Origin of the sequence: Ensifer sp. 2TAB8 (assembly GCF_052115125.1) — a bacterium.
Taxonomy (GTDB): Bacteria; Pseudomonadota; Alphaproteobacteria; order Rhizobiales; family Rhizobiaceae; genus Ensifer.
Window position 1 is genome coordinate 1 of sequence record NZ_JBFRGB010000035.1, and the last position, 52567, is coordinate 52567.

Annotated in this window: 64 protein-coding genes, 2 tRNA genes, 2 pseudogenes and 1 riboswitch (1 of these 69 cut by a window edge); of the genes and pseudogenes, 28 read left to right on the forward strand and 40 right to left on the reverse strand. The window is 63.3% G+C overall.

Annotation, left to right across the window (positions count from 1 at the left end; translation table 11 throughout):
* Positions 1-572 (reverse strand): alpha/beta fold hydrolase (locus AB4Z53_RS32155; RefSeq protein ID WP_441599345.1); only part of this gene is annotated, 572 nt, incomplete at its 3' end.
* A 118-nt stretch (positions 573-690) separates the two neighbouring features.
* Here AB4Z53_RS32155 and AB4Z53_RS32160 point away from each other — a divergent pair.
* Positions 691-1719 (forward strand): GlxA family transcriptional regulator, encoded by a 1029-nt coding sequence (locus AB4Z53_RS32160; RefSeq protein ID WP_441599347.1) that lies wholly within the window; start codon positions 691-693, stop codon positions 1717-1719.
* A gap of 332 nt (positions 1720-2051) precedes the next feature.
* Here the strand turns inward: AB4Z53_RS32160 and AB4Z53_RS32165 are convergent, their stop codons facing one another.
* From AB4Z53_RS32165 to AB4Z53_RS32210, 10 genes and pseudogenes are all read right to left on the reverse strand, one after another.
* Positions 2052-2426, reverse strand: a complete 375-nt coding sequence (locus AB4Z53_RS32165) for a DUF1515 family protein (protein ID WP_291165061.1) — start codon at positions 2424-2426, stop codon at positions 2052-2054.
* Positions 2413-2670, reverse strand: coding sequence for a hypothetical protein (locus AB4Z53_RS32170; protein WP_291165064.1), 258 nt, complete (start codon positions 2668-2670; stop codon positions 2413-2415). The genes AB4Z53_RS32165 and AB4Z53_RS32170 overlap by 14 nt, the downstream gene beginning before the upstream one ends.
* Before the next feature lie 120 nt (positions 2671-2790).
* Positions 2791-2994 carry a hypothetical protein gene (locus AB4Z53_RS32175; protein WP_113540552.1) on the reverse strand — a complete coding sequence of 68 codons (204 nt, stop codon included), beginning with the start codon at positions 2992-2994 and terminating at the stop codon, positions 2791-2793.
* The gene (locus tag AB4Z53_RS32180) at positions 2991-3761 is read right to left on the reverse strand and encodes a hypothetical protein (protein ID WP_291165067.1); all 771 of its coding nucleotides are present in this window, start codon (positions 3759-3761) and stop codon (positions 2991-2993) included. Before AB4Z53_RS32180 ends, AB4Z53_RS32175 begins: the two co-directional genes overlap by 4 nt.
* A gap of 103 nt (positions 3762-3864) precedes the next feature.
* A complete protein-coding gene (locus AB4Z53_RS32185; protein ID WP_291165070.1) occupies positions 3865-4308 on the reverse strand; it encodes a hypothetical protein in 444 nt (147 codons plus the stop codon).
* Positions 4305-5834 carry a hypothetical protein gene (locus tag AB4Z53_RS32190; RefSeq protein WP_441599351.1) on the reverse strand — a complete coding sequence of 510 codons (1530 nt, stop codon included), beginning with the start codon at positions 5832-5834 and terminating at the stop codon, positions 4305-4307. The genes AB4Z53_RS32185 and AB4Z53_RS32190 overlap by 4 nt, the downstream gene beginning before the upstream one ends.
* Before the next feature lie 552 nt (positions 5835-6386).
* A pseudogene (locus tag AB4Z53_RS32195) lies at positions 6387-6926 on the reverse strand (SU10 major capsid protein); the annotation flags it as partial.
* A 56-nt stretch (positions 6927-6982) separates the two neighbouring features.
* On the reverse strand, positions 6983-8617 hold the full coding sequence (locus AB4Z53_RS32200) for a hypothetical protein (protein ID WP_441599353.1): 1635 nt from the start codon (positions 8615-8617) through the stop codon (positions 6983-6985).
* 317 nt (positions 8618-8934) lie between these two features.
* The gene (locus tag AB4Z53_RS32205) at positions 8935-9684 is read right to left on the reverse strand and encodes a phage tail tip lysozyme (RefSeq protein WP_441599355.1); all 750 of its coding nucleotides are present in this window, start codon (positions 9682-9684) and stop codon (positions 8935-8937) included.
* 29 nt (positions 9685-9713) lie between these two features.
* Positions 9714-10217, reverse strand: a pseudogene (locus tag AB4Z53_RS32210) (portal protein); the annotation flags it as partial.
* A 357-nt stretch (positions 10218-10574) separates the two neighbouring features.
* On the opposite strand from AB4Z53_RS32210, the gene AB4Z53_RS32215 reads away from it, so the two are divergent.
* The 4 genes from AB4Z53_RS32215 to AB4Z53_RS32230 all read left to right on the forward strand — a co-directional run bounded on the left by AB4Z53_RS32215 (position 10575) and on the right by AB4Z53_RS32230 (position 12765).
* Positions 10575-10943, forward strand: a complete 369-nt coding sequence (locus tag AB4Z53_RS32215; protein WP_291160366.1) for a tetratricopeptide repeat protein — start codon at positions 10575-10577, stop codon at positions 10941-10943.
* Between the two features lie 401 nt (positions 10944-11344).
* The gene (locus AB4Z53_RS32220; RefSeq protein WP_291160369.1) at positions 11345-11512 is read left to right on the forward strand and encodes a hypothetical protein; all 168 of its coding nucleotides are present in this window, start codon (positions 11345-11347) and stop codon (positions 11510-11512) included.
* Positions 11513-11686: 174 nt separating this feature from the next.
* Positions 11687-11818 carry a hypothetical protein gene (locus AB4Z53_RS32225; protein WP_255571009.1) on the forward strand — a complete coding sequence of 44 codons (132 nt, stop codon included), beginning with the start codon at positions 11687-11689 and terminating at the stop codon, positions 11816-11818.
* A gap of 644 nt (positions 11819-12462) precedes the next feature.
* Complete coding sequence (locus tag AB4Z53_RS32230) at positions 12463-12765, forward strand: hypothetical protein (protein ID WP_441599358.1); 303 nt, start codon at positions 12463-12465, stop codon at positions 12763-12765.
* Positions 12766-12905: 140 nt separating this feature from the next.
* On the opposite strand, the gene AB4Z53_RS32235 is transcribed toward AB4Z53_RS32230, so the two are convergent.
* Positions 12906-13439 (reverse strand): BA14K family protein, encoded by a 534-nt coding sequence (locus AB4Z53_RS32235; protein ID WP_223727716.1) that lies wholly within the window; start codon positions 13437-13439, stop codon positions 12906-12908.
* Positions 13440-13565: 126 nt separating this feature from the next.
* Positions 13566-14630 carry a D-alanine--D-alanine ligase family protein gene (locus tag AB4Z53_RS32240; protein ID WP_441599360.1) on the reverse strand — a complete coding sequence of 355 codons (1065 nt, stop codon included), beginning with the start codon at positions 14628-14630 and terminating at the stop codon, positions 13566-13568.
* Positions 14631-14656: 26 nt separating this feature from the next.
* On the opposite strand from AB4Z53_RS32240, the gene AB4Z53_RS32245 reads away from it, so the two are divergent.
* Positions 14657-15382 (forward strand): dienelactone hydrolase family protein, encoded by a 726-nt coding sequence (locus AB4Z53_RS32245; RefSeq protein ID WP_441599361.1) that lies wholly within the window; start codon positions 14657-14659, stop codon positions 15380-15382.
* A gap of 318 nt (positions 15383-15700) precedes the next feature.
* Here AB4Z53_RS32245 and AB4Z53_RS32250 read toward each other — a convergent pair whose 3' ends face one another.
* On the reverse strand, positions 15701-16114 hold the full coding sequence (locus tag AB4Z53_RS32250; protein ID WP_441599362.1) for a hypothetical protein: 414 nt from the start codon (positions 16112-16114) through the stop codon (positions 15701-15703).
* Here AB4Z53_RS32250 and AB4Z53_RS32255 point away from each other — a divergent pair.
* Positions 16107-17057 carry a hypothetical protein gene (locus tag AB4Z53_RS32255; protein ID WP_441599364.1) on the forward strand — a complete coding sequence of 317 codons (951 nt, stop codon included), beginning with the start codon at positions 16107-16109 and terminating at the stop codon, positions 17055-17057. The two genes, AB4Z53_RS32250 and AB4Z53_RS32255, sit on opposite strands and share 8 nt — an antisense overlap.
* A 223-nt stretch (positions 17058-17280) precedes the next feature.
* A complete protein-coding gene (locus AB4Z53_RS32260) occupies positions 17281-17667 on the forward strand; it encodes a nuclear transport factor 2 family protein (RefSeq protein WP_441599366.1) in 387 nt (128 codons plus the stop codon).
* A 19-nt stretch (positions 17668-17686) separates the two neighbouring features.
* Here AB4Z53_RS32260 and crcB read toward each other — a convergent pair whose 3' ends face one another.
* Positions 17687-18061 (reverse strand): fluoride efflux transporter CrcB, encoded by a 375-nt coding sequence (gene crcB / locus AB4Z53_RS32265; protein ID WP_441599368.1) that lies wholly within the window; start codon positions 18059-18061, stop codon positions 17687-17689.
* A gap of 29 nt (positions 18062-18090) precedes the next feature.
* A riboswitch (Fluoride riboswitch) is annotated at positions 18091-18152 on the reverse strand.
* Between the two features lie 885 nt (positions 18153-19037).
* Between crcB and AB4Z53_RS32270 the strand changes: the two genes are divergently transcribed.
* Positions 19038-19508, forward strand: a complete 471-nt coding sequence (locus AB4Z53_RS32270; protein ID WP_113540530.1) for a nucleoside deaminase — start codon at positions 19038-19040, stop codon at positions 19506-19508.
* A gap of 132 nt (positions 19509-19640) precedes the next feature.
* Here the strand turns inward: AB4Z53_RS32270 and AB4Z53_RS32275 are convergent, their stop codons facing one another.
* The 4 genes from AB4Z53_RS32275 to AB4Z53_RS32290 all read right to left on the reverse strand — a co-directional run bounded on the left by AB4Z53_RS32275 (position 19641) and on the right by AB4Z53_RS32290 (position 22234).
* A complete protein-coding gene (locus tag AB4Z53_RS32275; RefSeq protein ID WP_441599370.1) occupies positions 19641-20246 on the reverse strand; it encodes a hypothetical protein in 606 nt (201 codons plus the stop codon).
* A gap of 93 nt (positions 20247-20339) precedes the next feature.
* On the reverse strand, positions 20340-21011 hold the full coding sequence (locus tag AB4Z53_RS32280; RefSeq protein ID WP_441599372.1) for a helix-turn-helix domain-containing protein: 672 nt from the start codon (positions 21009-21011) through the stop codon (positions 20340-20342).
* Complete coding sequence (locus AB4Z53_RS32285; protein WP_441599374.1) at positions 21001-21537, reverse strand: hypothetical protein; 537 nt, start codon at positions 21535-21537, stop codon at positions 21001-21003. The genes AB4Z53_RS32280 and AB4Z53_RS32285 overlap by 11 nt, the downstream gene beginning before the upstream one ends.
* The gene (locus AB4Z53_RS32290; protein ID WP_441599375.1) at positions 21458-22234 is read right to left on the reverse strand and encodes a hypothetical protein; all 777 of its coding nucleotides are present in this window, start codon (positions 22232-22234) and stop codon (positions 21458-21460) included. Before AB4Z53_RS32290 ends, AB4Z53_RS32285 begins: the two co-directional genes overlap by 80 nt.
* An 826-nt stretch (positions 22235-23060) precedes the next feature.
* On the opposite strand from AB4Z53_RS32290, the gene AB4Z53_RS32295 reads away from it, so the two are divergent.
* Complete coding sequence (locus AB4Z53_RS32295) at positions 23061-23711, forward strand: S24 family peptidase (protein WP_113540524.1); 651 nt, start codon at positions 23061-23063, stop codon at positions 23709-23711.
* Between the two features lie 350 nt (positions 23712-24061).
* On the opposite strand, the gene AB4Z53_RS32300 is transcribed toward AB4Z53_RS32295, so the two are convergent.
* Positions 24062-24310, reverse strand: coding sequence for a hypothetical protein (locus AB4Z53_RS32300; protein ID WP_113540523.1), 249 nt, complete (start codon positions 24308-24310; stop codon positions 24062-24064).
* Between the two features lie 249 nt (positions 24311-24559).
* Here AB4Z53_RS32300 and AB4Z53_RS32305 point away from each other — a divergent pair, with 249 nt between their 5' ends.
* The 3 genes from AB4Z53_RS32305 to AB4Z53_RS32315 all read left to right on the forward strand — a co-directional run bounded on the left by AB4Z53_RS32305 (position 24560) and on the right by AB4Z53_RS32315 (position 25686).
* Entirely contained in the window at positions 24560-24985 is a 426-nt protein-coding gene (locus tag AB4Z53_RS32305; RefSeq protein ID WP_441599378.1) for a hypothetical protein, read from the forward strand.
* Entirely contained in the window at positions 24982-25173 is a 192-nt protein-coding gene (locus AB4Z53_RS32310) for a hypothetical protein (RefSeq protein WP_441599380.1), read from the forward strand. The genes AB4Z53_RS32305 and AB4Z53_RS32310 overlap by 4 nt, the downstream gene beginning before the upstream one ends.
* Positions 25174-25281: 108 nt before the next feature.
* The gene (locus AB4Z53_RS32315; RefSeq protein WP_223727734.1) at positions 25282-25686 is read left to right on the forward strand and encodes a hypothetical protein; all 405 of its coding nucleotides are present in this window, start codon (positions 25282-25284) and stop codon (positions 25684-25686) included.
* Between the two features lie 88 nt (positions 25687-25774).
* On the opposite strand, the gene AB4Z53_RS32320 is transcribed toward AB4Z53_RS32315, so the two are convergent.
* Positions 25775-25927, reverse strand: coding sequence for an entericidin (locus AB4Z53_RS32320; protein ID WP_113540560.1), 153 nt, complete (start codon positions 25925-25927; stop codon positions 25775-25777).
* 318 nt (positions 25928-26245) lie between these two features.
* Positions 26246-26662: a hypothetical protein gene (locus AB4Z53_RS32325; protein WP_441599382.1), complete on the reverse strand. Its 417-nt coding sequence runs from the start codon at positions 26660-26662 to the stop codon at positions 26246-26248.
* 226 nt (positions 26663-26888) lie between these two features.
* Between AB4Z53_RS32325 and AB4Z53_RS32330 the strand changes: the two genes are divergently transcribed.
* The gene (locus AB4Z53_RS32330) at positions 26889-27905 is read left to right on the forward strand and encodes a glycosyltransferase family 2 protein (RefSeq protein WP_441599421.1); all 1017 of its coding nucleotides are present in this window, start codon (positions 26889-26891) and stop codon (positions 27903-27905) included.
* 251 nt (positions 27906-28156) lie between these two features.
* The gene (locus AB4Z53_RS32335; RefSeq protein ID WP_113540517.1) at positions 28157-28429 is read left to right on the forward strand and encodes a hypothetical protein; all 273 of its coding nucleotides are present in this window, start codon (positions 28157-28159) and stop codon (positions 28427-28429) included.
* A 141-nt stretch (positions 28430-28570) separates the two neighbouring features.
* On the opposite strand, the gene AB4Z53_RS32340 is transcribed toward AB4Z53_RS32335, so the two are convergent.
* Both AB4Z53_RS32340 and AB4Z53_RS32345 read right to left on the reverse strand, forming a co-directional pair.
* Positions 28571-28870, reverse strand: a complete 300-nt coding sequence (locus AB4Z53_RS32340) for an Imm8 family immunity protein (protein ID WP_441599384.1) — start codon at positions 28868-28870, stop codon at positions 28571-28573.
* A 62-nt stretch (positions 28871-28932) separates the two neighbouring features.
* The gene (locus AB4Z53_RS32345; protein WP_162768934.1) at positions 28933-29238 is read right to left on the reverse strand and encodes a hypothetical protein; all 306 of its coding nucleotides are present in this window, start codon (positions 29236-29238) and stop codon (positions 28933-28935) included.
* A 289-nt stretch (positions 29239-29527) separates the two neighbouring features.
* Between AB4Z53_RS32345 and AB4Z53_RS32350 the strand changes: the two genes are divergently transcribed.
* Positions 29528-29776, forward strand: a complete 249-nt coding sequence (locus tag AB4Z53_RS32350) for a hypothetical protein (RefSeq protein ID WP_113540514.1) — start codon at positions 29528-29530, stop codon at positions 29774-29776.
* 42 nt (positions 29777-29818) lie between these two features.
* Here AB4Z53_RS32350 and AB4Z53_RS32355 read toward each other — a convergent pair whose 3' ends face one another.
* Positions 29819-30079, reverse strand: coding sequence for a DUF1127 domain-containing protein (locus AB4Z53_RS32355; RefSeq protein WP_113540513.1), 261 nt, complete (start codon positions 30077-30079; stop codon positions 29819-29821).
* A gap of 589 nt (positions 30080-30668) precedes the next feature.
* Here AB4Z53_RS32355 and AB4Z53_RS32360 point away from each other — a divergent pair.
* The gene (locus AB4Z53_RS32360) at positions 30669-30926 is read left to right on the forward strand and encodes a hypothetical protein (RefSeq protein ID WP_113540512.1); all 258 of its coding nucleotides are present in this window, start codon (positions 30669-30671) and stop codon (positions 30924-30926) included.
* Between the two features lie 47 nt (positions 30927-30973).
* Here the strand turns inward: AB4Z53_RS32360 and AB4Z53_RS32365 are convergent.
* Positions 30974-31049, reverse strand: a tRNA-Lys gene (locus tag AB4Z53_RS32365).
* Between the two features lie 299 nt (positions 31050-31348).
* Between AB4Z53_RS32365 and AB4Z53_RS32370 the strand changes: the two genes are divergently transcribed.
* From AB4Z53_RS32370 to AB4Z53_RS32380, 3 genes are all read left to right on the forward strand, one after another.
* Positions 31349-31921 (forward strand): hypothetical protein, encoded by a 573-nt coding sequence (locus AB4Z53_RS32370; RefSeq protein WP_441599386.1) that lies wholly within the window; start codon positions 31349-31351, stop codon positions 31919-31921.
* Between the two features lie 145 nt (positions 31922-32066).
* Positions 32067-32142: transfer RNA gene (locus AB4Z53_RS32375), tRNA-Lys, on the forward strand.
* Between the two features lie 134 nt (positions 32143-32276).
* Positions 32277-32876 carry a hypothetical protein gene (locus AB4Z53_RS32380; RefSeq protein WP_441599387.1) on the forward strand — a complete coding sequence of 200 codons (600 nt, stop codon included), beginning with the start codon at positions 32277-32279 and terminating at the stop codon, positions 32874-32876.
* 52 nt (positions 32877-32928) lie between these two features.
* Here AB4Z53_RS32380 and AB4Z53_RS32385 read toward each other — a convergent pair whose 3' ends face one another.
* From AB4Z53_RS32385 to AB4Z53_RS32395, 3 genes are all read right to left on the reverse strand, one after another.
* Positions 32929-33846: a PhzF family phenazine biosynthesis protein gene (locus tag AB4Z53_RS32385; RefSeq protein ID WP_441599389.1), complete on the reverse strand. Its 918-nt coding sequence runs from the start codon at positions 33844-33846 to the stop codon at positions 32929-32931.
* Between the two features lie 252 nt (positions 33847-34098).
* Entirely contained in the window at positions 34099-34839 is a 741-nt protein-coding gene (locus AB4Z53_RS32390; RefSeq protein ID WP_441599391.1) for an NUDIX hydrolase, read from the reverse strand.
* A gap of 2 nt (positions 34840-34841) precedes the next feature.
* On the reverse strand, positions 34842-35948 hold the full coding sequence (locus AB4Z53_RS32395) for an endonuclease/exonuclease/phosphatase family protein (RefSeq protein ID WP_223724695.1): 1107 nt from the start codon (positions 35946-35948) through the stop codon (positions 34842-34844).
* A 371-nt stretch (positions 35949-36319) separates the two neighbouring features.
* Here AB4Z53_RS32395 and AB4Z53_RS32400 point away from each other — a divergent pair, with 371 nt between their 5' ends.
* Complete coding sequence (locus AB4Z53_RS32400) at positions 36320-37771, forward strand: CYTH and CHAD domain-containing protein (RefSeq protein WP_441599393.1); 1452 nt, start codon at positions 36320-36322, stop codon at positions 37769-37771.
* A gap of 114 nt (positions 37772-37885) precedes the next feature.
* Here the strand turns inward: AB4Z53_RS32400 and dapA are convergent, their stop codons facing one another.
* The 5 genes from dapA to AB4Z53_RS32425 all read right to left on the reverse strand — a co-directional run bounded on the left by dapA (position 37886) and on the right by AB4Z53_RS32425 (position 42981).
* Complete coding sequence (dapA, locus tag AB4Z53_RS32405; RefSeq protein ID WP_441599395.1) at positions 37886-38797, reverse strand: 4-hydroxy-tetrahydrodipicolinate synthase; 912 nt, start codon at positions 38795-38797, stop codon at positions 37886-37888.
* 293 nt (positions 38798-39090) lie between these two features.
* The gene (locus AB4Z53_RS32410) at positions 39091-39732 is read right to left on the reverse strand and encodes an Isoquinoline 1-oxidoreductase subunit (protein WP_441599396.1); all 642 of its coding nucleotides are present in this window, start codon (positions 39730-39732) and stop codon (positions 39091-39093) included.
* Positions 39733-39734: 2 nt separating this feature from the next.
* Positions 39735-41888 carry a molybdopterin cofactor-binding domain-containing protein gene (locus tag AB4Z53_RS32415; RefSeq protein WP_441599398.1) on the reverse strand — a complete coding sequence of 718 codons (2154 nt, stop codon included), beginning with the start codon at positions 41886-41888 and terminating at the stop codon, positions 39735-39737.
* 4 nt (positions 41889-41892) lie between these two features.
* Entirely contained in the window at positions 41893-42348 is a 456-nt protein-coding gene (locus tag AB4Z53_RS32420; RefSeq protein ID WP_113540503.1) for a (2Fe-2S)-binding protein, read from the reverse strand.
* Between the two features lie 237 nt (positions 42349-42585).
* Positions 42586-42981, reverse strand: coding sequence for an Ohr family peroxiredoxin (locus tag AB4Z53_RS32425; protein WP_441599400.1), 396 nt, complete (start codon positions 42979-42981; stop codon positions 42586-42588).
* Between the two features lie 155 nt (positions 42982-43136).
* Here AB4Z53_RS32425 and AB4Z53_RS32430 point away from each other — a divergent pair, with 155 nt between their 5' ends.
* Entirely contained in the window at positions 43137-43625 is a 489-nt protein-coding gene (locus AB4Z53_RS32430) for a MarR family winged helix-turn-helix transcriptional regulator (RefSeq protein WP_441599402.1), read from the forward strand.
* A gap of 64 nt (positions 43626-43689) precedes the next feature.
* Here the strand turns inward: AB4Z53_RS32430 and AB4Z53_RS32435 are convergent, their stop codons facing one another.
* The 3 genes from AB4Z53_RS32435 to AB4Z53_RS32445 all read right to left on the reverse strand — a co-directional run bounded on the left by AB4Z53_RS32435 (position 43690) and on the right by AB4Z53_RS32445 (position 46011).
* Positions 43690-44718: a DUF3095 family protein gene (locus AB4Z53_RS32435; protein ID WP_441599404.1), complete on the reverse strand. Its 1029-nt coding sequence runs from the start codon at positions 44716-44718 to the stop codon at positions 43690-43692.
* Positions 44719-44953: 235 nt separating this feature from the next.
* A complete protein-coding gene (gene greA / locus AB4Z53_RS32440; protein ID WP_113540500.1) occupies positions 44954-45436 on the reverse strand; it encodes a transcription elongation factor GreA in 483 nt (160 codons plus the stop codon).
* A 149-nt stretch (positions 45437-45585) separates the two neighbouring features.
* Complete coding sequence (locus AB4Z53_RS32445; RefSeq protein ID WP_113540499.1) at positions 45586-46011, reverse strand: DUF7674 family protein; 426 nt, start codon at positions 46009-46011, stop codon at positions 45586-45588.
* A 239-nt stretch (positions 46012-46250) separates the two neighbouring features.
* Between AB4Z53_RS32445 and AB4Z53_RS32450 the strand changes: the two genes are divergently transcribed.
* Together AB4Z53_RS32450 and AB4Z53_RS32455 are read left to right on the forward strand one after the other, a co-directional pair.
* Positions 46251-46904, forward strand: coding sequence for a glutathione S-transferase family protein (locus tag AB4Z53_RS32450; RefSeq protein WP_113540498.1), 654 nt, complete (start codon positions 46251-46253; stop codon positions 46902-46904).
* 86 nt (positions 46905-46990) lie between these two features.
* Entirely contained in the window at positions 46991-47614 is a 624-nt protein-coding gene (locus AB4Z53_RS32455) for a putative immunity protein (protein ID WP_441599407.1), read from the forward strand.
* On the opposite strand, the gene gcvA is transcribed toward AB4Z53_RS32455, so the two are convergent.
* Positions 47571-48479, reverse strand: a complete 909-nt coding sequence (gene gcvA / locus AB4Z53_RS32460; protein WP_441599409.1) for a transcriptional regulator GcvA — start codon at positions 48477-48479, stop codon at positions 47571-47573. The genes AB4Z53_RS32455 and gcvA overlap by 44 nt on opposite strands.
* Before the next feature lie 125 nt (positions 48480-48604).
* Between gcvA and AB4Z53_RS32465 the strand changes: the two genes are divergently transcribed.
* Positions 48605-49309: an SDR family oxidoreductase gene (locus tag AB4Z53_RS32465; RefSeq protein ID WP_291156999.1), complete on the forward strand. Its 705-nt coding sequence runs from the start codon at positions 48605-48607 to the stop codon at positions 49307-49309.
* 251 nt (positions 49310-49560) lie between these two features.
* On the opposite strand, the gene AB4Z53_RS32470 is transcribed toward AB4Z53_RS32465, so the two are convergent.
* Positions 49561-49827: a hypothetical protein gene (locus AB4Z53_RS32470; protein ID WP_162768933.1), complete on the reverse strand. Its 267-nt coding sequence runs from the start codon at positions 49825-49827 to the stop codon at positions 49561-49563.
* 332 nt (positions 49828-50159) lie between these two features.
* Between AB4Z53_RS32470 and AB4Z53_RS32475 the strand changes: the two genes are divergently transcribed.
* Together AB4Z53_RS32475 and AB4Z53_RS32480 are read left to right on the forward strand one after the other, a co-directional pair.
* Positions 50160-50303, forward strand: a complete 144-nt coding sequence (locus tag AB4Z53_RS32475) for a hypothetical protein (RefSeq protein WP_441599410.1) — start codon at positions 50160-50162, stop codon at positions 50301-50303.
* A 206-nt stretch (positions 50304-50509) separates the two neighbouring features.
* Positions 50510-51007, forward strand: coding sequence for a hypothetical protein (locus AB4Z53_RS32480; RefSeq protein ID WP_441599412.1), 498 nt, complete (start codon positions 50510-50512; stop codon positions 51005-51007).
* Positions 51008-51034: 27 nt separating this feature from the next.
* Here the strand turns inward: AB4Z53_RS32480 and AB4Z53_RS32485 are convergent, their stop codons facing one another.
* Entirely contained in the window at positions 51035-51937 is a 903-nt protein-coding gene (locus AB4Z53_RS32485) for a LysR family transcriptional regulator (protein ID WP_441599413.1), read from the reverse strand.
* A 291-nt stretch (positions 51938-52228) separates the two neighbouring features.
* Here AB4Z53_RS32485 and AB4Z53_RS32490 point away from each other — a divergent pair, with 291 nt between their 5' ends.
* On the forward strand, positions 52229-52567 hold the 5' portion of the coding sequence (locus AB4Z53_RS32490; RefSeq protein WP_441599415.1) for an SDR family oxidoreductase. 435 nt of this gene lie beyond the right edge of the window; the window shows 339 of its 774 coding nt (coding positions 1-339); it begins with the start codon at positions 52229-52231; its stop codon lies off the right edge, out of view.

The window sequence follows — 52567 nt, forward strand, 5'->3', positions numbered from 1 at the left end:
ACCGCCGAGATCAATCCGGCCTTGGCGACGCGGCTCGTGCCGTGGCGGCCGATATAGCGGCTGATCTCGCCGCCGCCGGTGGAAAAGCCGGCGAGGAAGATGTCCTTCAGGTCGAGCGCATTGATCAGATCCGCCAGATCATCGGCATAATGGTCCATGTCGTTGCCGTCCCAGGGTTGCGACGAGCGACCGTGGCCGCGGCGGTCATGGGTGACGACGCGGAAGCCGTTGTTGGCCAGATGAAAGGCCTGCGCCTCCCAGCTGTCCGACGACAGCGGCCAGCCGTGGCTGAGCACGACGACCGGGCCATCCTTCGGGCCCCAGTCCTTGTAATAGATCTCGACGCCATCGCGGGTGATGATGCGGCTGCCCATGGTGTTTGCTCCCTCGGTGCCGGACGCGCCGGCGGTTGATGCGGTGGTCGATGCGGCCTTGGCCGGCGTGTTCATGGCGTTGACCGCGGCAGCGGTGGCCGCGGCAGCGGTGGCCGCGGCGCCAAAGGCGGCCGACAGAACCGTGCGGCGCGAAAGGCCATTGGAAATGCTTGCGGAAACTGCTCTTGCCTGCGTCATTGTCCTCACCTCTTTGATCTCTGTTGCCAGGCTTCCATCCCGTGGAAGCGATGGTTGAATTGATAAATCGGCGGGCATAACCTCTCGACCGGCAAAGCTGACAACGATGGGGGCAGAAGTGACAAAACGATCGACCAGCGAACCGGCGGAGATCGGTATCGTCGTCTACCCGCGCGCACTGATGTCGGCGATCCACGGGCTGACCGACATGTTCCAGGTGGCGAGCATGCAGTCGGTCGAGCAAAGCGGGGGAGACGCTCCCCAGATCCGCATCAGCCATTGGAAGCTTCAGGAAGATGGCACAGTGGCAAAGTCGCGCGATACCCACGAAGGCCCGTCCTTGGGCCTGATGGCGCTGATCCTTCCGCCGACACTTGCGGATCTGCCGGTCGGCGAACGCATCGGCGCCCTGCCCGGCTTCGTGCGCGAGCAACACCAACGCGGCACGACCATCTGCTCGGTCTGCGGCGGCGCCTATCTTTTGGCCGAGTCCGGCCTTGCCGCGGGCCGCACCATCACCACCCACTGGTCGCACCAGGACTTGATCGCCGACCGCTACGCCGATATCCGCGTCGACACCGACAGGTTGCTGATCGACGAGGGCGACATCATCACCGCCGGCGGGATGATGGCCTGGATCGACCTCGGCCTGAAACTCGTCGACCGGCTCCTCGGAACCGACGTCATGCTGGCAACTGCGCGGTACATGATCATCGACCCCGGCGCGCGGGAGCAGAGCTATTACAGCGTCTTTGCGCCGAAGCTCGATCACGGCGACAGCATCATCCTGAAAATTCAGCATTGGCTACACGGCGCCAACACCAAGGGCGTGACGCTGCAGATGATGGCCGAGCGCGCGGGGCTCGGCGACCGCACCTTCCTGCGTCGCTTCCAGAAGGCCACGGGCTTCAACCCGACCGAATATTGCCAGCGGCTGCGGATCGCCAAGTCGCGCGATCTGCTGGAGCGTTCGCATCTCTCGATCGAGCAGGTCGCCTGGCAGAGCGGCTACGACGACACCAACGCCTACCGAAAGATCTTCCGCAAGATCCTCGGCCTTTCGCCGAAGGAATATCGCCTCCGCTTCTCGGTATCGGATGGTGCCCGGCGTATGGCCGCCGGAGCGCCGAATGCGGCGCCGGCTTAGTGCGCCACAGGATCATGGCTCCGTCGACTGAGCCGCGGCGGCAAGACGCGTTCGTTTGGGGCCGCCCGAAGACGCCGCCAGCGGCACACTTCCAGGCGATCTAAGCCGCCAGCCGACAACAGTCCAAGCATTGCCATCTTGGTGCCACTCGAGGGCTAGAAAACGCAAAAACCGCCGCGCGCCCGTTGGGGCGCGCGGCTTACATTGAATTCGGTGGTTTGGCGCGATCTTCCTTGGGCTGTCGGTCAAGCTAGATCTGAACTGCGTTGGAACGTAACCGGCATTTCGGTCAGCTCAAGATATTCGACGCCTCCGCTCACGGGCGCTGCCCGTCACCCCTTGCCGACGATGACAAAGACCACACGGCGGATCGCTTCGGCGAAGCTGACGCCCAGCGCCATCGCTGCAATGCCGGTGACGCCCAATGCGCCGATCCCCATCAGCTTCCAGCGTCTGACATCATCGGTCACCGGTTTCATCTCCGCAACGTCCCCACCGATCGCCGAGACGCACGCTTCGATCTCACCCACACGGTCGATCAACTGCTCCATGCGCAGATGCACGCTGCCATGAATGGCCGCGTACTTGTCCTCGGCCCGGCGGCTCCCCTCCTCGATCCGGCGGATCGATTCCTGCAGGCCGCGCATACCTGCAACCAGTTCACCGAGCTGGCGGTGAACGGCAACATCGATTTCAACTGCCGACATCGGCACGCTCCCCATGCCGGGCGCATTCCGCCCGTGTCCATATTTCCGCAGCGCACAGGCCAACGGCCGTACGATCGATCCGGCGTTGATCGACAGCAGTCGCACCGCGCGCGCCGATGAGATCAGTTCCGACCACGCCCCTGAGACCCGGAACACTGGCCGGTTGTGAAGTTCCACAGCCCGCCTGCATCAAGGCAGGAATCGTAATCAAGGCGCTTTTCGCGAGCGCGGCTCTGAGCGTCATTGTTCTGCCTTTCGATAGCATTGGCGATGGAACGGGCACCGTCGGCCCGGATTTCGTGGACGAGCCAGACGAGGCCGGCGAGCACCAAACCGCAGGCCAACAATTTCGGCCAGGACAGCATCACCTGGCCCAGCCAAGACGGCGCGCGAGCACATACCAGGTTTCGGATAGAACCCCGGCAGCCAGGCCGACGCCAACCTCCAGCAGCATCTGGACATCCGGATCATCCGCAAGCGCGGGACCGGTTTCAGGCGCCAGCAAGCCTTTGGCCACAAGCAAGCCGGCGCCATAGCGCAACACGATGCGGATCATCACCGCGCTCATTTCGCCCACCTCGCGAAAACAGCGATAACCGCTGCAACAAGGCGTTCGAACGTGCTGCCGATAGACCTAGCCGCATCGCTGTCCCCTTCGCCCTTCTCCGCGGGTCCCGACTTTCCCGGCCGTAGCGCAACGACGACGCCGGGCTCCGCCGACGCCGCCTTTGGTTGGCCGGTCCGGCAATATCCGGCTTCTCGCAACGCTGCCTCGAACGCTCGGCCATAAGCCTCGATCTTTGGGCCAATCTGCCTGACATCCGCATTGACGATCGCGCGTGACGCCGCATACCGATAGCCGATTGCCGCCCCGGAAAGGCTTTCGTCCGTGTCGAAGTCGGCAAGCCGCTTCCCGGTAAAAAAACCCTCCGTCATGCCATCGAACAGGATGCGCACCGCAGTCGCCATCTCGCTCGCCTGCTCCGGCGCAGCCGCAAGGCCGAACTTCGCATAGTTCGCCTTGCCGGTAATCTGCGCCAGCCCGCGCCCGCGGAAACGCCACCCATCGTCCGCCGCGACATTCCCGAGCCGACCGCCATAGACCCGGTTCGCAAGCTTGCGCGGATTGCCGGCAAAGGGCTCTGCACTTGCAAGCGTCGGGAATCGTGCGGGCCAAACCTGGGTGAGCCGCTCGGCGGAGTAGTTGAGGTTTTCTTCGACCGGCTGCATGGAGCCGCCAGTTTCGTGATAGACGGTCGCGAGTATTGCAGCGAGGTGGCAGAGGCCGACACCGCGACCACGGGCTTCATCGAGGATCGCCTCGATGCCCCTCATCTGCTGAGCAGACAGAGAAATGCCGAATGCCGCGCTACCCCGTCGCCGGAGAGCGGCAAAAAATACCGAGTGATTCATAGTTCACCTGAATTGTGGAGAGTGCCTAGAGATCGGCAGCAGCAAGCCACAGATTATCGATCTGGGCATCTGATAGACCGAGCGCGGTCCCTATCGTGGCGATCAACGGGTGTTTGCGCCTGAACGAGGTCGCATATTCCCATTCAATCTTGACAGCTTCCTTTTCGGCGCCCTCGGGCATGACATTGATCGCCGCATCGACCTGAACCAAAAATCTGCCCTCAGCCACTAGACCAAGCCTGAGCTGACGCGCCGTCAGGACAGGCATCCGCTCCCGTAATTCTTCGGGCGTAGGCACGGGTTGCGGGACGTGTACCCACGCGCCATCGACGTAGCGATGCTCTGCGGAAGGCCTCAATGGTACTTCGATCGTTCCATAGGGATATCCGGTCAGAATTTCAGTGGGAACATCATCGATCGCTTGCCAGTATCCAAGGCCGGGGTGAAAGAATCCTTTTTCCAATGTCAAGTCCTCAACTCCTGCCAGTTGACCACCGAAGCACCACCATTCGTCAATACCTTGTAGTACCAACCGGACGGGATGATGGTAAAACCACCATTTCCCATGTTCCTGGATGGGCCACCGCTTGTCGCATCGTAGATACCAGATGAAACGATTGCCCATGTCGAGTTGTCAGACGAGACAACGAGATTGACGTCAACGCCACCGCTCGCAACGATATAGGTCGTTACTGCGATCGGGCGACCGGTTGTATTCTGATAGGACGAATTAATAGCGCGTGAACCAGTAACGTTTTGCCACCCTTGACCATGACCGAGCGCGTTGCCGGCGTTAGCCGCATAGCTGACGTTGAAGTTCGACGGATTGTAGACGTACATGTTCGTACCGTCGTTACCGCCCCAAAGCCACGAAGGTTGACCACCTTGACCGGACCAGTTGAAATTCAGATCGACGCCGCCAACACGGCGCGGGTACGCCCGCCCATCGGTCGTGATTTTGGAACTGAGAGCCTCATGCAACCAAGCGCCCGCCCAAGGCATGTAAATGTTGCCGTCATTAAGGTAACGAGCGCCGCCCATGCGGAATTCGGAACCGCCCCAAACGAGGTGGGCATTGGCCCCGCCCAGTATCAGGTCGCGATTCCAAGTGCCCGAGGTACCAAACGTACTGATTACAACCGCGTCGCTAGCTTGGTCATGGCGAACCATACCACGCATCGTACCCGTTGCAGTGCGGAAGATGATGGAACGATCACCATTGTTATCGACCGCGAAACTCGGTGTCGTGATGGCGCCCCCAAAGGTCGCACCTGACAAGTTAGCTTTAGTAGCTGGATTGAAATTGCCCGCATTCCATATGCCTTGCCCGCCGATGGTGGGAAGCGCACCGGAAAAATTGTAGTAGAATCCGGCCTCAGCATTGAGAGTGATGGCGCCACCGGCGCTAGGCGCAAAACCAATGTAACCAACCCGGATGTCGTCCCCCTTTCGAAAATCTAAATAACCGGTGCTGACAGCGTTGCCGGCTGACATGTTTATGTAGCCGTCCCCCGCCGTACCCGTGACTGCCCTGAGACCACCGAGAAACGTTTTGCTCGACATCGTCGATGGCAAGCGTGCGTCATTAACTGTGCCACTCGTGAGGTTGCTAGCGTTGTCCGCACCGATCGTCGCCCTCATCGTTGCCGCATCCACGTCATCCAGAATCGTCCGCGCAAACGGCGTCAACGCCGCCGTCGCGTAGAGGTCCGTCCCCGTCGTGTAGAGCATCTGATTGGTCGTTGTGGTCAATCCGGCGATTGATTGCAGGCCCGCGTCCTGCGCCTGGACATTGGTGCCGATCTCAAGACCGAGCGCCGTCCTGGCACCGCTTGCGCTCGTCGCGCCCGTGCCGCCCGCAGTCAACGGACGCGGGGTGTTGGCGTCTGCGGTCAGGTCGTCGATCAGCGTGTTGTAGGGCACGCTCTGAATCGTGGTATTGGGCACGCCTTTGGTGCCGGCGGGAGGCGAATAGACGCCGCCTGTTCTGGGCATGGCTTGTCTCCATGGAAGCGCGTGTCCGCAGGCTTCCCTGTTGTTCCTGTTTCGATGGATTTGGCGATCCGCAGCGCGGCACGATTCGGCCGTTGCTGGGTTCCCCAACCGCGGCCAGTTAGCTTGCTTGAAGGGCCACAATTGAATGGCCCTTCAAGCAATCCGATGCTCTCGCAGAGGACGGCGGAACGGCCGAAATTGGCCGGCCCTACCGCTTCTTGCGACCTGCCGAAAAAAGCCGGCCGTAGTCGCTCTTTCGCGTTTCTGATACCCCTGACGTTTCGCAGATTGTCCTTCGACAAATGCGGCAGTTCAGGATAGCGTTTGTTGTTGTAGGCCTCCACGTCCCCCTCATGCCTGTCGTAATCGACGTACCAGGCGAACGCGTCCTTGAGTAGATTTTTCAATTTTGGTCTCCTTGGTGGGTATTGACGGCGTGCTGAGCGGAATGCTCAGCGCCCTGCTCGCCCCGACGGCAGCCTCTGCAGCGATTTTTCGATCTTTCGGGGGCGGACCAATGGCCGCCCCTTTCCAATGTGCAGGACTCCGGGATCAGCTCACCGCGCTCTGCCCGAAGAGGTCGGCCGCAACGCCGAGGCCCTTTTCGTTGTGAACCTTCAGCGTGCCCTCGCCGATGATCACGCCCTTGTCGGCGTCGCCGGTCTTGGCCACCGCCTTGTCCTCCTGGATGCCGCGCAGCCAGAGGAAGGAGAGCATGTCGGTGTCGAGGAAGTAGGCGTTGCGCGCGAGCTTGGCGCTGCCCGCCTGCACCCGGTTCGGGTGGATCATCACGGTGCCGAACGGGCCTTCGTAATAGTCGGCCGTGGCCACGATCGTGTTGCGCTCGCCGCCTTGCGAGACGGCGTAGCGGAACGGCGCCACGTTGGCGTCGGACATGAAGGTGACGAAGACCGATTTCACGTAGGGCGAGACCGAGACATGGCGGAAATTGGCGCCGTTCTGGTAGCCCGTCTGCATCACCTGGTCGAGGATCGCCTTGGTGAACGGGCGCTGCGTGCCGTCGGTCGGGGCCACCGTCAGCCCGGTCGTCGGGTTGTAGCCGCCATTGGCGCCGCCTGCCCCGCGCGAGACGCGCAACGGCATTGGCCGAAGAGCCTATTGCAGTTCTACGGCACCCTTCCCGTGTCTTATTTCAGAAAGAGGTCGCCGGATTTCAGCAGTTCCATGCCTGATGCGAGCGGCGTCGTGCACCCCAAGAATCCCTCGTCAAACTCGAGATCCGGAGACGGTGTGTAGCCGGTTTCGTCGGTCTCAAGGTCGAACAACCACCCCTTGCCGGACACACGAACGCTTCCTGTGCGTCTCTCGGTGGTCCGCTCGATCCTGCTCATGCCGTCCGGTGATTGAAAACCCCATCTCAGTTTCATCTCGCCTGCAACATTCACGCGCCGCTGAATGTATCCTGTCAGCGTGAAGCCCGAGGCATAGACCGGCTTTTCGAACGCCACACGCATTGGCGCGCGTTCTGCGTCTCCATCCTTACGGTATGGGCCGGCGGCCTGCTTGAACGCCACCTTGCCGAAAGCATTTTTTTCCTCGCCCAGCGCCTCGAAGAAATCCGCCCGGCATTGCAGCAGCGCATTGATCAGCCGGTTGCCGCGGCCCACCGGTGGTGGCCCAAGTTGGGCCCAGCCGAAGGTCTCGGCTGCTTCCGGCAGGCGGAAGTCCTTCGTCTCGGCTTCGTCGGGTGCGCAGGTCACCGTCGCCTGCTCATCGGGATCGAAGTAGGAACGCAACGTCAGGTGCTGCGAAACCGGCGTGGCACCGACATCCTTGTCAACCAAACTCCAGTAATACGTAAATCTCGCACCGTACTGAGCCGCGATAGCACGAGCGGCTCCATCGGGCGTTTGAGCGACCTGAAGGGCCCAGGCAAAGCGCGTCGGTTCACCAGACTGAACCGTCTTTCGTTGAAAGAACCGGACGATGCGGAGGCCACCAATCTCGACCGGGTGTTCGAATGTCACGGTTTCGTTGTAGGTCTTCTCCGCTTCGGGAATGTGAGGCGCGTTGTCCGGGCTCTCCCAAGGCTCGATACGGACCCGCGGGAAGATGCGTCTTTCAGCCTTCAACACCTCGAAGAAAGAGGGCTTGCAGGCGACGAACGCGTCAAGAACATGGTTGGTCTTGACGGCTGGCCGCCTCGCCGACGGAAACAGGTCCTCAGCGTCCGGGAGGCGCCTCCTGCCAGTCTCCTCATCGGTCGTCAGTTCCGCCATTCGATCCTTGGACGCGTCACACATGACGAGGGATCGCGAAGGATCGTTTGCCTGGCGAACGACGATTTTTCTGTAACTGTCCTCCGGCGCGACCGATGCATCGCCCTGTGGAACCGATTGGGCATCGAGCTTCAACTCGAGCGCACCACCATCCTTTGCCACGAACCTAGCACCGGGAAGCATTCCCTCGATCGCCTTGGCGACGTCAGATACGCGCCGCTCGACCTCAAAACCCCACGTGAAGTGCGGAACAGCAATGCCGACGGCCTCAAACTGGACATAGCCGGTGAGCGACAGGCCACCGACGTCGACAGGCGCCGCGAACGCGATCGTTTGCCCTGTGACACCATCCGACATGCTCCAGTCATAGGGCCCGATCACTGCTGCGCCAAAATCCGCCCTGTCACCGCCGAGAAGCGAAAAGATGTCCGCCTTGCAGGCGAGGAACGCGCCAAAAACCTGTCTTGCACTGCCGGATGACGGTTGCGAGGACGCCGCCGGGATCGCCGAACTCAAGACAAACAAGGCCGCCAGGGCCGACACGCACCACCTGAACACGATCCCTCCAAGGCCAACGCCGGACGTCTCTAATGAATGGAAAATTGAGAGTGCATGCTGGGGTCGATACTCAGCACACCGACGAATTCGACCGGTACGCCGACCCCTTTGTTCACTCGCAAAACTTGTAGAACATTAAGAGAACAAGCACAAGAGATCGTCGAGAAGAAATCGCATCTCTCGCCCGGCACAATCAACCACAGCTATCGCCGTTCGTGCCGTGACGAACTCGGCGATGGCAACGGAACCGGCTGAACTACGACACGGCCATCCTTCGGCCACCGCCTCCCCTTTGATGCCGCCTAGCGCCGCCAGGGTGGATCTGAGATAGGATTGCGCATCGGATTGGCAGGGGGAACGGGTGTCTCGACAGAGTAATCCGGAAGCTGCAGCGCTCGCCGCGCTAACGCTTGACGTTCACCAAGCTTCATCTTGGCGGGGTTGGGACGCTCGTACTTGTCAGCGACGACGTATGTAGCGTCGTCGATATCCTTGGCAGTCGACAACGGCTCCCGTACACCGCGCTCGCCATTGAGGAGTTCGTGCTTTATGAAGCCATAATTTGCCTCATAGGATTCGGGCGGCAGCCCGCGCTCTTCCGCCCAGTTGAAGAAAGCTTCCCTGCGATCGTCCCATTGCGGATAGCCATAAGCATTTCCGTTTACCCGGCCATTTTGCCACAAATTGCCGAACACCCGTCCGAATCCGCCGCTTTCGTGGTCGAAATTTCCGACGAAGGCGGCAGCGTCCTGTTCGGTCATGATCAGATCCCGTTGCAGATCTCGCTTCAGACGCAACGCGATGTTATCCGAGAGTTTGTCGTAGTCCGTGGTCGGCTTTAGGCGCTCGGTTGGCACCGCCTGATGTTGCTTGCTGAACTTCGTCGTATCCGTCAGCGTACCGCGAAAGTGCATCGGTGCCTTGCGAAAATCGCCGTTCATAAGTTCGCTCGGCGGCGGATGCTTGAAGCGTGCGTTCTCACCGCGCCGCGCCTCCACGTCGGCAAAAGCCTTGTTGCCGGTCAGTATCGGATTTTCGTCGAAGTACCCCATCGCCTCTCGAACGGATTGGATTCTGACGGGTAGCCGACGGCGCCGCGCACATCGACGCCCTGGCCAACGCGGATCGGCTGGCCGAACTTCGGGTTCAGAACCGATTCCGGGTTCTGGATCACCCCTTCCTGGACGATCGGCTGCTGGTTGTTCTGCCAGTAGAGATTGTCGAGCGTCTGGCGCAGAAGCACCGTCTTCACCCGCTGGATCTCCGCCATGTCGTCGGTGATCGCGTTGCCCTCGCGCCGGTGCGGCCGCCGCTCGGTGATGAGGTCAGCAAAGGGCACCTCGTCCCATTCCGTATCCTCAAGCAGATTGTCGGCCCCGGTGCCCCCGGCAAAGACCAGACGGCGCAACTCGGCAATGCCGTCATCATCAGCATCCACCTTCACATAGAGCTCGTAGTAGTCGACCTCCTGCAGCGCCTTCGCCGTCTCCTCGCCATCGCCGAAGATGCCACGCCGGCGGGCAAATTCCTCGTCCTCGCCATCCGCATTGCCGGCGATAGCAAAGCCTTCGACGAGATCACGGTCATTCGGCCCTGCGGTCCGTCACCGCGCCTTTGCTCGAACGGCTCAGCGCAGTTGCCAATCGTCAAGCGCCGTCCGCCGTCGCCGCCAAGGGCGCGCGAAGCGTGACAGCCGGTCACAGAAAATTGCGGATGTCACGCCTGATGTCACGCTTGCGAACTTGACTTCAGGTTGTATTCGTTCATCAATACTTCGCGTCGGCTCGCCCTGCCTCGGGCCTCCCCGGCGGAAGTGCAGCACCTATGCCGATGCTTCGCAGGCGTAAGCCAGCAAAGAGCCAAAGTAGTTCAAATTTTTGAATAGTTTGTCAGTCTAGCAGCCTCGCGGCGGGAACCATGCAATGAATGCAACAGGTGCCAGATGATCCGCAGCACGTTCAGCAAGTTGAAGACCATTTTCACCCCGCGGCCTTCGGCAAGGAATATCTCGCCCAGGTTGCTTGAACTGGCCACCTCGGGAAACGTCGACGCCCAGGCAAAACTGGCTGAAATCTACTTCAACGACGGCGGCGAGGAACACTACGCCGCCTCGCTTCACTGGAACCGGCAGGCCGCCCGACAGGGCCATCCCGCCGCGCAGGCTCGTCTCGTCACGATCTATCAAAGAGGCCTTGGCGTCGAACGCGACCTGAAAGAGGCCTCGCGCTGGCTGCGCAACATCGGGCAACCGCGCTCGCGCAGCGAGTCCGTCCGCGCCGTTACCGGCAAGATCGTCAAACAGGAAGCATAAYGAGCGACAGCCGGTCGCTATCCCCTTGCCCGGCTTCCGCTAGGGCGCTGCAAGAACCACGCCACCGCGTCAGGTCGAACGCCTCAAGCCGCACCCGGAATCAAAAAGGCCGCTTCAATGACGAAACGGCCAGCCTGTAATATCCTTAGCCCGCTTCCCGTCACTTGGCAAGCCCTCCCGCCTAAATTTGTTTCCGTTTTGTTCGTTTTTTCGCAAGCCGCATCCCCGCTCCTCTCTGGCGTTACCGGCAACTCAGCCGTCGTTTGGTGATATAATTGCGCCCGGAGCGCTGGCGCCTGGCGTCCTACACGGCAATGGATCGTCGGGCAGGCCATAGCGCCGGTGTCCGGTTCGATGGTGAAGCGGGCGAAGGCCCGCTCCCTCGATGACGGGAGGATTCCATGACCCCACGATATCTGATTGTCGCTGTCATCGCGGCGCTTGTCGCGCTTGCCGGCTGCACCACCGACCAGGCCAGCCGCAATACTGCCCCTGCCCCAAGCCCGGGCATGCAAGGCGGCGGGAGCATGGGCGGCGGGAGCATGGGTGGCGGGAGCTCCGGCTATTAGGCACCGCGCGTTTAGGCGCGAGTAGCGTCATCCTTCGCACGTCGCCCCGCATCGGCCATTTCGGATTGAACCTCTGGCGCCGAAGTGCGTTGAGTAACCATGACGCGCATTCTCGGTGCCACGCCATTTGTTTGCGCGCATTCTGTGTTAAGCTTCCCTTGGGAGGAAAATGCCATGGAGAATTTCTTCGCACTCGCCGCCATCGTCGTCGGCTCCGCCATCCTGGGGCTCGCGCTTGCCTACGGAATGCGCCGCAAGGACGCGCACCGTCCGCCCGATCATGACGACGCCCGGTTGAAATTCTAGGGCACAGGTTCTTCCGCAATAGGGCTTTCGGCGCGGCCATCCGCGCACGGTGCCCCATGCTGCGCGCACGGCGCCGCCAACGATGCGGCGAAGCTTCTTTGCAATCCCCGCGAGAAGATTTCAGACACCGCCTGGCCTCGCTCTCGCAACGACTCCGATGAAATTTCGCCTGCTTGTCGCTGGCCTCACCGCCGCACTTCCATTTCATGTTGCAGCCGAACTCTCCCCGACAAACCGGACGGGGCGAGACAGGTCAGGGCGCATTTCATGACGAAGCTGCCGGCTCCCGAGAAAGACAAGCCCGCGGAATGTCGGGTGGTCGTGGAGATCATCGTTCGTCGGGACGGCCATGTCCGCAGGTCGTCGATACATCAGTCGTCGTGATTTGCCCCGGCAGACGCCGCCGTCATGCCGATGCTGCGACAAGCGACGAAACCGCCCGCCTTTACCCCTAGCATGAATGGCGTCGAGCGCATGCTCAGGATGCCCGTCGTGTTCCCGGGCAAGGCGGGCCGTTGGTCTCGCCGCCATCGAACCGGCAGTCCCCACGTCGGCCCGCGCTCGCCCACCCTGTGCCCGGCCCGCCGGAACCTTTCCCGCCCCCTCGCCTTACTCCCAGGACACAAGCAAACAAGGAGATGCGAATGAGCAAGGCGAACCCGAAATCGCGCGATCCCAGCCAGACACCGGACGATCGGTCGCAACCCGTCGGACCGAACGTCGTGCCCATCGGCAGGATCCCGCCCCTGCCGGCCGATCAGGTACCCGAGGGCGATGACCTGCCGCCCGGCGACCAGGGCCGCGTGCCGCCGGTTCCGAGTCGCGATGAGGCCAATGTGAACCCGGACGATGCCCTGCCGGAAGACAGCGAGGAGAAGATCCTCGACGACGATCCGGGACGCGTAAAGACCCGCTTCGACGAGGAGCTTCCGAAAAGCAGCCGCTAGTGCGTTCTACGAAAAGCGGAAACCGGTGCCCGGTCCGGTGTCGCGTGACGTCAAAAGTCCGGACCACGCCAGTCGCCGACATGAAAAGGCCCGCCGGTCACACCGACCGACGGGCCTTTCTCTTCAAGGTTTCGCCTCTATCAATAGGGCGAGTAGCACTGCTGGCGCGGGCCGCCATAGGGCTGGTAGCTGTTGTCGTAGGCGCGGTAGGAGCGGTAGCGCGAATAGCACCAGTCGACGTGGCTCTGGCTCACGCCCGGTTCATAGCGGCGCGCCGGCGGAGCGGCAATCGCGCCGCCGATCACGACCCCTGCGCCAAAGGCCGCCAGCGGGTACCACCAGCCGTCATTGTGGCGCCGATAGCCGTAGCGCTCATAGCGATAGCCGCGGTAGCCATTGTAGTAGCCCCCGTTCCAGCCCGGCCGATAGCCGCCGTTCCATCCCGGCCGGTAGCCCGGACGATAACCGGGACGGTAGGGCCGATACCCACCACCATGCCAGCGCTGACGATATCCGCCATGACCCCAGCCGTGGCCGTTGCCATGCCTGTCACGCACGAGCTCCACGTCGCTCTTCTGCACCCGCTCGATGGCGACTGCCGGTACGGCATTCGCCGGCGTGATGCCCGAAAGAGCCGTAACCGCCGCCAAAACGACGATGCCAATCTTCTTCATTCCATCTCACCTGTCCGTTTGGAAACAGGCGCCAGTTTCGCGAAATGACGTGAACCCGCAATGAATGCGATATTCCTAATGTTAAATACAACCAAAAGCAGCGTAGACGACGCGGTTTCCAGCGCCCTAGCCGCGCAGCGTCAGCGCATGCGCGATCAGCGTTTCCACGGCCGCGCCGTAGGAAATGCCGTCTGCCGCAAGCGCCTTGGCATACATGCTGATATTGGTGAAGCCGGGAATGGTGTTGATCTCGTTGATGACCAGGCTTCCGTCCGGCCGCAGGAAGAAATCGACACGCGCCATGCCGGCGCAGGTAAGCGCCCGGAAGGCCCGCTCGGCCATCTCCTGCGCGTGCGCGCCCACCTCCTCGGCAAGCTCCGCCGGCACCTTCACGATCGCGCCGCCGGCGTCCACATATTTGGCGTCGTAGCTGTAGAAACCGTGGCTCTCCGCGGGGATGATCTCGCCCGGCCGCGATACGGTGAGCCTGCCCTTGGCGTCTTCCAGCACCGAGCATTCGATCTCACGCGCCTGCACGAACTCTTCGATCAGCACCTTGTCGTCGTGGCGAAACGCCTCTTCCAGCGCCGCCGCAAGCCGCTCGAGGCTGTCGACACGGCTGACGCCGACGGAAGAGCCCTGCCGTGCGGGTTTGACGAAGACGGGCAGCCCCAAGGTCTCCAGGATGATTTCGGAGGAATAGGCATCGTCCTGATGCAACGCGATGGCGCGCGCGACCGGCAGCCCCTCGGCCGCAAGCAGGCGCTTGGCGAGCACCTTGTCCATTGCCGCCGCCGAAGCCGCAACGCCGCAGCCGACATAGGCGACATCGGCCGTCTCGGCATAGCCCTGCACCGTTCCGTCCTCGCCATAGGGCCCGTGCAGCACGGGAAAGATCAGGTCGACCGCGGGCAACAGCCCTTGCGTTCCGTCTTCGGCGATGGTGACCGCCCGCCCCTTGCCGCCCGGGATCAGCGCCACCTGCGTTCCCGCCGCCGGAATGGCACGCGGCAGCTCACCGTCTTCAAGCGCGAGCAACAGCCAGCGCCCATCCCTGGCGATGCCGATAGGCACGATCTCGTAGCGGCTGCGATCGAGCGCGGCGACGACGTTGCGCGCCGACATCAGCGAAACCTCATGCTCCGCCGAACGGCCACCAAACAACACGGCAATGCGCAACTTCTCCGTCATGACGGCTTCCTCCAGAATCGTGGCCAATGCTGATCCGCAAGGAAGCGGCCGAAGATGGCAACAAGACGTCAAGGAAATGTGCTATCGCTGCGACAGGAAAATTTTCTCAGCCGACGCTCAACGTTCCGGCGACGAAGACCGCGAGATCGGATCCGAAGGAGAACCCGCCCATGGCCGAAGTCCTGCTCTTCCACCACGCCCAGGGGTTGACCTCGGGCCTCCACGCTTTCGCCGATGAACTGCGCGCCGCCGGCCACACCGTTCACCTTCCCGATCTTTTCGAGGGGCGCACCTTCACGAGCATCGAAGAAGGCCTCGCCTATATCGGCGCGGTCGGCTTCGACGAGATGCGTGAGCGCGGCGTTCGCCTCGCCGACGCGCTTCCCGAAGATCTCGTCTATGCCGGCTTCTCCTTCGGCGTCCTGCCGGCGCAGAAACTCGCGCAGACCCGGCCCGGTGCCCGCGGCGCCCTCTTCTTTTATTCCTGCATCCCGATCAGCGGCCAGTGGTCCTTCGGCCCTTGGCCGCAGGGCGTTCCGGTGCAGGTGCACGGCATGGACAACGACCCGATCTTCGTCGGCGAAGGCGATGTCGACGCGGCACGCGAACTCGTCGAGAAGGCCGACGATGCCGCACTCTTCCTCTATCCGGGCGACCAGCATTATTTCGCCGACAGTTCGCTGCCGTCCTATGACGCGGAGGCGACCGCCCTGCTCACCGGGCGCGTACTCGCCTTCCTCGATCGCGTCTGACGCAGCGCGGGCGTCGGAACCTTGCCGCAGCCTTGGCCAACGCCCACAGAACCGGGCTGGGTCCGCAATGGGCGGCAACGGAGGCATTCTGGACCACACCAACCCCGGAAAACGAGGCCGCGGCAACCGCGCACCTGACCTTCGAGGGCACGCACGACCAATACGTCGCGGGCGTCCCGGCCGAGGTGGCGGCGCGCATCCGGCTGAAAGCTGGGAGGAGGACTGGCGGGTGATGTACCAGCCGGGACGAATGGACACCCAGCGCGCCCTCATCGGGGACTATGGCAACCACGTCGCCCGCTTCGATACCATCGCCTATTATCTTGTCCGCTGGCAGCCGCCCGCGCTCCTGCTCTGGGGCCGGCTGATGCGTTCTTCGATAGCGCCGAAGTTCTCTCCTGGATCGAGGCCCTGCCGCGCATGGAGGCCCACATCTTCGACGCCGGCCACTTTCTGCTCGAGACCCACGCCGCGGAAGCGGCATCGCTGATCGTCGAATTTATCCGAAACACCGAAAGCAGAGCGAAGCTCGGAGATCGACAAAGCTGAGCGAAGAAAAGGACAACCCACCCGAACATCCGCCAACACGCCGAACAGCAAAGAATTGCCGCCACTGGAAATCCGACATAAACTTGCATTACCATGAAAAACGAAGATATCCGGAGAATAACATCCGGATATTCGCATTATTTTAATACGAATATCGAAATACTTCGGAGTTGCTGTGCTCATTTACTCGGACGAAAACCTTGAGGCCATCCATCGCCCGGGCGCCTCGCCTTACCTACTCATCACCTTCAACGAGATGGAAATCCAGGCAAACGGCAGCCGCTACTGGGGCCAGCGTTTTTGCGAAAAGGCGGATATCGCCGCCCTCGGTTTCATCAGCCGCCGTCCCAACTGGTTTCCGGCAGCGAGCGTCGTCCGCGCGGTCGAGGCCGCAGCGCCGATCCTGAAGGCCGCGCCGGAGCGCATCCTCTACGGCCATTCGCAGGGCGGCTATGCAGCCCTTCGCTACCGCCGGCGTTTCAACGCCACCACGGCCATCGCGTTTTGCCCGCAGGTCTCCATCAACCCCAGAGCGGTCCCTTGCGACAATCGTTTTCTAAGGCATTTTTCGCCCGATCTGCACACCAATATGGGCATAGCCCCGGATCACGCCGCCGGCCGCGCCTTCATCTTCTATGATCCCTTCCACGCGATCGATCGCCGGCATGCGGAGCGTATCGCGAACCTGCAGGCGGAAACGCATCTCACCCCCGTGCACATGACCGGCCACGGCACCGTCAGGGTGTTTACCGGCACCGAGCGCGCGCTGTCGCTGATCGATGCCTGCCGCGCCAACGACCTTGTCGCCCTGCGCGCACTTGCCCGCACCGCCCGAACCGACGCGCCGATGCGGCCCTATCAGAACGCCGTCGCAGCCATGGCCCGCCACCCCGCCTGGGCCGATCGCCTGCACACCCGCTTCGGTGATCGTTTCGCGCCGACGGAAAAGGTCAATTTCCTCTACCACCGTGCCAACCGCCACATCAGAGATGGGAACCTCGTCACAGCGCGCGACATGCTCACGAATGCGCTGGCGCTGCTGCCCGGCGACCCCGCCCTCAAACATCGCCTGAGGGACCTCGACGCCCGCATCGCTCGCGAAGAAAAACTGGCGGCCGCTTCCTGAAGCGGCCAGAGCGATCGGGAGTTGCGAGCAGTCGCCGTGAGGAATAGTGGCATGGGCTGCGGGACCGGACTCCCGCCTGGGATTAGGTCGCCGACAGGCCGGATGGCAACCCTTCTGATCTCACCGCAATATCACCGGACCGAGGTCACAGATCGATCTCCGGCCGCCAAATGGCGTATTCCTTCCAGCGCACGGCAAAACCGGCCCATGGATTGGACAAGCAATGACCGCACCTCTGCCCCACCTGACCGAAATCCGCATGCACGAAGAGGCGCTCCACCGTCCCGAAATCCGACGTTCGCGGGCGGCGGTCGAGGCGCTGCTGGCCGAAGGCTTCGTGGAGTTCGGGGCATCAGGCACGGTCTATCACCGCGCGGAAATCATCGAGCTCCTGCTTCAGGAGGACGAAGCGGACGGCGGCAAGCTGCTGACGGATGATTACCGCCTGACGGCCATTGCGCCCGACGCGGTGCTGCTGACCTATAGAACGCATCGGGTCGAAAGCGACGGTTCGGAGCGGCATGTGCTGCGAAGCTCCATCTGGAAGCGGACCGGCGCGAAATGGCAAATGTTGTTCCATCAGGGAACCGTGACAGCACCCGCCCGGTAGTGTCGGCGCACAGCCCCCGTTACACGAAACGCCGCACCAGGGTCAGCGTCAGCATCAGCGCCGAGACGGAGACAATAAGGCTCGCCAGCAGGTAGGCGACCGATGCGGTCGGCTGGCCGCGCTCCCACAGTGACACCACGTCCAGCGAGAAGGTGGAAAATGTGGTGAAGCCGCCGATGAGACCGGTCGTCAGGAACAGCCGCGCATCATGGGCCGAAGGGTCGAGCGCGGCAAACAGTCCGGCGATCAGCCCCATCAGCGCCGAGCCGACGATGTTGATCGCAAGCGTGCCAAAGGGAAACTGGGCGCCGAGCATCCGCACGGCGAGAATCCCTACGCCATGGCGCAAAACGCCGCCGATACCGGAGCCGAGAAAAACAAGAAGAAACCGCATTCAAGCCTCCTGCGCGCTCCAGGGAGCGATCGTCAGCAGGCGTCATCAGCATCAGTGCGGTTGTGAGGGAGACACCATTCCCGTAACCGACATATAGGTCGAAAGCGCCCCCCGATCAACAGGCCCGGCTTTTCGCCCGTTCGTTCGCGGTGCTCCGGCGCCTCTTCAGCTTCAGTCGACGACCGCCGCCCGGCAGACCAGCACCTCGCGCAAATTGCCCCGCCGGCGCCATCGCCGCAGCGCCAATTGCCGCCCCGGCCCTCCTCTGCGGACAGGCCGCGCACTCCGGCAAAAGCTCGCAAGGTGATCAACGTGGAAGCGACAGGATACGTTTTTGCGGATGTTTTCATGGAGCGCCGGCTGTCCGGCAGCGAGACCAACGGCCAGTTCTGTCTCCTCCCAAATGTGGGCGGCGGCGACGCCGGCACACCGATCCACGACCACGACCACGACCACGACCACGACCACGACCACGAATGCAACATTGAGACCGCCTGTAAGCGCAAGAGCCAGATGACCGCCATGATCGACGGGACTTCGCACCGGCCTGCTGTGGGGCAAACATCAATCTCAAACGCAGCGTGCCCCACCCGCTATGTCAGCCGCCACACGGCGCGCTACATCCTCATCGGCACGCCAGCCATGTTCGACAGGCCCTCGAGGAAGCTGGCCGGGAGCGCCTGCCAGGCGAGGCGGCGAAACCGCCCATCCCGGAAGAGTTCGATCCTCTGCCCAGAGCGGCGTCGAAACTCGGTATCACCCTCTTCCTCGCCTTTCGGGCCAAAGCCCACAGCCCGCCGCCGGTGTTTGTGCCCGTGTCTTGCGGGAGGTCGGGCATGCGACTACCTCGCCAGCTGCGCCGGGTCTGGAGATGCCGCGCCGCCCCGATATCGGCCGTTCGAATTTCAAGCTATGATCGCCCGAATGGAGCCAGTTCCAAGCGCTGTCGTCGACGACCTTTCAGGAGCAACCGACCATGACCCGCGATCAGATGCTCGCCCACCTTCGCGCCGCCGACGAGGTCGCGCGGGAGGCAGCCGTGCATGGCCATCATCCCTTCGGCGCGGTCCTGGTCGGCCCCGACGATCGGATCCTGATGCGCCAGGGCAACCTGGACACCGTACGTCACGCCGAGACGGAGCTTGCCCGGCGGGCCGCGGCCGCCTATCCGGCAAAGTTCCTCTGGAGCTGCACGCTGGTTTCGACCGGCGAGCCCTGTGCCATGTGCACAGGCACGCTCTATTGGGCAAATATCGGCCGCCTGGTTTATGGCTACGAAGAGGAAAAGCTGCTGGCCGAAACCGGCGACCATCCCGACAACCCGACCATGAACCTTTCCTCGCGCACGGTCCTTGCCTCCGGCCAGAAGCCGATCGAGGTCGTTGGTCCCTTCCCCGAGATCGAGGACGAGCTCCTCAGCCCCCACCGCACCTTCTGGCGGCGGTGACGCGCGTCCTTGCGCAAGCCCGGCGCGTTTCGCCGGAACGCCGCGCCTCCTCAAGCGCCAAGCCGCATCGATCGCGGGGCTTTCCACCGCCCCGCATGCGGGCCTTCAGCCGCGCCGTTTCCAGCATGCGCCTCACCCCACCTCCTTCTCCCGCGACAGCCCGAGATGCCAGTGCAGTTCCTTCAGCCCGCGCTTCAGCCAGGCAAGCTGCGGCGCAGGCATGGTGCGCAACATCTCGTAGTCCATGATGCAGACATTGAAGACGGTGGTTTTCACCTGCGGCCCGTCCTGAAGCTTCAACAGCACGCCTTCCAGCTCCATCATCCGGTTCGCCGCCTGGCGGGCGCTGCGGGCGCGCTCGGCACTCGTTTCGCCGGCAAAGCACTTGACGCTGAAAAGCGACTGCGCCCTGACGCTTGGAAAGGGAATGCCGGTGAGGCTGTAATAGCGCGCCATCTGCCGGGCGTACTCGTCGCCGGCCTCGCGCTCATGCGCGGTCAGCTTGCCGTCAAGGAACATGCGGCCGAGCGTGTAGCCGGCGAAGGGGCTCGCAACGTCGACGTCGCGCTTGCCGGAAAAATGCATGCGCTTGCGCGCGTCCAGCGCCACCGAGCGCACCTCCCTTTCGGTCTCGCCGTGCTTGATCTGCCCACCGGGATAGCGTGCCACGTCGGCCTTGCGCGGCCGGCCCGCCCGGCTGGCGCGCTTGATGCGGATGCGTTCTGCCTTGGATGTCATCGTGTCGTTTCCTCGTTTCATTGCGGCGCCATCGCTGGCCGCCGGCCCGGCTTTCGCTGGCGCAAAATCAGTCTGAAATTCAAAAGCTTGTCGTCAGCGGCTGGCGCCGCGCCGGTTCACCGCGTGCAGCACCGACGTATGGTCGCGGTGGAAGATGCGGCCGAGCGCCGGCAGCGACAGATCCTTGCGCTCCTCGTAAACCGCCGCCATGCAGCGGTGGCGCGGCTCGACCAGGCGCCGCTCGCGCCCGACACCGATGATCTGCTCCCAGGTGACCCCGGGATAGACGGCAAGCACATCCTCGATGATCTCCCGTACCGGCCGCCGGCTGAAGAGATCACCGCCCGCCACATCCGCAGCGCCGCAGATGACCCGCGCCTGCGAGAGAAGCCGGGCCTCCGCATCGGCAAGCGCCAGTTCCAGTTCGGCGATCCGCCTGGTCTGCGTGCGCACCTGAACGGCGACCATGCCCGCCAGATCCTCGAGCGTGACATCCGCCGCCGCTTCACTGTCAGCCGTGGTGATCCCGACGGAGCCACCGCCTCGCCTGCCGCCGGGCAGCCGCTTTACCCTGTCGCCTGCCGACTTCCGCTCCGCCCGGGCGTCGGCACCCAACTCCGCGCGCGCCGGCCCACCACGCCGCAGCCGCCCGGCGGCCGCCTCACCCGGTGCCACCGGCACGCCAAGCGCCCTTGCTGCAATGCCGTTCGCCATTCCGGCCGCTGAGTGTTCCCCTGTCATGAATTCCGTTGCCTCAAGCTGCATGGTGGTTCTCCCTCGTTGCGAATGCGCTTGCGGTCCTTGCGGCCGCCTTGGCCGCTGCGTGGGTCTGGCGGAAGGCATCCAACCTTGCGCGGACGCGGGCGCGGCTGGCTTCGGAGCGGCCGGTCTCGCGGGGCTTGAGGGCGGCGACCGTCTCGCGCTTGCGGGCAAGTTCGGCTCGCATGCCCAGCGCCTCCGCCCTTGCCAGGGCCGCCAGAACCGGCGGCTTCGGGATCGTGCCCAGCAGCACATTGGCGTTGGCCGCATAGTCGCCGCGGATCAGCTTCTGCGTCGCAGCCGCCAGGCCGCAGGCCGGCACGCCACAGAGCGCATAGTGGTAGACCGCGAGGATCTTCTTCGGCTCGATCCCCTGCGGCATGGGCATGCCGGCCGTCTGCATCGCGTCGAGGCTCCGCAGCACCGCCGCCTCGCTCGCCGGCGCCAGCCGTTCAGTGAGCGCGGTAATCTCCCGGTTCAAGGTCGAAAGCCGGGCCTGCGCCGGCAAAGTCATCATTTCCAGAAACGTCATTGTCTCGGGTCCCTTTCAGTTCGTTTTCAATGGCTTGCCTGCATTCCCGCTGATGGCGGGCAAAGGCGGTCTCGTGCGGCGGCGCCTGCTGGCGATGTCCGCGTCGTGGCGGTCCGGCGTCATCCATCTGGCCCACTTTCAGTCGGCCTGCGACGCGGGAAACGCCCGCCCCCTGTGGCCTGCCGGCATTGCGCATCCAGTTCCGCCAGGTGGCCGCCCAGTCGAGCTTGGTGGCATTGCGGCCGGCTTTGGCGGTCCAGTAGTCGCGAAACTTGTCGAATTCGGCTGCCGCCTCGGCCGGGCCGAAGCCGAGCCCGACGGCAAAGTCCCAGTCGGGCTCGAAGGCCGCGGGAAGCCGGCTCGCCCTGCGCCCGCGCTGTGCGGACGGTCCTGCATCGGCTTCCCCCAAGTGCAGGTCGAGTTGCGCATCACTCCCGGCCGGAGTCGTGTCGGGAGAGTTAGTTTCTTTAGGGGGTGCGGGGGAGCTTTCTTTATCAGAGAGGACACCGGCCCCTGTCGCCGTGACATCGCGTGACGTCACGCGGGCGCGGCGGCGCTGCTGCCGTTCACGATCGCCGGCCCGGCGCCGCTCGAGCTCCGACTGCTGCCCCGCTTCGGCGGCGCGCACAGCGCAAAGGATCATTTCCGGCGAAGCACCGGATTGAACCAGCGCCTCGACGATCGCGGTGATGCGCATGGCCGCTACTCCCGGCCGAGCCGATATGCGGCGCAGGCCGCGGCCTTGCCGGCCACCGCAACGACAGAGTTGCGGCATGCCAAAGGCGGCAGGAAGCCTGCGTCCCTGCGCGCCCCGGTTCGTCCGCCCCGCTCGCCAGTCCCTTCTATCAGCCTGTCCTGCGCCATGCCTCTTCCCACACCTTCGCCTTTGGCCGCCCCATCTGGCACGGCCACTCCATCGCGCTGTCCGCGCGCCAATTCCGGTTGTCTCCACCCCTGCCGGCAAGCCGCTTCTGTGCCCGCCCTTGATGGGCGGACGGGTCAGGTCCTTCGGTCCCTTCCGCGCATCCGGAAGGAATGCACGCGGGACGACGGGTAGCGCTCGCAAGCCGCGGCCCACTCACAAGGAGCACGGCTGCCTGCTCAGGCGCCGAAACCGCGCGCGCCGCCGACCGCAACCCTTGCCGGTTGCGGAGACAAGACATGCGCCAGTGACGGCTTGCCGACATCGAATAGAAAGCGAGAGGCTCCGGGGAGGAAGCAGACCCTCTCGCCCGCTGCCAGCCCCCACAATCGTTGCCGACCGGAAGACAAGCAGCATTTTCAAAAATGCTCGCCGCATGCGCTGCGGCGATCGATCTCCAGGGCCACAAGCCCGCCTCCAGATGAAGGCGGACGTTGTCGTCCGCATCACCCAGGCGCCAGCAATGCCGGCCGCTGCTGGAAAGTTCGGTGATTTGCACCGCTCATTTCCGTTGACATCCTATTCATAGTAGGATTTCCTACACTCATCAAGAGGAAATTTCCTATTGGACGTAAGAAACGGAATCTGGGATGCCAGTGCCATGGACGAGTTGCGCCGCCTTATCCGGGAAGCAGTCGACGCGAAGAAGACGACCTACAAGGATCTGTCGATCGCGATTGCGAAGAACCACGCCTATATCCAGCAGTTCGTCGAGCGCGAGACGCCGCGGGAGCTGCGCGAGCGCGACGCCCGCACGATCGTCGATCTGATTCAGGGCGCCCCCGCCGCCGGCGAAGCGGCACCCAGGCGCGCGCCCGGCTTCGCGCCGCAGATCGTTCCGGGCGAACAGCTCGTCGGTCATCGCGACCTGCCGATCTTTGCGGCAGCCCAGGGCGGCGACGGCCACGTGATCGTCACTTTCGATGCGGTGGAATATGTGAAGCGCCCCTCGGTGCTCGAGGGCGTCAAGGGCGCCTACGGGATCTACCTCACCGGCAGCTCGATGATCCCGGCCTACGAGCCCGGCGACATGGCCCTCGTCCACCCGCACCTGCCGCCGGCCCGAGACAAGGACGTGGTGCTCTACCACGTGCCGCCCGCCAACGACGCCGAGGCGATCATCAAGCGGCTGGTCTCCTTCAATGACCGCGAATGGACGCTGCGGCAGTACAACCCCTTCCTGGAATTCACCGAGAGCCGGGTCGAGTGGTCCTTCTGCCACCGGGTCGTCGGCAAATACAGCGCCCGCTGAATCCCACAAGGAAATTCCGGAAGTATTCCTGTACATTCAACAGGATATACAGGTTCCCTGATTCAATTCGTGCGGCACCACATGGCTGGTTGCGCGCTCAACACAAGAGCGATAGGTGCCGGCTCGCCGGCGATCGCCGCGGAAAATTCGTTTCGACCAAAGGTGGCTCAATTCCGCACCAATGCGCGCGGGCCCTCACACGTATCCCGCAGGAAGCGAAGATCGCGGCGCGTTTTAGATACGGCTGAGCAAGACTTCGCCTCATGACCGGCAAGCCCTAGCAAGGCAAGCGCCTGCAGCCCCATACCGCTGCCGGCCGTTCCGCCTGCTGCTTCCTGCATGTCGACACTTCAGGCCGCCATCTCCTCCTCGATCTCCATCGGCAGATCGCCCGACATGAAGAGCACCGTGGCATCCTCGAACTCTCCGGTCGCAAGATCGCCCGCGCGGCTGAAGGCGACGACGCCCACCTTGGTCGCTGCCAGCCTTTCGGCCAGCCGCACCGCATGTTCAGCCCCGGTCGCCTGCACCGGATTGTCGGCAAGCAATGCCCCGCGGCTTCCCAGCGTGAAGCTCTGAACGACGAAATAGGTGATCATCCCATGCTCCTTTTCCGCCACCTGGAATGGYGGCCCCAAGGTGGCGCAATCCAACGAACAAAACAAGAACAAATAATCGCCTATCGACAACCGCGCGTCGCCCCGCGCAGAAAATTCCTGCCGGTAGCGCGTTTCCTATTGACGCCTAAATAGGAATTTTCCTATACTATACCAATGACAACACCGGAGGGACCGATGGCACCCGAAAGGGCACGCCGGCGCGCGCCCTCGAACAGGCCGAGGTGAACGATGCCCGACGTGCTGATCGCGGATCCCTTGACGGGCACCACCCCTTTCCTTCGCGGACGTGAGATCATTCTCGCCGTCATGACGCTCGGCGCCGGTTATTTCTGCGAGGAGACCGAGACCGTCGGCACCACCTACCGCACCGCCGCCGACTGGCTTCGTGTCCACGATGGCGAGCATGTCRCAAAGCTGATCCGCTTCGATCTCGACGCCCTCCACGGCGAAGATGTGACCGAGACGGTCGCCGACGCCTGGCTCGACGGCTACGACCAGAGCCCCGAGGAAGAGCACAAGCTGCCGGCCTTCGTGCGCACCTCCGATGCCTGGGAGAGATGGTGCGCGGACTTCGGCGCCGACCGCAGCCCCTACAGCCAGGCCGTCCACGGCACCCTCAACCACCACCAGCAGTTCGGTGCGGATCTGCGATGACCATGACGCTCGACAAGTCCGCCCTGTTTGCTGCCATGGAAGCCTTCTGGGATGCCGAAGGCGGCAACGAGCGCGGCGTGGAGGCCGCGATAGCGGCCTATCTGCAGCGCCAGAACCTCACCGCCTTCAACGACGTCGCCACGCGCAAGCGCGCCGCCTTGACCGCCGCAACCGCCCGGCGCGTATAAATCCTTTCAAGGGGATAGCGACGGCGCAAAATGCCCAATATTGGCAATCATTATTAATTTGCAAAAATGCTAATAAAGTAAGCGGGGAGCACAACGAGGAGAGATTCGATGCCGCGCCTTGCCCATCTGTACTTCAAGACCGCAATCATCTTCCTGATCATCGGACTCATTATCGGCCTGCATATGGCGATCAGCCAGGATCACGCCGCGACACCGGCGCATGCCCATACGAACCTGCTCGGCTGGGTCACGATGGCGATCTTCGGCATCTACTATGCACTCAATCCCGCCAAGGCCGAGCGCCGGCTCGCCCTGATCCAGTATTACGTCTACACGTCCGGCGTCGCCGTGCTGGTGCCCTCGCTTTATCTGATGGTTACCGGCAGGCCCGAGATCGAACCCGTCGTCGCCGCGGCCTCGATCGTCGCCTTCATCGGTGTGCTGCTGTTTGCGGTCGTCATCTTTTCGAGCAGCGAAACGGTCGCTCAACCGAGCGCGCTGCGGCCGCGATAGAGCGCATCCGGGCACCGAGCCCGCCGCGATTGGTGCAGGCAAACGCAGGAAAGGCCGGAACGCCTTTCCTGTTCCGTTTTCGGTCGTTCTACTTTGAGGTCGACTTCAGCACCCGGTGGGTCGCATTGTCGAGTGCGTGGCCGGTCTCGGCACTGTCCTCACGAATGCCGCGCGCCGTGTTACCGCAGGCCGACAGGGCAAGAAGCGACAGGCAGAGGACCACGAGCATCGTCTTCGACATCATCGTCTCCGTCAGTTTCTCCTATCGGAAATGCGGCGGAGCGCCGCAAAGTCAATCGGTCGGCTTACAACCGGAAACGACGAAGACGGCCGCAACACCTAGTGCCCGACGGCCCCGCCTTCTCGGGAATTATTTTGGCAAGCGTACCGGAATCGCCGAATCAGGCCTTCCCCCGGCTGCCTTGCGCGCGTTAGCTTCCGTACCGCGCAGTACGTTCTTTCTGGACTGCGCTTCCCCGCACCCCGAGCCATTTTGGGTGCCTGCTTGCCCCGCCCTCGTGCGGGGCTCTTTCTTTTTCGCCGGGCTTTTTAGTGCGCTTCAGTCGATCTTGAATACGGCGTCGCCGACGAAGACGATCACATACTGCCCGCCTTCGCCCTCGTGCGCCCAGCGCTGCAGCGTCTCCGCATAGGGCGGCTGCTTCCAGATTTCAGGATGGTCCGGATCGACGAGAACCGTGACCTGCGGCCCCTGGCGATAGATCATCATGCGCGAGCGCGCCGGGTCCCAGGCGTCGTCCAGGTCCGCATCCGTGCGCCAGAGACAGAGAAAGTCGCGACAGAGCTGCGGTCGCTGCGCGTAGATCCGGCATCCCTCGCCGTCCACACAATGCCGGCACCAGGCATTTGCCGGTTTCGCCAACGCGTCGATATCGGGTAGCCGGCAACACAGCGTGCAGGTGCCGCAGCCCCGCGCGGCGGGCGGAGCGAATGTCGAAGGGGTCGGATTGCTCATCGGCGAACGCTATATCACGCTGCCCTTACCGAAGGGAACGTGCCGGTGGTGTTCACTCCTTCGCATCGTGCCGAGCCAGGCGATCGGCACCCGAACCCATGGCATTGCGCGATTGCCTCACCTGCGTTCTTGATCTAAGCCCGACCCATATTATGTATGAAAAATACATATCGGAATGGGAATGAAAGACATTACCTATCCTTTCAGGGATCAATCCGACGCCGGGATGATCGCGGACCGAAACGTCTTCGATCGTCTCGCCACCTGGTATGAAACGGCCAAGGCCGAGCGTCACGAGAGGTCGGAAGGCCGCGAGGTGGAGCTGCGCTGTGTCAGTCCTCTCGGGCAGACATCGCTCTATCCCGACGACCTTCCGCTGGTTTTCCTCACGAGCAACGATGCCAAATTGATGCCGGGCTTTCTGGCGCATTACCGGTCGCTGGGCGTTACCCGCTTCATCTGCGTCGACGATGCCTCGACCGACGGTACGCGTGAATATCTGCTGGGTGAGCCCGATGTCGACCTCTGGGCGTCGGCGTTGCGCCACAGGGAAGCCCGCCACGGCCGCCTCTGTCGGGAGGCACTGTTTGCACTCTATGGCGGCGAGCGCTGGTACGTGAACGTCGATTCCGATGAATTCCTGGTCTACGACGATTGCGAGAACCGCACGCTCTGGTCGGTGATCCACGCGCTTGAAGACCTGAAGATCTCGCGGCTGCCGGCACCGATGCTGGACATGTATCCGATCGATCTCGGCGCGGCGGACGTCAACCAGCTGAAAACGCGCGCCCCCTGGGAAGTCGCCGATCATTTCGACAGCCGCGGCTATTCGCTGGCGACCACCACACGCGCCATCACCGTCAAGGGCGGCGCGCGCCACCGCGAGTTCGATTCCGACCTGGAACTGATCAAGTATCCGCTGATCTTCTGGGACGAGGACTGTCGCTTCGGCGCCGGCATCCATCAGCCGCTTCCCTTTCAGCGCAACTTTTCCTCCGTGCTCGGCGCGCTTCTCCACTTCGCGCTCTTCGCCGACTACAAGGAGATCGCCGAAGATGCCACCTCAGGCGGCCCGCATTTCGATGGCTCGGCCGCCAACTCCAGGACGCAGGACACAGGCGGCAGCACGGATCTGCTGCAGCTCTTTACCCACTCCTCGGTGAAATTCGGCGGCTCGAAGCAATTGCTGCGGCTCGGCTTCATCACCCCCGTTCCCAGGCCCACCGCCGGCGGCGAACGCTAGGGCGGCAGCCCCGGCCCGAGCCAGTCCGCATCTCCAGGGAAGAGCGCCAGTTCCCCTCGGCGCGGCAACCCTGCGGCACCAGGCGCTGCACCACTTGCGGCCATGTCCCATCCCCCACGCGTAAACGGCGCGATCAGCCGTCTCCCGACCGGAAGGACCGTTTTTCAACCGACCCGCGAGCTAGGCCGTTGATAATTCGACCGACCGCTCCATTTACAGTTCTGAGGCACTTAACCTGAGGAGAAGCCTGCATGAATCGAAACACAGTCATCGGTATCGTGGTTGTGATCGTGCTCATCGTCCTTGGCGTCGTGTTCCTGAAACCGGGGGCCAACAAGCAAGCCACCGAGACAGCACCGGCGACGACGACGACGCAGCCCGCGAAGACCGAGCAGCCCGCAACGGCGCAGCCGCCGGCAACGACTGACCAGTCGACGACTCAGCCCTCGACCACTCAGCCGTCAACGACCCAACCGTCCACGACGACCCAACCGTCGACAACGCAGCCGTCTACGAGCCAGTAACGGCCCCAAGCCGCGACCACCCCTGCCGCACTGGCGGCCAGTGGGTGGTCGCATCGGCAATCGAGCGACACTGCGGCGCTGCCGCGGCTCCGGATCGCCTTTTGCCAGCCATGATGGCAGCCGTCCCGGCGCAGGGCTTCATCAGGGTCGGCGAGGTTCGTATTGCCAATGAAAGCGCTTGCGCAGTTCTTTCAGGCTTTCATCCCAGGTGTCACGCTGGCAAGCCGCAATCACCCTGTTCGCATGATCCCTAAGGACAGCGAAGCTGTAGCGCGGAATTTCGATGTGTCGCGTATCCTGGCATCGGTGAGGTCTGTTGTTCGGGGTGACGACCTGAACGAAAAAGCACTCCGCCCAGAGATCTTCCTTCGTGCCGATATCCAACTGCAGCAGGAAGCACACATCATCCGGCACAGGGCCGTTCGGGACCGACGTCGCCATCGAAATCGACCTCCGTGCCCCACGCCAGGTCACCGCCATAGGCCCATTTCAGGTCGAGTTCCCTAAACATCCGCTGTTGCTCGGCTGTCAGCGGTCGGGCTCAAAAACAAGAACACCAACAGCGCAGCCGGGGCGACGACGGCCCAGGCGCCGAATGCCCGGCCAAGACCGCCGGCGGCGACGGAATATCCATAGAGAAACAGGAACGCGATGCCTGCGTTGGCGACGCCGAGATCCACCAACCGCCGCAGCGTCAGAAAGACCACATGGCCGTAGCAGAAAATCAACGCGGCCTTCACAGATGTCGCCGCTTCGTCAGCCACCGCGAACGGAAAAACTGTAGCAAGCACCAAGGCGCACAGCGTCATGCCGAGCAGATAGTCCAGCCGACCGAGCGGGACGGTGGAAAACAATATGCTCCTGATCCTTGCCAATTGCACTCTTCACTCGCCCGCATTGATTGCATGGTGGCGACATACAGGCCACGGCTGCAAAGCGCCATCCTCGCGACACCGCTTGCGCTCGGAAATGTCGAGGCATCGACTGCCCGCATCGGCCGGTAGATCGAACGCCGCCACGCGCATCCGCCGCGTCACCGCCCTGTTCCCTTTCGGCTCGCTGGTGCTATGAATTCGGCACCCACCCACGGAGCCCCGAATGCGCGTCGTCCTCCTTTGCTCGCTGCTGCTTCTCTCGTCCTGTATCCCCCACATCCCTGAAGAGGTTCTCGACGCAGGTTGGTGCAGGGATATGGCGGCAGCAAAGGCCAGGGCGACCGGCAAGGAGCGGGAAAACCTTGCCGCGGCGATGATTAGGCACCACTGCGCCGCCAAGCTCGCCGCCGCACATCAGCCAGCAGCACCGTCCGATCAGGGCGATCCTGGGTCCCAACGACCCAAATCGTGAAGCTTGATCGACGGCAAGAAAGAGGCCCGCTCGGGGCGGGCCTCAGTTCTGCCTCGTCCACGGATAGCCGACCGGCAGTTGCCAGAGCGAAATCTCGGCTATCGCAGGCTTCTTCACGCCTTCTTCCGCACCGATATCGCGCAGCATGCGATCGGAGAGATGGCTGAGATGGTTGAGCGTCCGCTGACGCCTCCAGGCAGCAACAAGGAAGGCGCCGACGGTTCGACGGAAGCCGAAGGTTCGAAACAGGTCGTCCATGATCGCCGGCAAGGTGCCAGCGGCGGTAAGTTGCAATTCGCGCATGATTATTCCCGCCGCTCGCAGCGGTCGGGTCCTCTAGATTATGGATGCGCGCGGACACGGAAACACATTCCGGGAACCGGTCACATCAAGTCAAAATGGAAAATACGAAAAGGCGGAACTCGGGTAGCGCTTATGCGCCGAAGTAACCCATAGAATTATGGCGTACTCGTCGTGACGGGCATGCCACTCCACCAGAGGTGAGCATCTGTACAAAATTAAGAATCATCGTACGCCTCCTCTAGTTTGAGCTCCGATTTGGCGAAAGTTACACGAGTTTACTTTTGCCGCAAGAGGACAATCGCTGACTGTCGGAATGACGAACTACCTGTTGCACGGGAGCAACAGGGATGGTTGCGACCCTTCATGGGGCAACCGACGAAAACCGCGGCCATTCGGGCTGCCGCTCTTTCGCAAGTCGATCCGGCCCGATCATCGACCTCGTCGCCAGCCCCACCGGCAATGGCTTCGACCGCCCGGTTTGCAACGAGCCTCGACCGCTCCAGCGCGGCTCAGAAATATGGCCACAATCTGTTGCCACCTGCCTGCTTGTGGTGGACACTGCACTTCAAAGGTTATTCGAGGTAGAGCGATGGACTTCGAGAAGATCGGTCGGGCCCGACTGATGATGCGACTGCCAAGACACCGGAAACAGATTTCGGAACTGAGGTTCCTGGCGCTCAACAGCCTGATGGCGGCCTATGGCGTCGCCGTGATCACGCGTGATGAGTTGAGAGAGCACGCAATGTCGGATGAACCTCTGACGGTTGCCTATGAAAGCAACTGCCAGGCGATAGAAGACAAGGTGGTGATGCTTCTCACCAATATCAGCCCACGCTTCGTCAATTGAAGCGCGCCGCCACAAACAAAATTTAATCAGCGCTTTAGGAGAAGTTTTGGTGGGTGATCACGGGCTCGAACCGTGGACCCGCTGATTAAGAGTCAGCTGCTCTACCAACTGAGCTAATCACCCATCCGCGACCGCTGCGGTGTGTCCCGCTGCTGTCGTGAGGGGGCGTATAAAGGCGTTCGGGTGGGTTGTCCAGCGCCTTTGTGAAAATCTTTTGAAAAATCTCGCGGAGCGACGAAGAGCCCTGTGGACAACGTCCCGCGTGGCTGTTCGGTGTTCTTCAGGAAGTAGCCGCGCGCCTTCTAGAGGTGCAGGCAGGAAACGAGGTGCGACGAAAGACGCGTTTGACGCGAGTTTCACGCTCGGCATACTTGCAGCGGAACGGCACAATAACGGCAGCCACAAGTGGAGAGGACATCCCTATGCGCAGCACGATCGCAATTGGCATGCTCGTCGGCGTGCTTGCCGGCATTGCTACCGAAGCGAACGCCGAAGTGCCCTTCTTCAATGCAACGTGCCCCGGCCGTATCGAGGTGCACGCGGATCGGGGTGGGCCGGTCTTCATCAACGGCAGCCAGTCGCGCCTGCGGCGATTCAGCAGTGATTACTACGAAGCAAGCCAGGGGCGAACGACGGTCTCGATCAGCGTCAACCGGGATGGCTCGCCATCGATCAGCTACACGCGCCGGGGCGCTGGCAATGGAGTCTGCCGTGTTGTCTCCGGCGGTGGCAACAATCGTCCGAGACCAGAACGCCCGCCGCAGTACGATGACACCCAGCAGCCGGATCGCGTCGACACGAGGATGATGCCGCGCTTCTGCCAGGGCGAGGCATCGGCCGCATTCGGTGTCCGTCCCAACCGGATCACCGTGAACATGGCCTTCCAGAGCGGCCGGTACTATTGGGTGCAGGGCAACTACGACAGCGGTGGCGGCAGGGCACAGTTTTTCAACTGCCGCTTCGACCTGCGCGGCCGGTTCATCGACGTGCGCTGATCGGGAGGGCGGGTAAAGCGAATGCAACGGAACTCAGAGCCAGAGTCGTCCGCCGGGCGATCGAAGCGGCTGTGGGTTTCTCATCGCGTGACGCAATTACCCTCTTGAGTGTCGTCCGGTCGTGCGCTAAAGCGACGCCATGGATGGGTGATTAGCTCAGTTGGTAGAGCAGCTGACTCTTAATCAGCGGGTCCACGGTTCGAGCCCGTGATCACCCACCAAAACTCCTAAAGCGCTGATTTCTTTAATTTTCTCAAAGAATCTTCATATTGTCGGTTACCGGTGATTGAGACTGGTTGCGATTCTCGTTCGGTGCTAGCGACCAATGGTAGCGCGCAGTCGGCGGGGATCATTCGTGAACGCTGGTAATCTCGGCAACCGCATCTTCGGGCTCATCCGCCGGAACAAGATCACGACCGCGATCCTGTTGGGGGTTGGCCTGCTCCTGCTGCCCAATCGTGACGCTGTGGAGATTTCACTCCCGAACAGTCAGGCCACGGTGCGTGTAGGCCGGGACGGTGATGACTATTACGTCAGCGTCAAAACGCCCTTCGGCGCCTTCGACAAATGGATGTGGGAAGATTGGGGGCCTGCCCAACGGACGGGCCTGTATTTGACCTCCGAAGGTTGGATTGCCGCATTGGGCGCCGGCGGTGTTGCCACATTCATCGCCGTTCCCGAAGGCAGAGAACCAACCGAAGTCGACAGTGTCGAGGCGAAGCGCACCGACTCGTCCAAGTGGCGCTACCTGGGCGCCGTCGATCGTGACTATGGCACGCGCAGCCTGCGCTTTTTCGGCCCAAGCGATCAGCCTGAATGCTTCGACACGCTCGGCGCGGGCGAAAGCCCGTACAGGTCCCTGGCGCAGTGGGAGACGGCCTGCGACTGCGTTCAGCGTGCGGCGATGTCGGAAGAGGTCTGCAACATGAGTTCAATCCCCGACTCAAGCCCGTGACCAAGCCCCAAAGATCGCGATTGAAGCAAAGACTTCAAGTTGTGCGAGAGCCTCAAACGTAGAGTTCGCCGGCTGCGATCTTCACCGCGTGACCGCCGATGCGGGCATTGCTGATCTCTCCGCCTGCAATATCCAGATGCAGGTGGATGAAGGACGGGCGCCCCATTTCCACCCCCTGCTCGACAAGCACCGGATGATGGCCGTCCACGAACTGGTCGAAAAAATGGATGGCGCCGGAAAGGGCTGCCACGGCCGAGCCGGTCGCCGGATCCTCGAGGTTGCCGGCACCGGGGCCGAACTTGCGGGCGTGGAAGCGCGCCGTATGGTTCACACCGCCGCGGCAATAGACATAGGCCGAAGCCAGCCGCCCCTCCGCCATCGGCGTCAATTGCTCCCAGCGCAAAGAATCGAACTCGATCGTGGAAACCGCCGCGACGTCGTGCACCGGCACCATGACGAAGGGCGCACCGGCGCTCCAGAACGAAGGCACGTGGTTCTCGAAGCCGATCTGCGAAAGCTTCAGGCTCAGCGCATCGGCGATCGCCTGCCGGTCGAAGCGGGCATCGATGCGGGCCGATTTGCGCGGCAGGTCGAATTCGGCAAAGCTCGCCGTCCCGGGCTTGAGGCGGACGGCGCAGCGCACCGGCCCCACTTTCTCCTCCAGCACCTGCACGAGGTCGATCCCCTCCTCGGTCGCGCCGTGCTGGGCCTCGGCAATTGCGATGGCCGCACCGACCGTCGGATGTCCGGCAAAGGGCAGTTCCTGGCTGGGGGTAAAGATCCGCAGCTTGGCCGTATGCGCCGCACCGCCGGGCCTGCGGATGAACACCGTCTCCGACAGGTTGAATTCCTGCGCGATCGCCTGCATCACCTCGTCGTCCAGCCAATCGGCGCCGAAGACCACAGCCAGTGGATTGCCTTCGAGTTGCCTGTCGGTAAAGACGTCGTAGATCGCGTAGCTCAGCGCCATTCATGTCCCCTTGCGAATATGCCCCAAACTTTGCAGCGTCGGGACGCGTGCGGCAAGGCTTAAAAGCACCGGTACACAACTCGGCACGGATCACGATTTCTTTAGTTGCGGTTCCGTCGGCGCACATCTTGCCGGCGCAGCAGAGCGCGCGCTTGAAGCTGGACGGCACGCATCCACCTCTCGCCGCCGCTCGGACGGCAGGCGCCATAGCCTCACGAAATCAAACCATTAGACCGCCCGGCTGACTCAAAATCAGAGCGGGCCATTTCGCTTAAACAGCCAGTCGAGAATGGGCGGAATGAACGGCGGATAGTTGTACGCCCCCGGATCCGGGCCGAAAATCGCGATCGCCTCGTCGATCTCGGGCTCCGGATCGACGGCAATATGTGCCGCGACGCGGGCGACCAGGGCTGCTGCCTTTTCCGGATAGCGGTAGACACGGATGACGGTCACGGCGCGGTCCATGTGCAACAGGTGATAGCCGGGTTCGGCGCTTGCCAACGCCAGATCGATGCCGGTCTCCTCAAGCGCCTCGCGGCGGATGTTGCCGTCGATTTCGCAGCGGCCATCGACGACGTCCTCGGGCTCCAGCGAACCGGAGGGGCTGTAGACGCGGGCCGGATTGGCGGTGTGCGATCCCATGCGCACCAGGATCAGCGCTCCGTCAGATGAAAGGATCGCCGGCATGGCGAAGAGATGGAAGGCGCCCTCCACTCTCGTCTTCCGCCACCAGAGAAAGGTCGAATAGGGCACCACATGCCCCTCGCCTTTCACGCGTCCGCCCTCGATGCGAAGCGCCCGCTGCAGCACCATGCGGCCGTCGAAGAGGTGCGGGTTGGCCGCGATCTCGCGTTGCCAGTTTTCCTGTGCGCGGCCAACTTCCTCCAGGTGAAACGGATGCGCCGCGCCGTTGACGCGGATCTCGACGTCGTCGATCGGAATGATGGCGCCTTCGGCCGGCCACGCCGCCGTGTTGCTCTCAATTGTGCTCATGATCACACGTCCAGGGTGATGGCCACGGGGCAATGGTCCGACGCCTTTGGTCGGTCCCAGCCGGTGCGCGGATAACGCTCCACTTCAAGCCCCGGCGGAAAGATGGTGCGGAACGGCTGGCCGCCGCGAATGACCTCGGGCACCTGGGAGTGGTTGCGCTTGGCAAGTGCCGGCGACAGCCAGATATAGTCAAGCTGGCAGAGGTGCCGCTCCTGCGGCCCGCGGCTGTGAAACAGCGTCCAGCGGTCCATCACCGGCCGGCGCAACATCGGGTTTTCGGCAAAGCCATCATGGCTGAATACGTCGAGCGAACTCGTGTCCTCCTCATGCGGCACGAACTGGTAGCCGTTACGCCGATCGCCGAGGATGTTCACCTTCTCCTGGTAGTCGTTCATGTCGCCGCAAATCGCGAACATCTTGTCGGCGGTGCGCCCGCGCCCGAAGCGGCTTTCGATGATGTGGCGCACGGCGCTGGCCTCGGCCACGCGCAGCGGCATTGTCGCCTGCCGGCCATCGAGCCCTTCGCGCGCCGGCCCCATCGATTTGAAGTGCACGACATAGAGCGTCAGCGGCCGCCCGCCGATCCTCAAGTCCAACTCCAGGCAGTCGCGCTTGAAGATCCGGTCAGCCGGGCGATTGGTGAGCGCGATCTGGTCGTTGAAGAGATCGAGATCCTCATAGGTCAGGCCCGCATGGCTCTTCACATCCAGGCACTCGATCGGCTGGCCGTCGCGCGTCTCCTCGCGCATCAGCACGGCAACATCGATGCCACGCGAATCATTGCCCTCGATCAGGTACTTCTGGCGATAGCCGCTGCCGACCATGCGGAAGAGATAGTTGTATTCGAAGGCCTGCAGCGAGGCCATGTTGTCGGCTTCCTGCAGGCAAAGGATATCGGCATCGCAATCGGCAATCGCCAGCGCCGACATCTGCCGCGTATCGTCCGTATGCGCGATGGTGCGCGCTTCTTCCAGCCGCTGGTACTCCGCCTCGGACTTCACGTCGAAAAGCCTGAGCACGCGATCCTGCTTCAGTTGGTTGCGAAAGCCGGAAAAATCGAAGCGGCTCAAAAGGTTTTCGATATTGAAGGTGGCAAGGCGAAGCGACATTTATCAATTCCGTGGCATGAAATGCCGGGAGCTTAAAGCAATTCCAAGAAAAGTGCGAAGCGGTTTTCCGTCAGGAATTGCGGCATCTCAGAAGCAATTCCAGGAAAAGTGCGAAGCGGTTTTCCGTCCGGGAGTTCGGCCATTACAAAGCGTTAGGTCAATTCACCGTTGGTGGGCCGGGCACCGCTCCCGGCATCAAGCCGCAAATACCGGGCCTGATGTCGTTGCCGGCCTCTCATCTCGCTGCAAGTGCGATTTCCGGCGATCGCCTTTACGTTCCTGCGCCCGCGACATGATCCATGTCATTCAAACCATGAACCGATGTGCTCAAATGGCGTTGGTACATAGCCCCCGCGCCCATGGAGGAAGGTTTGAATACGGAAATCGAACTCAAGCTCGCGCTCTCCGCCGAGGATCTTGCCCGCTTCGCCGCGTCCGGTCTCCTGGGTGAGCCGGCGCGCGTCGAAGAGCAACGGTCCGTCTATTTCGATACCAGCGCCCGTGACCTTCACCAGGCGGGCTTCACCCTGCGCATCCGCACGTTCGGCGCCGCCCGCATCCAGACAATCAAGGCGACCGGCCTAGGTGCATCGATTTTTGCCCGACCGGAGTGGGAACAGCCGCTTTCCGCAGACGAGCCCGTCGTCGACCGCACCACTCCGCTTGCTGCCGTCTTCGATCTGACGCCCGACGATCTGGAGCCGCAGTTCACCGTCGAGGTCGAGCGCAGCACCTGGGAGGTGGACCAGGACGGCACGCGGATCGAAGTCGTGCTCGACCGCGGCATGATCACCTCAGGCAGCCGCCAGACCGCCGTCGGCGAAGTCGAGCTCGAGCTGAAGGACGGCGACCCGAAGGCGCTCTTCACCCTTGCCCGGCGGATCGAGGCGATCGTTCCCATCCGCTTCGGCGTCATGTCGAAGGCCGAGCGTGGCTTCCAGTTGATCGATGCCGAACAGATCGTCTTCAAGGCCGAGCCAGTCGAACTCGACCGCGAGATGTATGTGACGAAGAGCTTCCGCACCATCGCGCTTGCCTGTCTCAGGCACTACCGGCTGAACGAGGACGTGCTGCGCGTGCGGCGAAACCCGGAGGCGCTGCACCAGGCCCGGGTCTCCCTTCGCCGCCTGCGTTCGGCCATCTCGCTCTACCGCGACATCCTTGGCGACGCGGAGAGCGAGCGCCTCAAGGGCGAGCTGAAATGGTTGGCCGGCGTGCTCGGCAGAGCCCGCGACGTCGACGTTCTCCTGACGCGCCAGCCGGAGCCGGAACTGCGCGAGCGCTTGAAGTCGGCCCGCAGCGCCCGCTACGCGGACGTCTTCGAGGCGCTGGATGGGGCGCGCGGCCGCGCCCTCCTGCTCGATCTCCATGAGTGGCTGCACTGCGGCGGCTATCTGTCGGTCGCTCCCGCCGAGCTTCGCGAAAAGCCGGTGGTCGATTTTGCCGAAGCCGTTCTCGACCGCGCCCGCCGTAAGCTCAAGAAACACGGCCGCGCGCTGGCCAAGGTCAGCGACGAGCAGCGGCACGAGGCCCGCAAGGATGCAAAGAAGCTGCGCTATGCCGCCGAGTTCTTCGCCACGTTGTTTGACGACAAGCGCGGCGCCAGGCGCCACGGGCGCTTCATCGATGTCATGACCGGCCTGCAGGACCGGCTCGGCACGCTGAACGACCTCGTTTCCGGCCCGCAGGTGCTCGACGAGATCGGCCTGGAAGGTCACCCGGATGCCGAAACGCTGGTCCTGCACACCGACAAGGACAAGCTGATCGATCACGCGCAGAACGCCCTCGACGACGTGATCGACGCCAAGCGCTTCTGGCGCTGACCGGCGCTCGGCCGATCAACGCCCTCAAAACATCAATGTCCTTCGGGAAAGAGAAATGTGATTCCGGTCAGGACGCCCCATCCGTTCGGGCCGCTGTCGGGCGATGCCGCCAGGTCAGGACGCCTGCATCTTCATCGCCCGGTCGATCCGCGCTGCCAGTTCGTCGCTCACCGGCACCATCGGCAGACGCATTTCCGGACTGTCGATCAACCCCGTGCGCCAGAGCCAATGCTTGATGGGCCCGGGGCTCGGCTCTGCAAAGAGCAGCCGCGGCAGATCGGCGAGACGCTGCCAGTCGGCAAGCGCGCCCGGCTGATCGCCTGAAATCAACCTGTTGCGAATGGCGGCAAATGCGGCCGTATGCACATGGGCGGACGCCGTGATCCCGCCTTCCGCCCCTTGGGTGAGCGCCGTGTAAAACAGTGGATCTTCCCCGGTCAGCACCGCAAAATCCTGCGGCTTGTGGCGCAGCAGATCGAAGGATTGCGCCGCGTCGGCCGAACAATCCTTGACCCCGACGATGTTTCTCCGCTCCGCAAGCTGCAGCATCGTTTCGTTGCCGAGGTTGACGCCGGTCCGATAGGGAATGTTGTAGATCAGGATCGGCCGGTCCGTGGCATCGGCAAGCGCCGAGAAATGCGCAAACAGTCCGCGCTGCGACGGTCTTGTATAATAGGGGCAGGCGATCAGATAGCCGTCGACATCCCACGCCTCGGTGCGCGCAAGCGCCCTCACCGACTTTCGCGTATCGCTGCCGGAAAGCCCGAAATAGACCGGAATGCGCCGGCCCACGGCAGCCAGCATTTCCCGGGTGATCGCCACCAGCCGCTCGCTTTCGCCCTCGTCGAGCGCCATGCCCTCGCCGGTGGTGGCGCCGAGGATGAAGCCGTCGATCGGCTCTGCGGCGTAGTGCCTGACCAGCCGACGGAGCGAGCGTTCATCGAGTTCGCCATCGCGAAACGGCGTGATCAGCGGCAGCCAGAGGCCACCCGGTACCGGCGGTCGTGTTGAACCTGTGCTTTCCATGAAATTCCATCTCCTTCAAAACCCGGAGACGGAGAGCGCAAGCGAAAACCCCGTCCGAACCGGCGGGGTCGATCTGATCCTTGTGCTTGCTATGCTCTGCGCGCAACGACCGAAAGCCCCGAAAGCGGGGCTTTTTTCACAGTCGTCAGTTTTGCGAGGCGGCAGATCATGGCGGTGAAGGTCGAACAGTCCCCGCCTGTTGTCAAGTCGCGACCGAAGGCTTCGCCGCGCAGATATCATGCGCCGCTCAGACGGGTCAGGAGCCAGGGCTCAGTCCGGACATGAGCTGGCGCTCAGTCCGGACATTCCGCACCCGTCTCCACCCAGGCGGCGATCAGCGCGGCGAGCTCCGGTTGAGAGCCGGGCGGCGCGCTGCGGCCCTCGCCCGGATGCCAGGCCCAGCCGACCAGGTGATCCTCGCCCATGTGTTTGACGAGATCGGCATGGGAGCGGTTGCCGTTGCGCTCCGTATCCTTCACCTGCTCGCAGATTTCGCGAACGCTCAGGCCCTGCCACGCCATGCTTTCGGGTGCCAGTTGCCAATGGGCGTTGCCGGGTATGGATTTGAGGCGGCTGCCGACGATCTGGCGGTTCTCCGCGCCGTGGCAGGCGCTGCAGGCAAGGCCGGCCGGCCCCATCGAGCTATCGGCGGCGATCATCAGCGGCACATGCGGGTGCATGTCCTCGCCCTGAGTAGGGCTGCGTGTTGCCGGGTGGCAGTTGATACAGCGCGGATGCGTCAGCACCCGGCTCGCCTCGGCGAAGATCGCCTTCGAGCGCGCGCTGGCATCGGCAATCGAAGAGAACTCGGCGGCCGGCTTCAACGCACCGCCACCGGGTGTTTCGGCGTAACCGCTGATCGGATCGAAGACGGCAATAAGACCGCCGACGGCCAGAGCGGCGGCAAGCGGAAGCGCAAGTGTTCGCCTGAACATGGTCACACCCTCCGCAAATCGGTCTGGTTTATCGGCAGCGTTCTCAGCCGCTTGCCCGTCGCCATGTAGATCGCGTTGAGAAGCGCCGGCGCCACACCCGGCGTTCCGACCTCCCCTATGCCACCCGGCGCTTCCGAACTCGGCACGATATGCACCTCGATCGCCGGCGTCTCATGGATGCGCAGGACCGGCGCATCGTCGAAATTGCCCTCGACCACGGCGCCGTTTTCGACCGTGATGCGGCCGTAGAGCGCAGCACTCAATCCATAGACGACGCCGCTCTGGATCTGCGCCTCCACCGTGTCCGGGTTGATGACCTGGCCGCAATCGACGGCGCAGACGATCCGGTCGGTCTTCAATTGGCCGTTTTCACCAAGGCTGACTTCGGCGATCATTGCAGCGAAACTGCCGAAATCCTCGGCAATCGCAATGCCCCGCCCCTTGCCTTTCGCAAGCACCGCGGACCAGCCTGCTTTTTCGGCGGCGAGGTTGAGCGCGGCAAGAAGCCTGGGCTTGTGCTGCAGCAACCGCCTTCGATATTCGAGCGGATCGATGCCGGCCACCTCAGCCAGTTCGTCGATGCCGCACTCGACCGGCGGCACGTTGCGCGTCGCTCCGACGCCGCGCCAGTTGCCGGTCAGCATGCCGTCGGGCGCCTCGTGGCGCGCAAAATCGGTCTGCTTGTTCGGGATCGAATAGGGTGTTTCCGCCCCGCCCATCTGGTCGAGGTCCACCCCGCCCTTGGTGAAGGCCGGCAGCCAGCGCGCCATCACAGAGGGACCTATGACGCGGTGCCGCCAGGAGACGGGCATGCCGTCGGGCCCGAGCGTCGCGGTGACCTTGCTGTAGTTGAGGTAGCGATAGCAGTCGTGGCGGATGTCCTCCTCGCGGCTCCAGGTCACCTTGACCGGACCATTCACCTGTTTGGCGATCTTCGTCGCCAGGATCACGCCGTCGACATCGAGCCGCCGTCCGAAGCCGCCGCCGAGCAGGTGGTTGTGCACCACGACCTTTTCGACCGGCAGGCCGGTGACATCGGCCGCCGCCTGTCTTGCCCGGCTCATGATCTGCGTTCCAACCCACACGTCGCAACCATCCGGCCTCACATGCACCGTGCAGTTCATCGGCTCCATGGCGGAATGGGTGAGGATCGGCATGCGGTAGATGAATTCGTGCACCGGCCCGTGCTCGGCCTCGGCCTTGGCAACATCGCCTTCGTCGACATGCGGCAAGGCGTTGCCGCCGATTGCCTCGTCCATGCGGCGCTCAAGCTCGTCCTGCGAGACCGAGGCGCTCGGCCCCGGATCCCATTCGATCGCAAGCGCCGCCAGCCCTTTTCGCGCAGCCCCGGTATTGTTGGCGACGACGGCGACGGCCTCCTCGATCCGCACCACTTGGGAGACGCCCTTGACTGCCATGGCCGGGGCCTCGTCGACCGCGCGCAGCTTGCCGTTGAAGTGCGGACAGATCGCGATCGCCGCGTAGGACACACCTTGCGGCCGGGCGTCGATGCCGAATTTCGCCGTGCCATTGACTTTTTCCGGGCTGTCGAGGCGGCGCACCGGCTTGCCGATCACCCGGTAGCTGGATGCTGGCTTCAGCGGCACCTCCTGTGGAACGGCCTGCGATGCCGCGGCCGCGATCAGGCTGCCGTAGGCCGCGCGCCGGCTGCCGGTCGTCTCGACCACATGGCCCGCCTCGGCCTTGCAGGCGTCGGGCGAAACGCCCCAATTGCGCGCCGCAGCGCCAACCAGCATGATGCGGGCCGTGGCACCCGCCTTGCGCATCTGCTCGTAGATGCCTCGGATGGCGAGCGAGCCGCCGGTGATCTGGTCGCCGAGCAGCGGATTGGCATATTGCTTTGGATCGGCGGGCGCATGTTCCAGCACCACCTGATCGAGGTCGACCTCCAGCTCTTCGGCGAGCATCATCGCGACCGCGGTGTAGATGCCCTGCCCCATTTCCACGGAGGGCATGACGAAGGTGATCTTGCCTTCGGGCGGAATGCGAATGAAGGCATTCGGCGCGAACGGTTCGGTTGCGGCGGCGGCCGTGGGCGGCCTGAGGCCGACCATCAGCCCCGCCCCTGTCAGCGTTGCGCCGATCAGAAGCTGGCGGCGGGATACGGCAAAGTCGRCCCTGTCGAAAATGGACATCGCATCACCCCTTTGCTGCCAGCTTGATGGCGGCGCGAATGCGCGGATAGGTGCCGCAACGACAGATGTTTCCGGCCATCACTGCATCGATGTCGGCGTCCGTCGGCTGCGAATTGGCAGCAATGAGCGCGGCCGCAGACATGATTTGCCCGGACTGACAGTAGCCGCACTGCACCACGTCGATCTCGAGCCAGGCCTTCTGCACCCGCGCACCCTCGGCTGTGTCGCCGATTGCCTCGATCGTGGTGATCGCCGCGGAGGCCGCTTCCGAAACCGGCATCACGCAGGAGCGCACCGCCTGGCCGTCGACATGCACCGTGCACGCGCCGCACATGGCGATGCCGCAGCCGAACTTGGTTCCGGTAAGGCCTATCGTGTCGCGCAGGACCCAAAGGAGCGGGATATCGCCGTCCACATCGACGGCATAGTTCTGACCATTCACAGTGAGATTGTAAGGCATGACACCATCGGCCGGAGCCGTCCCCTGTACATGCGAAGGCGCGAAAATAACAACAGGGTTGACGATCGGCCAAATTACAATCCCGTGAAGTCCGGCCGGGAGACCGCGCCGCCGGTCATACGCTGGCGTCTCGCACCGAGGAACAACGCTGCCCCGAAACGGTATCGGGATGCGCCGCGGCTGGTGATCCAGGGCGGCACATCCCGATGATAATCAAAGAGAATCTTTCAGGCGAAATCAGAGGAGATTGGTCTCGACGTCGATATTGCCGCGAACCGCCTTCGAATACGGGCAGATGCCATGAGCGGCGTGGACAATTTCCTCGGCGACGTCGCGGTCGAGGCCTTCCAGGCGGACATTCAGGCGTGCGCGCAGGAAGTAGGACCCGTCGTTGACGTTGAGATCGATCTCGGTGTCGACCTCCGGACCGGCCGGGAGCTTCACCTTGCGCTGCAGCGCAGCAAGCTCGATCGCGCCGATGTAGCAGGCCGACCAGGCGGCGCCGAACAGGTTTTCCGCGGCCGGATGCGGCTGCGACAGCTTCAGTTCCAAGATACCATCTTGGCTCACGGTGCCGCCGTCGCGGCCGCCGGTGTTGTGGGTCTTGYCGGTGAAAAGGAGCTTCTCGGTCATGTCATTTTCCTCTCTGCTTGATATTTAAAGCGTATCCGCTTCAATCGGATGCGATGTATATAGATGAAGCCGAACATCCCGTCAACACTATTGCGATTTAATCGGATGCGATTTATATTAAGTGCAGATACGGAAAGAGAAAAAAGGACACCCCCATGCCCGGCTCCAAGACAGCGAAAGGCCCACAGACCAAGCCTGCCAAGGGCGGCAGGAAGCTCTCCAACTTCCTCTGCTTCGCGATCTATTCCGCAAACCTCGCCTTTGGCCGCGCCTACAAGCCCCTGCTCGACAAGCTGGGGCTGACCTATACCCAATACGTGACCCTGGTGGCGCTCTCGGAAGAGGACGACCAGACGGTCAGCATGCTCGGCGAAAAGCTCTTCCTGGAATCGAATACGCTGACGCCGATCCTGAAGAAGCTCGAGGCCGACGGCTACCTGCAGCGCCGGCGCGATCCCGCGGATGAGCGGCAGGTGCGCCTCACCCTGACACCCGCCGGCCAGGCGCTCGTGGATGCCGACCCTGGCGCGGCACTGACCGACGCGATTGGCCTGGGCGATGACTTTGCGACAGTGCAGCAGTCTGTCGCCAAGCTGCGTGACAACCTGCTCGGCGCCACGCAGCCGGGTTCACGGAAAGAATAGAGGGAATGATGGCGGCGGCCGGGATGCCTGAGCGCATCCCGCAGCGTCGCGCAGCTTCGTCGTGCTAGGCGCTCAGACGCTTGCGCGGATCCATCATCTCCGCCGCCTTGGCAAAGCCGCCATCCATGCCATCGAGAAAATGCAGATGCGCATCGGGCCGGGCCGATGGCACCAGGCAGGTCATCAGCGCGTGGCTTTGCCGGTGCAGCCCGAAGATGACCTCGCCCCGTGCCCGCGCGGCAACCAGGATCGCTTCGACCCGGTCGATCTGCTCGACCGCGCAATCAACCGTCAGGCGCAGGCCGTCATCATATTTGCGGAAGTCCGAATTGGCGGCAACGCCCGCCCAGCGCTCGGGCGCAACCCGCACGCGCTCGTCCTTCGGCACGCCCATTGCGCTCGGCAGCGGATGCGACTGCCGCGGCCCTTCGTCGAAAACCGCGATGACATCTCTGGCGAGAGCCGAAAAGCGCTCCGGCGACACGCGGTCGGTGGGCTCGACCAGCAGTGACAGGATCTGGCCCTGCCGGCTCGCAAACGGCCGCCATTCGCAGGCGAGCCCCGTGAGATCGGGCTCGCCGCCATCCATCTCCGGCTGCAGCCGATAATGCCCCTTCTTCAGCTGCTGCTCCGCCCATTTGAGCCCGCCGCCGGCAAACATCGCGTAAGTGGCGACGTCCGAAGCGGCGTAGCGGGCGATCCGCACGTCCTGCCCGCCGGCACGGATCTCCTGAACCGTCAGCAGGCCGATACGAAGATCCAGACCAAACCGATCCTTCACGAAGGCCGCAACCTGCCGCAGCGCCGTGGCCGCGGTCGCAGCCCCCTCCGGCGGCAGGGCAAAGGCCGCGCCATCGCCGCGAAAGACGAAGGGAAAATCGAAATTGCCCCAGGCATTGCCGATGGCGGCAATCGCCGAGGCGCCGGTGTAATTGACGTCCTCATAGCGCCCCGCCCGGATCGCCCCGGTCGAATTCACCACATCGGTGATCCCGATCAGCCAGTCGCCGGGCAGCGGCTCATAGACCTTGGGATCGAGCACGTGCGTAAACTCGCGATAGGCCTGAGCGTGTTGAGCGTCGCTGCTGTGCATGCGCTTCTTCCTTGCCGACGGCGCCTGGAGCGGCCCGGTGTCGTTGTCCATCCACGGCCATGCCGCAGCATTAAATCGGATGCGATATAAATACTGACCCATACCAATGTCAATAGGAGGCAATTAAATCGCATACGATAATCATGGATGTACGCTTCTCTTTCCGGTGGCCATGGCCATCTGGAACGGCGCAGCCCGGGTGGAAACCACCCTCAACCGTTTTCGGAAATGGCTTTCAGGCGATCGCGGTGATTTCGAGTTCCTGATCGCCGACGCTCATGACGTCACCGACCGCCTTGCCCATGAGGATCCGGGCGACCGGCGAGACATAGGAGATCGACCCGGCCTTCGGATCCGCCTCGTCCTCGCCGACGATCCGGTACTTTTGCACCCGCCCGTCGTCGCGGCTGAAGGTGACCGTGCTGCCGAAGGCGACGACCTCGGTTGAAACCGGTTCCGGCATCAGCTGGGCGGTGCGCAGCCGTTCGGTGAGATAGCGCGCGTCGCGCAAGGGGCCTGCCTGCTGCCGGCGCTTCTCGTTCACGTCGTCGATCGTGGCCGCCGCCTCATAGGCGACCCGTGCCTCCTGCATCTGCGCCTCCAGCGCCTTCAGCCCGGCCTCCGTCACCAGGTTCGGATGCGGCGAAATCGGACGATCCGGCAACAGTGTCTCGGCGGCGGTTTCGGCACTCTCTTCCTTGGTGAAGGCAACGCTCAATCTCTGGAACTCCGTAGCGGTATGGCTCGATGCAACTCGGCGGCAGGTGCAATATCGCTCCGTTCCCCGCCGAGCAACACTATAGCCATTTCCGCCTGATCCGTGCGAGAAGAAAGGCGCTCACGCCCCCTTTCGCTTGCCCCAGGCGCTCAAGCCATTGGTTTTCCAAGCGTCCAGAATTCGCGAACCCGAACCCACCAGACGAGACTTTCCGGCCCAAGCCATCGCACAAAGTCGTCAGGTCTGGTCTCGCGGTGAAGGTTTGCGTTCTGCAAATCCTCGAGAAGCCCCATCGTTGCCGCCTCCCTGACATAGCCGTCGCCGTTGGTGTGCCAGCGTTCGACCACATCGAAAACGGCCCCGAACCGGCGCGTGTCACCGGCCTCCAGTTTCCTGATCAGGTGGCGGGCCAGCTCCGCCAAAGCCAGGTAAAGCGGCGGATGGTCGTCGTCACGGTATTCTTCCTGGAACGCCGCCCACGTTTCGCCAAAGGACGGGTCGGCCCGCAGAAGCGGCTCAAACATGTTCGAGCGGTCGAACTCGAACGAAGGTGCGTCGGTACTTTCCTTTGGCATCGCGTCGTCCTGCCCATGTTGAGCGCCTGGCGCAAGCCACGCTCCCGATCGGAATTGCACGGTCCCAGTGCGGCCGTAAGCCGTGTCTGCCCACCCGCCGAGCCGGCACCCGGTTCCCCGCACAAATCAAGAGTATCGCCTATAGCGCGAAGGCGATGATCCATGCGACAACCCGGAGTATGGAATGGAAGCGGCCGGACCTTTGAGTCCCGGTCTGCGTCATGCAGGGAGAAAAATCGTTGGCCGAGCCGTTTGTCGTCTATGGAGCATCAGGCTCCGGATCCGTTCCGATCGAGGCAACCCTTCGCCTTCTCAACCTGCCCTATCGCGTGGAAGAACATGCCCCCTGGGCGGGAAAAGAGGAAGCAAGCCGGCTCGCCCGCATCAATCCCCTGGCGCAGGTTCCCGCCCTGGTGCTGCCGACGGGAGAGCTGATGACGGAAAGTGCGGCGATCCTGATCTGGCTGGCCGATGCCCATCCCGACGGACGGCTCGCGCCGGCACCGACAGACCCGGTGCGACCGGAATTCCTGCGGTGGATGACCTTCGTATCCTCGGCCATCTATGCCCTCTACTGGATCGCCGACAATCCCTCGCGGATCGTCGAAAAGGCCGAGGACCACGAGGCCGTGAAGGCGCGTATCTTCGACCGCGTCGCCCATTGCTGGGAGCGGATGGAGGCGCAGTTGCGCCCGGGCAGATACCTGCTCGGCGAGGAACTGTCGGTGCTCGACCTCTATGTGGCCACCGCCTCGCGCTGGTCGCCCGGCCGGCGGCGCTTCTATCAGGTCGCGCCCGCGCTCGCAGAACCGATCCGCCGCGTCGACGCCGATCCCAGGCTTTCGGCCCTGTGGGCGGAACGCTTTCCGTTTACGGAGGGCTGGGAGCGCTGAGCCTCCCGGAGACGTCAGTCCGGTGAACAAAACCGCCGGCTTTCCGTTGGACCTGCCGCCCCGTCAGCACACCGAAGTCGCATCCAATGACCGACGAAGCCCCCGCGCCGCTCCTGACTGAAGACGATCTGCGCCACATCACCCGCTGGGCGATCCTCTGCGCCGAACGCGCGCTTCCGCTCTTCGAGGCGGCGGTGCCGGGCGACAGTCGCCCGGGCGAGGCGATTGCCGCGGCCCTCGCCTTTGCTGAAGGGGGCCCGCGCACCGCGACCTTGCGCAAGGCGGCCTGGAGCGCCCAAGCGGCGGCGCGCGCGGTTGACGATCCCGCCGCCAAGGCGGCCGCCCGCGCGGCGATTGCCGCTGCCGGTGCGCCCTACACCCACCCGATCGAAACGCCGCATCAGATCAACCACATCCTCGGCCCCGCCGCCTATGCCATCCAGGCTCTCTCGCTCGGCGCGGAAGACCAAGCCTTCAGCATGGAGACCGAGCTGCGCTCCGCGATCGCTGCTGCATCGCAGGACATCCGGCGCATCATCGGCAAGATGCCGGGGCGCAAGCCCAGCAAAGGCGCCTTTCACACACTGCTCTACCGGCTCGATACTGCCCTGCGCCCCCTGACCAGGCCCAGAGCCCAGAGACCAGAGACCAGAGCCAAGCGCGAGATCACACCGAGGCGTGCGCCCGCGCCTTGCCCGCTTCCTCGCTGATCCAGGCGATCACCGTTTGCAACTGCGGGGATTTGCGGTAGCGCGGCCAGACCAGATAGAAATCCGAGGGCCCGGACATCGACCCCGCGAAAATACGGATGAGCCGGCCTTCAGCGATGTCCTGCGCAACGAAATCGCCATTGGCGAGCACGATGCCCTGCCCGGCGATCGCCGCCTCGATCGCATGCGAGGTCTGGTTGAAGCTGATGCCCTTGAACGAGGCCTGCCGGCTGCCGCCGAAATGCCGCTCGATGAACTCCGGCCAGAAATTGTGCGCATCGTGCAGCAGCGTGTAGCCGGCAAGCTCGTCCGCCGTCTCGGGCACCGGCCGGCCGGCCATCAGCATCGGGCTGCAGACCGCGACGATCTCCTGCTCGAAGAGCAGTTCCACCGCGAGCCCCGGCCCGAAGGGCGGCCGCCCGTAGCGCACCGCCAGGTCCACGCCATCGGCCTGGAAATTCGACATGCGATCGGTCGCAAGAATATGCAGGTCGAGATCGGGATGGCGTGCGGTGAAATCCGGCAGGCGCGGGATCAGCCATTTCGAGGCAAGGGATGGCGTGGTGCTGATCGTCAGCCGCACCGGCTGCGGCTTCAGCCCATCGGTCGCCCGCGCAATGATGTCGAGCGCCCGACGGACGTCGGCGATATAGGCCCGTCCCTCGCCCGTCAGCGCCAGCATGCGCGGCAGCCGTTCGAAGAGCTTGACGCCGAGCTCGGCCTCCAGTCCGCGGATCTGCTGGGCGACCGCCCCTTGCGTGACGCCCAGCTCCTCGGCCGCAAGCCGAAAGTTCAGATGGCGTGCCGCCACCTCGAACGCTTTCAGCCCATTCAACGAGGGCAGCTTTCCCGGTGCGTCACTCATCCGATAGTTTTTCTACTGCCACTTGAAAGCGAAACTTTCTCGTCGTCGCATGAAGGAGATGGTATTTCAATCACGAGAGCCGCAAAATCCGGCATCATCCTGAATGCGACGAGGAGAATGGACACATGGCAGTAGAAAAAGTAGCCGTTATCACCGCCGGCGGCAGCGGCATGGGGGCAGAGAGCGCAAAGCGTCTTGCCGCCGATGGCTTCAAGGTCGCGATCCTCTCTTCCTCGGGCAAGGGCGAGGCCCTGGCCGCTGAACTCGGCGGCATCGGCGTCACCGGTTCCAACCAGTCGAACGACGACCTCAAGCGCCTGGTTGACCTGACCATGGAAAAATGGGGCCGGATCGACGTGCTGGTCAACAGCGCCGGCCACGGCCCGCGCGCCCAGATCCTCGAGATCACCGACGAGCAGTGGCACACCGGCCTCGACGTCTACCTGATGAACGTCATCCGCCCGGTCCGCCTCGTGGCGCCGATCATGCAGAAGCAGAAGGCCGGCTCGATCGTCAACATCTCCACCGCCTGGGCCTTCGAGCCGTCGGCGATGTTCCCGACCTCGGCCGTCTTCCGCGCCGGCCTTGCCTCCTACACCAAGATCTTCGCCGACACCTATGCGGGCGACAATGTGCGCATGAACAACGTGCTGCCCGGCTGGATCGACAGCCTGCCGGCAACCGAAGAGCGCCGCGACGCCGTGCCGATGAAGCGCTACGGCACCAGCGCCGAAGTCGCCGCCACCGTCGCCTTCCTCGCCTCCGAAGGCGCCGGCTACATCACCGGCCAGAACCTGAAGGTGGACGGCGGCCTGACGCGCTCGGTGTGAGCGTCCCTTGTGCGTTCATCGTGACGCACAGCGCTCGACAGGAAAACGAGGTCCGGGCAACCACCGCCCGGATCCGCCTTTTTACGAAGCCGGAGACTTCCTCAATAAGGGGGTCGGTCATGCGGCAATCCTTAGCTCCCGGCAGGAAACCACCGGCTTCGGCCTTGAGGATCGCTGGTCGGGCTTGCGGTTGGCTCTAAGGCAGGATCACCAGGGTCCGGGCAGCGTTCGCACCCCTAGCTCCGACGAGATCAGCCGCGGCCAGTCAGCCGCTTCGGGTCGTCGATGTAACAAATAAGCGACGAGGCGATCATCAGGGCGAGGTAGGAAAAGAACAACTTCCAAAGGGTCTCCCAGGATACGATCTGAAATCCCCAAAAGCACAGGATCGCAATGGCTGCCATGACAATCGTGGCCGCGACACTGACCGGGCGAAGAAAAGCGACGATGCGAGAAATCATCAGAGCCTCCTTGTGTTTGCCCATCATGACCACGGCAGGTTGAATCGTCCAGATCATGCCGCACGTAGCGACGTGATGCCGCACACGAATCCCCGGTCCTGTCCGGTCCCCAACGACATGCCCCTTCCACCCCATCGCCAGACGAAAAGCGGCGGCTCAACCGCTCCTGGGCGCAAGGTGGAGACGAGCCGTCAGGACGGCTTTGGCGATGGACGCATGAGTGCCGTAAACGCCACCATCGACCGCCCCTGGCGCCAAATCCAGGTGCCCCGCAGACCCGAACAAGGAAAGACCGAGGACGGCTTCGGCCGTCGCGTTCAGCCGCTATCCTGTTGTCTTTCCTGATGAAGCTCCTATTTCCCTGACAAAACCGAACACAGGAGCCCTGAATGAACCGAAACGGCCTCTATCTCGTCATCGCCCTGCTCGCTGTCATGGTCGTCGGCCTCGGCATATATATCTACCAGGAGGAGACGAAGCCGGGCGTCGAAATCAAGATCGGCCAGGATGGCGTATCGGTTCAGGAAAACTAAAATTCAGGAAGAGGGATGAACTGCCCGCTGAGCCCGGCCAGTCGCCGCAAGCGCGAGAGGCCGCCGGGGAGCCTTAAAGGCGGTCTTCTGCCTCTCAGGCGCTTGCCTGCTGGCGGTTCCCGCGGTCGGGAAAGTCCGCCCTTTCGGCAACGGCGTGGTGAGCGCTCCGGCAAGGAATACATGAGCATCTTGATTTTGAGGCGGCAATGACCGCCCATGGCAGCGGGCGCGAGTCGCTGCCGCGTGGCGACGCAGCCGCAACATGCCCGACACGCAAAGGTGCCGCGTTGACAGCAACGATTTCATGGACCGCCGCAACCCTGCTCGCAGCCACGTTTGCCCATGCCGCGACGGCGGGCGAGACAAGCCGTGCGCCTTCGGGAACCTATTGCGGCCAACTTTCCTCCGCCGGCGCCCTGTCGGACGCCCAAACGCACTTCGAGACCGATGCCAGCGGCACCGTCATCGGGAAATACATGTTCTCCGATCAGGGCAACGCCGTCGAGGGCGAGCTTGCCGAGACCGGCGACGATGGCGACGGCAGCGATCTCACCCGAACCTTCATGTGGCGCGACAAATACGGCTACGGCCAGCTGGTCGTGACGTTCACGCCGGATTTCTCCGAATTCACCGGCAGATGGAACGCCGGCGGATCGGACTTCCTGCCGTGGAACGGTCGACGCTGCATGCAGACGATCAGCTAGGGCACGCGAACCACGCCAGCACGCCCCTCACGCCGCAATCACGCCCCGCATCAGCGCTTCCAGCCAATCCGCAAACACCTTCAGCCGGCGCGACAGGTGCTGGCGGTGCGGGTAGAGCAGCGCCATCGGCATCGGCGCGGCGTTATGGTCGGGCATCACCTCCACGAGGCGCCCTTCCTTCAAGTGGTCGATCACGTCATAGGCCGGAATCTGGATGAGACCGAGGCCGGCAAGGCAGCAGGCGATGCTGCCCTCGGCGCTGTTGACGCTGACCCGGCCGGCAACGGCAACCGTGCGCACCGCACCGCCTTCTATCCACTCCCAGTCCTCCACCCGACCACTCGAGGGCGAGGCATAGTTGACCGCGAAATGTTCGGCGAGATCGGCGGGCGTCTTCGGCGTGCCATGGCGCTCAAGATAGTCGGGGCTTGCGACATTGATCAGCCGCAGCGTGCCGAACGGCCGGGCGATCAGGCCAGAATCGGCAAGCGGCCCGACGCGCAGCGCGCAGTCGACGCTCTCCTCGATCAGGTGCACCGCCCGGTCGGTCATGCCGAGATCGATATCGATGCCGGGGTAACGGTCGAGAAACTCCGGCAGCGCCGGCGCCACGATCAGCCGGCCGATGCGGCTCGGCAGGTCGACGCGCAATCGCCCGCTCGGGCCGCTCGTATCGCGGCGAAACAGGTTCTCCGCCTCGTCCATATCCGAAATCAGCCGCAGGCAGCGCTCGTAGAAGGCCGCGCCATCCTGTGTCGGCGCCACCTTGCGGGTCGTGCGGTGCAGCAGCCGCGTGCCGAGCCGGGTTTCGAGCGTCTGCACCGCCGCCGAAACAGAGGAGCGCGGCAGGCCCAGCGTATCGGCCGCGCGGGTAAAGCTCGCACTTTCGACGACACGGGTGAAGATGCGGAAAAGCTCGATCCTGTCCATGCCGATCCAAAAGCCATTGTTCGTCTAATCTGACAAGTCATGTCACGAACGGCAGCTTTATACCAGCAGAGCGGACGATATTCTCAACCCTGCGATGCCTGTCGTTGCCCTGACCTCTCGTACGGGCGGCGGCAAGGCCCGCGCGATTTGAAACTCGGCATGCGGCACCTGGACGGTCACCTGGCATCGAACAGACCGCCAGAACACACCGGGGACCTGCGCACCTCTTGCGCCGGAGCCCACGCTCGCCCGCAAACCGGCCGCAGCAAGCGGCCGATAAAGGAGACGACCATGGCAGACCACAGCATCAAGGGTAAATCCGTTCTGATCGCCGGTGGCGCGAAGAACCTCGGCGGCCTCTTGGCGCGCGATCTCGCCGAACACGGCGCCCGCGGCGTCGCGATCCACTACAACAGCGCCGCCACAAGGGCGGCCGCGGAAGAAACGGTGGCGGCAATCAAGGCGACCGGTGCCGCGGCCCACGCCTTTTCCGGCGATCTCACCCGCGCCGCCAATGTCGAGCAGCTCTTTGCCGATGCCAAGGCGGCGCTCGGCGGCATCGACATCGCCGTCAACACCGTCGGCAAGGTCTTGAAGAAGCCCTTCGTCGAGATCAGCGAGGCGGAATAT

Excerpts from the sequence above, each read along its gene's own strand:
- AB4Z53_RS32165 (WP_291165061.1), bottom strand. The coding sequence starts at position 2,426 with ATGTCGGCAGTTGAAATCGATGTTGCCGTTCACCGCCAGCTCGGTGAA.
- AB4Z53_RS32170 (WP_291165064.1), bottom strand. The coding sequence starts at position 2,670 with ATGACGCTCAGAGCCGCGCTCGCGAAAAGCGCCTTGATTACGATTCCT.
- AB4Z53_RS32175 (WP_113540552.1), bottom strand. The coding sequence starts at position 2,994 with ATGAGCGCGGTGATGATCCGCATCGTGTTGCGCTATGGCGCCGGCTTG.
- AB4Z53_RS32180 (WP_291165067.1), bottom strand. The coding sequence starts at position 3,761 with ATGAGGGGCATCGAGGCGATCCTCGATGAAGCCCGTGGTCGCGGTGTC.
- AB4Z53_RS32190 (WP_441599351.1), bottom strand. The coding sequence starts at position 5,834 with ATGCCCAGAACAGGCGGCGTCTATTCGCCTCCCGCCGGCACCAAAGGC.
- AB4Z53_RS32205 (WP_441599355.1), bottom strand. The coding sequence starts at position 9,684 with ATGGGGTACTTCGACGAAAATCCGATACTGACCGGCAACAAGGCTTTT.
- AB4Z53_RS32215 (WP_291160366.1), top strand. The coding sequence starts at position 10,575 with ATGATCCGCAGCACGTTCAGCAAGTTGAAGACCATTTTCACCCCGCGG.
- AB4Z53_RS32220 (WP_291160369.1), top strand. The coding sequence starts at position 11,345 with ATGACCCCACGATATCTGATTGTCGCTGTCATCGCGGCGCTTGTCGCG.
- AB4Z53_RS32225 (WP_255571009.1), top strand. The coding sequence starts at position 11,687 with ATGGAGAATTTCTTCGCACTCGCCGCCATCGTCGTCGGCTCCGCCATC.
- AB4Z53_RS32230 (WP_441599358.1), top strand. The coding sequence starts at position 12,463 with ATGAGCAAGGCGAACCCGAAATCGCGCGATCCCAGCCAGACACCGGAC.
- AB4Z53_RS32235 (WP_223727716.1), bottom strand. The coding sequence starts at position 13,439 with ATGAAGAAGATTGGCATCGTCGTTTTGGCGGCGGTTACGGCTCTTTCG.
- AB4Z53_RS32240 (WP_441599360.1), bottom strand. The coding sequence starts at position 14,630 with ATGACGGAGAAGTTGCGCATTGCCGTGTTGTTTGGTGGCCGTTCGGCG.
- AB4Z53_RS32245 (WP_441599361.1), top strand. The coding sequence starts at position 14,657 with ATGCTGATCCGCAAGGAAGCGGCCGAAGATGGCAACAAGACGTCAAGG.
- AB4Z53_RS32250 (WP_441599362.1), bottom strand. The coding sequence starts at position 16,114 with ATGAGCACAGCAACTCCGAAGTATTTCGATATTCGTATTAAAATAATG.
- AB4Z53_RS32260 (WP_441599366.1), top strand. The coding sequence starts at position 17,281 with ATGACCGCACCTCTGCCCCACCTGACCGAAATCCGCATGCACGAAGAG.
- crcB (WP_441599368.1), bottom strand. The coding sequence starts at position 18,061 with ATGCGGTTTCTTCTTGTTTTTCTCGGCTCCGGTATCGGCGGCGTTTTG.
- AB4Z53_RS32270 (WP_113540530.1), top strand. The coding sequence starts at position 19,038 with ATGACCCGCGATCAGATGCTCGCCCACCTTCGCGCCGCCGACGAGGTC.
- AB4Z53_RS32275 (WP_441599370.1), bottom strand. The coding sequence starts at position 20,246 with ATGACATCCAAGGCAGAACGCATCCGCATCAAGCGCGCCAGCCGGGCG.
- AB4Z53_RS32280 (WP_441599372.1), bottom strand. The coding sequence starts at position 21,011 with ATGCAGCTTGAGGCAACGGAATTCATGACAGGGGAACACTCAGCGGCC.
- AB4Z53_RS32285 (WP_441599374.1), bottom strand. The coding sequence starts at position 21,537 with ATGACGTTTCTGGAAATGATGACTTTGCCGGCGCAGGCCCGGCTTTCG.
- AB4Z53_RS32290 (WP_441599375.1), bottom strand. The coding sequence starts at position 22,234 with ATGCGCATCACCGCGATCGTCGAGGCGCTGGTTCAATCCGGTGCTTCG.
- AB4Z53_RS32295 (WP_113540524.1), top strand. The coding sequence starts at position 23,061 with ATGGACGAGTTGCGCCGCCTTATCCGGGAAGCAGTCGACGCGAAGAAG.
- AB4Z53_RS32300 (WP_113540523.1), bottom strand. The coding sequence starts at position 24,310 with ATGATCACCTATTTCGTCGTTCAGAGCTTCACGCTGGGAAGCCGCGGG.
- AB4Z53_RS32310 (WP_441599380.1), top strand. The coding sequence starts at position 24,982 with ATGACCATGACGCTCGACAAGTCCGCCCTGTTTGCTGCCATGGAAGCC.
- AB4Z53_RS32315 (WP_223727734.1), top strand. The coding sequence starts at position 25,282 with ATGCCGCGCCTTGCCCATCTGTACTTCAAGACCGCAATCATCTTCCTG.
- AB4Z53_RS32320 (WP_113540560.1), bottom strand. The coding sequence starts at position 25,927 with ATGTCGAAGACGATGCTCGTGGTCCTCTGCCTGTCGCTTCTTGCCCTG.
- AB4Z53_RS32325 (WP_441599382.1), bottom strand. The coding sequence starts at position 26,662 with ATGAGCAATCCGACCCCTTCGACATTCGCTCCGCCCGCCGCGCGGGGC.
- AB4Z53_RS32330 (WP_441599421.1), top strand. The coding sequence starts at position 26,889 with ATGATCGCGGACCGAAACGTCTTCGATCGTCTCGCCACCTGGTATGAA.
- AB4Z53_RS32335 (WP_113540517.1), top strand. The coding sequence starts at position 28,157 with ATGAATCGAAACACAGTCATCGGTATCGTGGTTGTGATCGTGCTCATC.
- AB4Z53_RS32340 (WP_441599384.1), bottom strand. The coding sequence starts at position 28,870 with ATGGCGACGTCGGTCCCGAACGGCCCTGTGCCGGATGATGTGTGCTTC.
- AB4Z53_RS32345 (WP_162768934.1), bottom strand. The coding sequence starts at position 29,238 with ATGACGCTGTGCGCCTTGGTGCTTGCTACAGTTTTTCCGTTCGCGGTG.
- AB4Z53_RS32350 (WP_113540514.1), top strand. The coding sequence starts at position 29,528 with ATGCGCGTCGTCCTCCTTTGCTCGCTGCTGCTTCTCTCGTCCTGTATC.
- AB4Z53_RS32355 (WP_113540513.1), bottom strand. The coding sequence starts at position 30,079 with ATGCGCGAATTGCAACTTACCGCCGCTGGCACCTTGCCGGCGATCATG.
- AB4Z53_RS32360 (WP_113540512.1), top strand. The coding sequence starts at position 30,669 with ATGGACTTCGAGAAGATCGGTCGGGCCCGACTGATGATGCGACTGCCA.
- AB4Z53_RS32370 (WP_441599386.1), top strand. The coding sequence starts at position 31,349 with ATGCGCAGCACGATCGCAATTGGCATGCTCGTCGGCGTGCTTGCCGGC.
- AB4Z53_RS32385 (WP_441599389.1), bottom strand. The coding sequence starts at position 33,846 with ATGGCGCTGAGCTACGCGATCTACGACGTCTTTACCGACAGGCAACTC.
- AB4Z53_RS32390 (WP_441599391.1), bottom strand. The coding sequence starts at position 34,839 with ATGAGCACAATTGAGAGCAACACGGCGGCGTGGCCGGCCGAAGGCGCC.
- AB4Z53_RS32395 (WP_223724695.1), bottom strand. The coding sequence starts at position 35,948 with ATGTCGCTTCGCCTTGCCACCTTCAATATCGAAAACCTTTTGAGCCGC.
- dapA (WP_441599395.1), bottom strand. The coding sequence starts at position 38,797 with ATGGAAAGCACAGGTTCAACACGACCGCCGGTACCGGGTGGCCTCTGG.
- AB4Z53_RS32410 (WP_441599396.1), bottom strand. The coding sequence starts at position 39,732 with ATGTTCAGGCGAACACTTGCGCTTCCGCTTGCCGCCGCTCTGGCCGTC.
- AB4Z53_RS32420 (WP_113540503.1), bottom strand. The coding sequence starts at position 42,348 with ATGCCTTACAATCTCACTGTGAATGGTCAGAACTATGCCGTCGATGTG.
- AB4Z53_RS32430 (WP_441599402.1), top strand. The coding sequence starts at position 43,137 with ATGCCCGGCTCCAAGACAGCGAAAGGCCCACAGACCAAGCCTGCCAAG.
- AB4Z53_RS32435 (WP_441599404.1), bottom strand. The coding sequence starts at position 44,718 with ATGCACAGCAGCGACGCTCAACACGCTCAGGCCTATCGCGAGTTTACG.
- AB4Z53_RS32445 (WP_113540499.1), bottom strand. The coding sequence starts at position 46,011 with ATGCCAAAGGAAAGTACCGACGCACCTTCGTTCGAGTTCGACCGCTCG.
- AB4Z53_RS32455 (WP_441599407.1), top strand. The coding sequence starts at position 46,991 with ATGACCGACGAAGCCCCCGCGCCGCTCCTGACTGAAGACGATCTGCGC.
- gcvA (WP_441599409.1), bottom strand. The coding sequence starts at position 48,479 with ATGAGTGACGCACCGGGAAAGCTGCCCTCGTTGAATGGGCTGAAAGCG.
- AB4Z53_RS32465 (WP_291156999.1), top strand. The coding sequence starts at position 48,605 with ATGGCAGTAGAAAAAGTAGCCGTTATCACCGCCGGCGGCAGCGGCATG.
- AB4Z53_RS32470 (WP_162768933.1), bottom strand. The coding sequence starts at position 49,827 with ATGATCTGGACGATTCAACCTGCCGTGGTCATGATGGGCAAACACAAG.
- AB4Z53_RS32475 (WP_441599410.1), top strand. The coding sequence starts at position 50,160 with ATGAACCGAAACGGCCTCTATCTCGTCATCGCCCTGCTCGCTGTCATG.
- AB4Z53_RS32480 (WP_441599412.1), top strand. The coding sequence starts at position 50,510 with ATGACCGCCCATGGCAGCGGGCGCGAGTCGCTGCCGCGTGGCGACGCA.
- AB4Z53_RS32485 (WP_441599413.1), bottom strand. The coding sequence starts at position 51,937 with ATGGACAGGATCGAGCTTTTCCGCATCTTCACCCGTGTCGTCGAAAGT.